The 57671-nt window shown below is 70.9% G+C and carries 40 protein-coding genes (1 of these 40 running past the window's edge); 12 read left to right on the top strand and 28 right to left on the bottom strand.

The genetic code is table 11. From position 1 onward, the window contains the following. The 5 genes from ACZ67Q_RS00340 to galE all read right to left on the bottom strand — a co-directional run. Positions 1 to 1300, bottom strand: partial view of a bifunctional glycosyltransferase/CDP-glycerol:glycerophosphate glycerophosphotransferase gene (locus ACZ67Q_RS00340; RefSeq protein ID WP_471174610.1) — the 5' end (the start) only. 3182 nt of this gene lie to the left of the window's left edge; only the first 1300 of its 4482 coding nucleotides appear in the window; it begins with the start codon at positions 1298 to 1300; its stop codon lies off the left edge, out of view. A gap of 23 nt (positions 1301 to 1323) precedes the next feature. Beyond that, a complete protein-coding gene (locus tag ACZ67Q_RS00335; RefSeq protein WP_471174608.1) occupies positions 1324 to 2601 on the bottom strand; it encodes a CDP-alcohol phosphatidyltransferase family protein in 1278 nt (425 codons plus the stop codon). Between the two features lie 292 nt (positions 2602 to 2893). Next, the gene (locus ACZ67Q_RS00330; protein ID WP_471174606.1) at positions 2894 to 4459 is read right to left on the bottom strand and encodes a PLL family lectin; all 1566 of its coding nucleotides are present in this window, start codon (positions 4457 to 4459) and stop codon (positions 2894 to 2896) included. A 39-nt stretch (positions 4460 to 4498) separates the two neighbouring features. Beyond that, positions 4499 to 5614 carry a PLL family lectin gene (locus tag ACZ67Q_RS00325; protein WP_471174604.1) on the bottom strand — a complete coding sequence of 372 codons (1116 nt, stop codon included), beginning with the start codon at positions 5612 to 5614 and terminating at the stop codon, positions 4499 to 4501. Positions 5615 to 5790: 176 nt separating this feature from the next. Next, positions 5791 to 6777, bottom strand: a complete 987-nt coding sequence (gene galE / locus ACZ67Q_RS00320; protein ID WP_471174602.1) for a UDP-glucose 4-epimerase GalE — start codon at positions 6775 to 6777, stop codon at positions 5791 to 5793. 187 nt (positions 6778 to 6964) lie between these two features. Between galE and ACZ67Q_RS00315 the strand changes: the two genes are divergently transcribed. Together ACZ67Q_RS00315 and ACZ67Q_RS00310 are read left to right on the top strand one after the other, a co-directional pair. Beyond that, the gene (locus ACZ67Q_RS00315) at positions 6965 to 8062 is read left to right on the top strand and encodes an LCP family protein (RefSeq protein WP_471174600.1); all 1098 of its coding nucleotides are present in this window, start codon (positions 6965 to 6967) and stop codon (positions 8060 to 8062) included. Between the two features lie 62 nt (positions 8063 to 8124). After that, entirely contained in the window at positions 8125 to 8505 is a 381-nt protein-coding gene (locus tag ACZ67Q_RS00310; RefSeq protein ID WP_471174598.1) for a PIN domain-containing protein, read from the top strand. Between the two features lie 362 nt (positions 8506 to 8867). On the opposite strand, the gene ACZ67Q_RS00305 is transcribed toward ACZ67Q_RS00310, so the two are convergent. The 9 genes from ACZ67Q_RS00305 to ngcE form a co-directional block, all read right to left on the bottom strand. Continuing rightward, positions 8868 to 10397 (bottom strand): amino acid permease, encoded by a 1530-nt coding sequence (locus ACZ67Q_RS00305; protein WP_471174596.1) that lies wholly within the window; start codon positions 10395 to 10397, stop codon positions 8868 to 8870. 143 nt (positions 10398 to 10540) lie between these two features. After that, positions 10541 to 12460 carry a 1-deoxy-D-xylulose-5-phosphate synthase gene (gene dxs / locus ACZ67Q_RS00300; RefSeq protein WP_471174594.1) on the bottom strand — a complete coding sequence of 640 codons (1920 nt, stop codon included), beginning with the start codon at positions 12458 to 12460 and terminating at the stop codon, positions 10541 to 10543. Between the two features lie 225 nt (positions 12461 to 12685). Continuing rightward, the gene (locus tag ACZ67Q_RS00295) at positions 12686 to 13978 is read right to left on the bottom strand and encodes a sugar ABC transporter permease (RefSeq protein WP_471174592.1); all 1293 of its coding nucleotides are present in this window, start codon (positions 13976 to 13978) and stop codon (positions 12686 to 12688) included. Further along, positions 13975 to 14775 (bottom strand): ATP-binding cassette domain-containing protein, encoded by an 801-nt coding sequence (locus ACZ67Q_RS00290; RefSeq protein ID WP_361624752.1) that lies wholly within the window; start codon positions 14773 to 14775, stop codon positions 13975 to 13977. Before ACZ67Q_RS00290 ends, ACZ67Q_RS00295 begins: the two co-directional genes overlap by 4 nt. A gap of 208 nt (positions 14776 to 14983) precedes the next feature. Beyond that, a complete protein-coding gene (locus tag ACZ67Q_RS00285) occupies positions 14984 to 16090 on the bottom strand; it encodes a substrate-binding domain-containing protein (protein WP_471175950.1) in 1107 nt (368 codons plus the stop codon). Positions 16091 to 16224: 134 nt separating this feature from the next. After that, complete coding sequence (locus tag ACZ67Q_RS00280; RefSeq protein WP_471174590.1) at positions 16225 to 17424, bottom strand: ROK family transcriptional regulator; 1200 nt, start codon at positions 17422 to 17424, stop codon at positions 16225 to 16227. Positions 17425 to 17758: 334 nt separating this feature from the next. After that, positions 17759 to 18682 (bottom strand): carbohydrate ABC transporter permease, encoded by a 924-nt coding sequence (locus tag ACZ67Q_RS00275; RefSeq protein ID WP_471174588.1) that lies wholly within the window; start codon positions 18680 to 18682, stop codon positions 17759 to 17761. Further along, positions 18682 to 19608: a carbohydrate ABC transporter permease gene (locus ACZ67Q_RS00270; RefSeq protein WP_471174586.1), complete on the bottom strand. Its 927-nt coding sequence runs from the start codon at positions 19606 to 19608 to the stop codon at positions 18682 to 18684. Before ACZ67Q_RS00270 ends, ACZ67Q_RS00275 begins: the two co-directional genes overlap by 1 nt. An 88-nt stretch (positions 19609 to 19696) precedes the next feature. Beyond that, positions 19697 to 21151, bottom strand: coding sequence for an N-acetylglucosamine/diacetylchitobiose ABC transporter substrate-binding protein (gene ngcE / locus ACZ67Q_RS00265; RefSeq protein WP_471174584.1), 1455 nt, complete (start codon positions 21149 to 21151; stop codon positions 19697 to 19699). A gap of 423 nt (positions 21152 to 21574) precedes the next feature. Here ngcE and ACZ67Q_RS00260 point away from each other — a divergent pair, with 423 nt between their 5' ends. After that, positions 21575 to 25384: a GH92 family glycosyl hydrolase gene (locus ACZ67Q_RS00260; protein ID WP_471174582.1), complete on the top strand. Its 3810-nt coding sequence runs from the start codon at positions 21575 to 21577 to the stop codon at positions 25382 to 25384. 48 nt (positions 25385 to 25432) lie between these two features. On the opposite strand, the gene ACZ67Q_RS00255 is transcribed toward ACZ67Q_RS00260, so the two are convergent. The 4 genes from ACZ67Q_RS00255 to ACZ67Q_RS00240 all read right to left on the bottom strand — a co-directional run bounded on the left by ACZ67Q_RS00255 (position 25433) and on the right by ACZ67Q_RS00240 (position 33318). Then, a complete protein-coding gene (locus ACZ67Q_RS00255; protein ID WP_471174580.1) occupies positions 25433 to 25885 on the bottom strand; it encodes a hypothetical protein in 453 nt (150 codons plus the stop codon). A 60-nt stretch (positions 25886 to 25945) separates the two neighbouring features. Then, entirely contained in the window at positions 25946 to 29233 is a 3288-nt protein-coding gene (locus ACZ67Q_RS00250) for a GH92 family glycosyl hydrolase (RefSeq protein ID WP_471174578.1), read from the bottom strand. A gap of 322 nt (positions 29234 to 29555) precedes the next feature. Continuing rightward, the gene (locus tag ACZ67Q_RS00245; protein WP_471174576.1) at positions 29556 to 32348 is read right to left on the bottom strand and encodes an aconitate hydratase; all 2793 of its coding nucleotides are present in this window, start codon (positions 32346 to 32348) and stop codon (positions 29556 to 29558) included. 280 nt (positions 32349 to 32628) lie between these two features. Beyond that, complete coding sequence (locus tag ACZ67Q_RS00240; RefSeq protein ID WP_471174574.1) at positions 32629 to 33318, bottom strand: hypothetical protein; 690 nt, start codon at positions 33316 to 33318, stop codon at positions 32629 to 32631. 211 nt (positions 33319 to 33529) lie between these two features. Here ACZ67Q_RS00240 and ACZ67Q_RS00235 point away from each other — a divergent pair, with 211 nt between their 5' ends. Continuing rightward, complete coding sequence (locus tag ACZ67Q_RS00235) at positions 33530 to 35059, top strand: helix-turn-helix domain-containing protein (protein WP_469807305.1); 1530 nt, start codon at positions 33530 to 33532, stop codon at positions 35057 to 35059. On the opposite strand, the gene ACZ67Q_RS00230 is transcribed toward ACZ67Q_RS00235, so the two are convergent. Next, positions 34993 to 35646 (bottom strand): hypothetical protein, encoded by a 654-nt coding sequence (locus ACZ67Q_RS00230; RefSeq protein WP_471174572.1) that lies wholly within the window; start codon positions 35644 to 35646, stop codon positions 34993 to 34995. The two genes, ACZ67Q_RS00235 and ACZ67Q_RS00230, sit on opposite strands and share 67 nt — an antisense overlap. A gap of 376 nt (positions 35647 to 36022) precedes the next feature. On the opposite strand from ACZ67Q_RS00230, the gene ACZ67Q_RS00225 reads away from it, so the two are divergent. The 4 genes from ACZ67Q_RS00225 (at position 36023) to ACZ67Q_RS00210 (ending at position 41544) form a co-directional block, all read left to right on the top strand. Further along, positions 36023 to 37498, top strand: coding sequence for a xanthine dehydrogenase small subunit (locus tag ACZ67Q_RS00225; protein WP_471174570.1), 1476 nt, complete (start codon positions 36023 to 36025; stop codon positions 37496 to 37498). Continuing rightward, positions 37495 to 39918 carry a xanthine dehydrogenase molybdopterin binding subunit gene (gene xdhB, locus ACZ67Q_RS00220; RefSeq protein WP_471174568.1) on the top strand — a complete coding sequence of 808 codons (2424 nt, stop codon included), beginning with the start codon at positions 37495 to 37497 and terminating at the stop codon, positions 39916 to 39918. Before ACZ67Q_RS00225 ends, xdhB begins: the two co-directional genes overlap by 4 nt. A 1-nt stretch (position 39919) precedes the next feature. After that, positions 39920 to 40732 carry a xanthine dehydrogenase accessory protein XdhC gene (gene xdhC, locus ACZ67Q_RS00215; RefSeq protein ID WP_471175947.1) on the top strand — a complete coding sequence of 271 codons (813 nt, stop codon included), beginning with the start codon at positions 39920 to 39922 and terminating at the stop codon, positions 40730 to 40732. Positions 40733 to 41091: 359 nt separating this feature from the next. Continuing rightward, entirely contained in the window at positions 41092 to 41544 is a 453-nt protein-coding gene (locus ACZ67Q_RS00210; protein ID WP_471175944.1) for a nucleoside deaminase, read from the top strand. 129 nt (positions 41545 to 41673) lie between these two features. Here the strand turns inward: ACZ67Q_RS00210 and ACZ67Q_RS00205 are convergent, their stop codons facing one another. Further along, entirely contained in the window at positions 41674 to 42159 is a 486-nt protein-coding gene (locus ACZ67Q_RS00205) for a DUF6299 family protein (protein WP_471174566.1), read from the bottom strand. Between the two features lie 276 nt (positions 42160 to 42435). Here ACZ67Q_RS00205 and ACZ67Q_RS00200 point away from each other — a divergent pair, with 276 nt between their 5' ends. Further along, complete coding sequence (locus ACZ67Q_RS00200; RefSeq protein ID WP_471174564.1) at positions 42436 to 42630, top strand: DUF5999 family protein; 195 nt, start codon at positions 42436 to 42438, stop codon at positions 42628 to 42630. 404 nt (positions 42631 to 43034) lie between these two features. On the opposite strand, the gene ACZ67Q_RS00195 is transcribed toward ACZ67Q_RS00200, so the two are convergent. Beyond that, the gene (locus ACZ67Q_RS00195; RefSeq protein WP_471174562.1) at positions 43035 to 43433 is read right to left on the bottom strand and encodes a RidA family protein; all 399 of its coding nucleotides are present in this window, start codon (positions 43431 to 43433) and stop codon (positions 43035 to 43037) included. Beyond that, positions 43430 to 44845, bottom strand: a complete 1416-nt coding sequence (locus ACZ67Q_RS00190) for an acyl-CoA dehydrogenase family protein (RefSeq protein ID WP_471174560.1) — start codon at positions 44843 to 44845, stop codon at positions 43430 to 43432. Before ACZ67Q_RS00190 ends, ACZ67Q_RS00195 begins: the two co-directional genes overlap by 4 nt. Before the next feature lie 151 nt (positions 44846 to 44996). Between ACZ67Q_RS00190 and ACZ67Q_RS00185 the strand changes: the two genes are divergently transcribed. Next, positions 44997 to 46580 carry an AMP-binding protein gene (locus tag ACZ67Q_RS00185; RefSeq protein ID WP_471174558.1) on the top strand — a complete coding sequence of 528 codons (1584 nt, stop codon included), beginning with the start codon at positions 44997 to 44999 and terminating at the stop codon, positions 46578 to 46580. 42 nt (positions 46581 to 46622) lie between these two features. Next, a complete protein-coding gene (locus ACZ67Q_RS00180; RefSeq protein ID WP_471174556.1) occupies positions 46623 to 47456 on the top strand; it encodes a PaaX family transcriptional regulator in 834 nt (277 codons plus the stop codon). 42 nt (positions 47457 to 47498) lie between these two features. Here the strand turns inward: ACZ67Q_RS00180 and ACZ67Q_RS00175 are convergent, their stop codons facing one another. Next, positions 47499 to 49892, bottom strand: a complete 2394-nt coding sequence (locus tag ACZ67Q_RS00175; RefSeq protein WP_471174554.1) for a bifunctional salicylyl-CoA 5-hydroxylase/oxidoreductase — start codon at positions 49890 to 49892, stop codon at positions 47499 to 47501. Beyond that, the gene (locus ACZ67Q_RS00170) at positions 49877 to 50704 is read right to left on the bottom strand and encodes an enoyl-CoA hydratase family protein (protein WP_471174552.1); all 828 of its coding nucleotides are present in this window, start codon (positions 50702 to 50704) and stop codon (positions 49877 to 49879) included. Before ACZ67Q_RS00170 ends, ACZ67Q_RS00175 begins: the two co-directional genes overlap by 16 nt. Before the next feature lie 270 nt (positions 50705 to 50974). On the opposite strand from ACZ67Q_RS00170, the gene ACZ67Q_RS00165 reads away from it, so the two are divergent. After that, complete coding sequence (locus ACZ67Q_RS00165; protein ID WP_471174550.1) at positions 50975 to 51427, top strand: ATP-binding protein; 453 nt, start codon at positions 50975 to 50977, stop codon at positions 51425 to 51427. Here the strand turns inward: ACZ67Q_RS00165 and ACZ67Q_RS00160 are convergent. From ACZ67Q_RS00160 to ACZ67Q_RS00145, 4 genes are all read right to left on the bottom strand, one after another. Continuing rightward, the gene (locus ACZ67Q_RS00160; RefSeq protein WP_471174548.1) at positions 51387 to 52826 is read right to left on the bottom strand and encodes an amino acid permease; all 1440 of its coding nucleotides are present in this window, start codon (positions 52824 to 52826) and stop codon (positions 51387 to 51389) included. The two genes, ACZ67Q_RS00165 and ACZ67Q_RS00160, sit on opposite strands and share 41 nt — an antisense overlap. Before the next feature lie 123 nt (positions 52827 to 52949). Then, positions 52950 to 53957 carry an ornithine carbamoyltransferase gene (gene argF / locus ACZ67Q_RS00155; RefSeq protein WP_471174546.1) on the bottom strand — a complete coding sequence of 336 codons (1008 nt, stop codon included), beginning with the start codon at positions 53955 to 53957 and terminating at the stop codon, positions 52950 to 52952. 92 nt (positions 53958 to 54049) lie between these two features. Then, positions 54050 to 55273, bottom strand: a complete 1224-nt coding sequence (locus ACZ67Q_RS00150) for an arginine deiminase (RefSeq protein ID WP_471174544.1) — start codon at positions 55271 to 55273, stop codon at positions 54050 to 54052. 123 nt (positions 55274 to 55396) lie between these two features. Then, complete coding sequence (locus tag ACZ67Q_RS00145; protein WP_471174542.1) at positions 55397 to 57091, bottom strand: HEXXH motif domain-containing protein; 1695 nt, start codon at positions 57089 to 57091, stop codon at positions 55397 to 55399. Between the last annotated feature and the right edge of the window lie 580 nt (positions 57092 to 57671).

Here is a 57671-nt window from a genome sequence, read left to right as displayed (position 1 = left end):
GGACGAGGACGTCCGACTTGGTGTGCCGGTTGCGCACGGCCAGCCGAAGGGAAAGGGAGTCGCCCCGGGCGATCCGGCCGAAGCGGTTGACGAGCTCGCCGGCGTAGGCCAGCTCGGTGCCGTCGAGCCGCCACTCGGTGAGCTGGGCGAAGAGCGGCACCTGGGAGACCGACGCGGCGGCGAGACCCAGTTCGGTGACGTCCAGCATGCGGCGGGCGCCTGGCAGGTGCAGGTGGTCGGCAGACCAGTAGACCCGGCCGTCCTCCTCCACCAGGTGGGAGGAGAAGACGCTCTTGCGCTGCGTGTAGTCCAGCGTGGTGAGGGCGGCTTCGATCTCCTCGTACCGCAGCAGGTAGGCGCGGACCCGGTCGACCGGGCCGCACATCTCGAACGCCTCCTCGCTGATGGAGAAGAGGTAGGAACTGACGACGGTGGCGAACCGCTGCTGGAACTCGGCGTCGCCCTCGGCGAGGGCCCGCATGTACAGGCGCAGGTCGTGCGAGAGGAACTTGGAGTCCTTGCGGACCTTCAGCGACCACAGGCCCCGCTCCAGCAGGAACGCGTCGGTGGCCCGGTGCACTGCGATGCGGTCGGTGATGCTGCGCAGCTCACCGGTGCGTCCCGTGATCGAGGAGCCGTCCGCCTCCCACATCCAGCGGTAGACGGGCTCGGTGATCACCGTGATGCCCCGGGCGAGGCAGCCCGCGAGGGTGGAGAAGTAGGTGTCCTCGTAGTAGACGCCCTCGGGGAACCACACGTCGGCCGAGCGCAGGAACTCCACGCTGTAGAGCTTGGCTGCGGCGATCGGGTCCGACAGCAGCGGCGGGAACTCCTCGAGGTTGGCCACCGTGCGGCCCAGGGCGTAGACCTCCGGCGCCCACGGTTCGGACTCCCCGGTGGCCCGGTTGACGCGCAGCGCCTTGCCCGCGGTGATGTCACTGCCGGTCTCCAGCGCGCTCTCGACGAGCCGCTCGCAGGCGCGGGGCGGCAGTTCGTCGTCGGCGTCCAGGAACATCACCCAGCGTCCGCCCGCCTGGGCGATGCCCCAGTTGCGGGGGGCGCCGACGCCGCCGCTGTTCTCGGGGCGGCGCAGCACGCGCACCCGGGGGTTGTTCCCGGCGAAGTTGGCGACGACCTCGAGGGTGCCGTCGGTGGAGGCGTCGTCGACGACAATCACCTCGACCAGCTCGTAGGTCTGGTTCACGGCGGACTGGAGGGCCTTGCCGATGGTGGTGGCCGCGTTGTAGGCCGGTATGACCACCGTCACCCAGTAGTTGTCGCCGTTGTGCACCTGCTGCATGGGAAGTCGTCCTGCGGTTGGCGTCATCGCGAGTTGTCCTGGAGCCCCGACGTCCCGAACGGCTCGGCGGAGGCCGCGTACCCGAACTGGGTGAGCGGCATGGTGTCGCCGGGCTGTCGGGGCACGTGCGGGAGTCCGTAAGGGACTTGGGTCAGGTCGTTCTCGCGGGAGGTGTCGTTCGGTTGCGGGTAGGGCCGGAAGCCGGGATCGTCGTCCGGTTCCGGGGCCCTGAAGCGCTCGTCGGCGAGCAGGGCCTCCTGTGCGGCCTGACGGTGGCGGCCGCGGTACAGGTGCGGAGCGATGGTGCCGGCGGTGGCCGGCGTGGGGTCGAGCTCCTCCATGACACGGGTGAAGTCACGGGTGGAGAGCCAGAACTTGTACATGATCACGAGCTCGAAGAGCATCAACAGGGCCGCGGAGACCACGGTGGTCATGAGGATCCGGCCGATCAGCGGGCCGACGATGAAGATGAACATCTGAAACTCGATGCCGCTGATCAGGTGGGGGCGGACCCGGGTGCGCAGCATCATCCGGCGGATGCGGGTGTACCACGGAAACTGCCCGCGGAACTGCTCGTGAAGGTCGACGACATTGTCGGCGCCGGCCTCCTGACGGAGAGTCTCCACAGGGGTGGCGGGGTTGTCGCGCAGCAGATCTTCCATGAAGACGATCTGGGGCGTGTCGGCCTGTACGGTGGTGTCGTGGGCCTGGTGCCTGGCGCGGGCGGCCTCGGCGCGGGCTTCCCGCTCCGCGTACTCCTTCGCGGAGCGCCGTTCCTCGGCGCGTTCCCGGGTAACCTTCTCGATCTTGGTGCGCATCGACTGACGCATCTTGTAGATCTGCAGCGCGTCGACGTAGCGCAGCATGTCGAGGAAGACCACGACGAGCGCGGCGAGCAGGAAGCGCTCGTCGTCCGTGCGCAGGAACTGACCACCCATCAACGCCAGTGCGCAGAACAGCACGCGGATGCGGTCGAAGACGTAGTCGAGCCAGCCGCCGAAGACGGTGCCGTTGCCCTTGAGCCGGGCGAGCTTGCCGTCGATGCAGTCGAGGATGAAGCTCAGGTGGTACAGCAGAGCGCCGATGAGCAGCGACTGTGTGTCGCCCTTGAGGAAGAAACCGGCCGAGGCCAGCCCGATGAAGAGCGCGGCCCAGGTGACACGGTTGGGCGTGATGAACCGGAAGCGGGCGAAGACGATCAGCATGCGCGTGGCCACGGGGTCCACCAGGAAGACGGTCCACCAGGCATCGCGCTTCTTGCAGGTCAGTTTTTGGACAGCCCGCAGCGACAGCTTGGCCATAACCCCTCGGTACACACAAGGCAGGACATATCGCCCTGTGGACGCACCAATGCACCGCAGGGATTCAAGAGATCGGACAGATATTCACACCTCGATCACATGAACAGCGTGAACTCTAACCAATCTTTAACTTGAATGTCGATCTGAATTGACCTGACGCACATCGCGATGTGGATCACATGGTGCTGCGTACAACCATTTGCAGCCTTCGCGGAAGACAACGACACGAGGCGTACCATCGGCCTTACGCGGCGTGAAGCCGCCGACTCCGCAGGCTGCCCGCGGGTGTCCGTCAGCCGACCGAGCGCCAGCTGCCCAAGGTGAGCGAGCCGGCCCGCTCGTCCCGGTGGGCGACCGTCAGGCCGGCACCCGGCGTACGGCATGCGACGCTGAGCCGGCCCGTTCGGTCGACGGCTACCGAGGGCGTGCCGTACGCCTCGCCGGCGATGTCCTGCCACCACACCCCCGCGTCCGGCCGCCCCTCGGGATGAAGACCCACGGAACCGGCGCCCGCGGATCCCGTGCGCGCCAGCACCGTGTACGCCCAGCCGTCGACCTCCACGGGCCGTGCGGCCGCCACGGGGCCGGTGCCCCCGGCATCGCCCAGCGGGCACGGGGCCGGGGCACCCGGGGCCCAGACGAACGCCTCATTGGTATGGAATTCGCGGTAGCACACGGTTCCGGGTTCCGCTCCCGGCGCCAGGGTCCCGGGCCGGGCGGCGAACGGCACCGTCCGGTCCTCCGTCCAGGCGCCGTCTGCGCGCTGGTACCACCTGACGACCGCGGCAGTGTCGCGCGCCCGCGCGAACACCTCGACCGTGCCGTGCGCGGACGTCACCGCGACGAGGTCGTCGGCGACTCGGGTGCCGCCGAGGTGGTGCCAGTTGGTCACGGTGCCGTCGACCGACCGGCAGCGGTAGCTGACGCTGTGTCCGAAGTTGCGGACGAAGACGAACAGACTGCCCGCGGCGTCGAAGGCCGCTGCGGGGAAACCGATCTCCCGCCCCTTGCGCCAAGCGGCGACGTTCGGACCTCCGAGCGAGAGCCACGGCGTCAGCGGCCGATCCGTGCCGTACTGGGCCGCGTGGACGACCTCGACGTCCGCGCCGCCGTCGGCACGGGCGGTCCGGCGCAGTCCGAACAAGTGGGGGAAACCGTGCGCATCGGACACCACGCACAGGCCCGGCAGCAGGCCTGCGCCCTCCACCGCCTGCGGTCCACGCCAGGCGTCGCCCGGCGCCTCCTGCCACCACCGCACCACACCGCCCACCGTAGGGACGAAGGCGGTCAACCTGCCGTCGAATCCGGTCGACAGCCAGTTCACGGGCTCGGGGTAGCGCCGGCAGGAGGCGGCCCCCAGCGCCGGGTCCGAGCCGGCGCGGTGGCAATCGGCGAACAGTGGCCGGCCCGTCTCCCGCTGCCAGGCGCGAGCAGCCGTCAGCGCTTGCGCCGCTGTGTCCGCGTGCGCCGCCGGCACGTCGTACGACGGCACACCGCTCGCCTCGTCGACGGCGACGTGCACGGGGTCGGGGTCCAGCGTGTGCAGCCGCTCCGGCTCGATCTCCCGCAACGCGCCGAGCAGCGCCGTGACCTCGTCACCGGAGCCGGCGCCCAGTACGCGTACGCCGCCGAGCGGCCGGCAGCCGCGTTCGCGGGCCGCCGCGAGGGCGCGGTCGAGCGCCGTACGCGTCTCCTTGCTCCCCGCCCGCATGCAGACAACCGCGATCCGCGCACCGAGCGGCTGCAGCGCGACGAGCGGCACCGCGTCGCCGGGTTCAGGAACGACGACGGCGACCGTCTGCCCGGTCGCCGGCGAGTCGGCGGCGGCTCCCGGTCGGCGGTCGGTCCTTCGCGTCATGCCCTCACGTCCTTCTCGCGGGAGCGGCTCCCGGCACGGTCATATGCGCTTCCAGTCCCCGAGCGTCAGCCCCGGCCCCCTCTCCTGGCGGGCCAGGATCAGGGTGCCGTCCGGCGCCACGGCGAGAACCACGACGCGGCCGTGCCCGTCCAGGGCGAGCACGGGGTCGCCCAGGCACGCGATGGTGGTGTCGATCCACCAGACTCCGTTGCGCTCGTCCTCCGCGGGACAGACGCCCAACACGATCCGCCCCCCTGCGTCGCGGTGGGCGAGCACCATGCAGGGATAGCCGTCGAGCACGGTGGCAAGCCCCGCATGGCGCCCGTCGCCCGGGTTCCCGCCCACCGGCACCGGCCACTCGCCGGGACGCACGACGACGATCCCGCCGCTGCGGACGTCGGTCAGCAGATAGGTGAGGCGACCGGGCGAGGTCTCCACCGCTGTCGCCGAACCGGGTAGTGGCGCCACGGTGAGATCGTGCCCTCGCTCCAGGGGCCCGCCGGGCTGCTGCTGATACCAGGTCAGGGCCCCGTCGAACGCAGGGGCGAGGAGTTCCACCCGGCCCGTCGAGGTGGCGCCGGCCGCCGGTGTGTCCAGGGCGGCGGCGACCTGCAGATCGCGCCAGGGCTCCCAACGCCCCTGGGCGTCCTCGCGGCGCAAGGCCACCCGTCCCTCGGCCGTGGGGACGAAGACGTACAGCGTGCCGGCGGTGTCCACCGTGACGGCCGGCTCCCCCATCTGGGCCGTCCGCTCCCGCTTGGCATGGGGATTGCCGACCGAGCGCCACTCGCTCAGCGGACGGCCGGCCTGGTACTGCACCGCGTAGACGAGGTCCACGGTCGGCGGGGCGTCGTCGGCGCCGCGCACACGGCGGCCGATCAGATGCACATAACGGTTGCCGCCCTGGGCGAGGGCGATCCGGCCCACGCCCTCCGCCGGCAGGGCGTCCGGGCCCGACCAGCCGGGGCCCGCGGGTCTGGTCTCGGTCCAGCGCAGCACCACCTGGTCGACGTGCGCGAACACCATGAGCCTGCCGTCGTGCCCGAGCACCGCCCACGGTCCGGACAACACCGCCGGGAGAGTGCCGGACGGGCCTGGTGCGATGCCGTCGGCCCGCTGCCGTCGCCCGTTGTCGAGCGCGCTACTGGCCCGCATGGTCCGTCGTCGTCCTTCCCGCCGGCCGGGCCCCGATCGGGCTGCGGCCTGGTCACTGCATCATATGTTCGACTGCCGGAGGGGGTGAACGGCGACCGGCCGACCCCCGACGGTGCCCGAGCCCGGAGCCGCGGCCCCGCAGCCGGTTCACGGCCAACGGCGGCAGCCCCTTGCGCTCAGGCGCGGGCCGCCGGATGGCGCGCGCACCAGCCGGCCCACGCGGAGGCGACCATCGCTCGCGCGTCGTGGCGCGCGGTCCAGCCGAGCTCGGCGCGCATACGCTCGGCCGACGCGACGACGCGGGCCGGGTCCCCGGCGCGACGGGGCGCCGTCAGCGGTGCTGCGGCCGAGCCATGACCCGTCACCTCGCCGATCAGCGCGATCATCTCGCGCACCGAAACGCCTTCACCGCGCCCGACGTTGACCGTCAGGTCACTGCCCGGCTCCCGGTCTGCAAGGGCGCGCGCGGCAGCCACATGCGCCGAGGCGATGTCGTCGACGTGGACGAAGTCCCGTACGCAGGTGCCGTCCTCGGTGTCGTAGTCGTCCCCGAAGACGACGGGCGCGGCGCCTTGCATGAGCTTCTGGAACACCATCGGGACGAGGTTGAAGACCCCGGTGTCCGCGAGGTGGTCGGCCGCCGAACCCGCGACGTTGAAGTACCGCAGGCAGGCCGTGGTCATGCCGTGCGCCCGGCCGGCCGCCCGCACCAGCCACTCCCCCGCCAACTTGGTCTCCCCGTACGGGTTCACGGGCGAACAGGGTGTGTCCTCCGTCACCAGGTCCGCATCGGGCATGCCGTACACGGCCGCCGAGGAGGAGAAGAGGAACCGCCGCACACCGGCGTCGGCGGCGGCCTGCAGCAGCGTCTGAAGGCCCTGCACGTTCTCGCGGTAGTAGTACAGCGGCCGTTCCACCGACTCCCCGACCTGCTTCTTGGCCGCGAGGTGGACGATGCCGGAAATGCGCAGGTCGGGCAGAGTCGAGCGGAGCAGTTCCGCGTCCAGGACCGAGCCCTGGACGAAGGGCACGCTGTCGGGGACGCGCTTGCGGTCGCCGGTGGACAGATCGTCGTACACCGCCACGGCCTCGCCCGCCGCCAGCATGGCGCGGACTACGTGCGCTCCGATGAATCCCGCTCCGCCAGTGATCAGCCACGTCATGCGCGCATACTAATTCTTCGCTTCGCGTTTACAAATGCGTCATATCCAGCGCATGATCGGTTGATGGGCTGCCTATAGTGACACGATCGTTCTGGCAGCCACGGACCGGCTCTCCCCACACCCGAGTCCTCAACGCCCCAAGCAGCGGCCCTGGCGGGCCATGACCTCACGAGGACTCAGAAGCAGGATGAGCCACGTCTCGACGCCCCAGAGCAGCGATACGGACGCGCCGTCCAGGCGCCGTGGCGGCAGAGGGGGCAAGCGCAGAACCGGGAAGCGTCGCACCGGTCGTAAGATCCTCCTCGCCCTCGGGGTGGTCGTGGTCGCCGCCGCCGGCACCGGTTACTGGCTCTACAGCGACCTCGACGGGAACATCAAGGGCGTCGACATCGACAAGGCGATCGGTGACGACCGGCCCGAGAAACTGCCCACGTCCGGGCAGAACATCCTGATCCTCGGCTCCGATTCGCGCGCGGGGGCCAACGCCGCGCTGGACAAGGCCGATGTCTCCGGGGCACGTTCGGACACCGCGCTGGTGATGCACATACCCGACGGCCGCACCCAGGCCGTCGCCGTCAGCATCCCCCGCGACACCCTGGTGACCCGCCCCGAGTGCACCAAGTCGGACGGTTCGACGGTGGCCTCGGCGAAGCGTGTGATGTTCAACTCCATCTACTCGCTGGCCGGTCCGGCGTGTGTGGTGAAGACCGTGGAGCAGATGTCCGGCGTCCGCATGGACCACTATGTGGAGATCGACTTCGCCGGCTTCAAGGGGCTGGTGGACGCGATAGGCGGCGTCACCGTCACCGTCGACCAGGACATCCACGACAAGTCCAGCGGGCTGGACCTGAGCGCGGGCACCCACCGCCTCGACGGCACGCAGTCCCTGCAGTTCGTACGCACTCGGCACGGTATCGGCGACGGCAGCGACCTCGGCCGTATCGGGCTGCAGCAGCAGTTCATGATGGCCCTGCTGTCGGAGATCAAGAAGCAGGACCTGCTGGGCAGCCCCACCAAGGCCTACAAGATCGCCGACCAGCTCACCGCCGCGCTGACCACCGACTCCGACCTCGCGTCGCTGACGAAGCTCGCGGAGTTCGGCCGCAGCCTGAACGGCGTGAACCCGGACACCATGGAGACGATCATGCTCCCGGTGGCGTACGACAAGGTCGACCCGAACCGTGTGGTGGCCGCCGAGCCGCAGGCGTCGTCGCTCTGGAAGGCGCTGCGCAGCGACACCGAGATCCCGGAGTCCGCGAAGAAGTCCCCCGCGAAGGGCGGCTGAGCCCGCCGCGGCCCGCGACCGTCCGGCCCCTTGCTCCGGGGCGCCGTGCGAGGCTAGCCCCCATGGACGACACCACCCCCCTGCTCGTGATCGTCGACGGCGCCAACGTCGTCGGGTCGGTGCCCGACGGCTGGTGGCGCGACCGGCGCGGCGCCGCCGAACGCCTGCGGGACCGGCTGGCGGAACGGGGGCTTCCCGGATACGGCGGTGACGGCGGCGCCATGGACATCGTCCTCGTCGTCGAAGGCGCCGCGCGCGGGGTGGCCTCCGTGCCCGGCGTCCACGTCGAGGACGCCCCCGGCAGCGGCGACGACCACATGGTCGACCTGGTCGCCCGCGCCACGGGCCGCCGCTGCCTGGTCGTCACCGCCGACCGCGAACTGCGCCGCCGCGTCACGGAACTGGGCGCGGAGGTTACGGGCCCACGAGCGGTACGCGACTGAGCCGTCGCCCCGGCGAAGAGCGGTACGCGACCGAGCCGTCGCCCCGGCCGCGAGCGGTACACCGCTGAGCCGCCACCCCCGGCCGCAGGTGATGCCCGGTTCCGACGCCGCGCCCCTGCCGCAGGCGGTATGCGACAGAGCCGCCGCCCCCGGCCCCCGGCCGCACGCCCCCGTGGGCCGGGACGCCCCGCCGCCCGGGGTGGCCGTCCCGCCCGTGGTGGCCGCCCCGCCCGGGGTGGCCGCCCCGCCCGGGGTGGCCGCCCCGCCCGCCGGTGGCCGTCCCGCCCGCCGGTGGCCGTCCCGTCGTGGCGTCTGTCCGTCCCGCTCCGCCCCCTAGCCGCTCCGCCTCCCCCGCTGCGGAGTCACGGCGCCGTGCCGGCGCCGGGGCCGGGGCCCGCCGCCTCGCCCGCCGCGGCGCGTTCGCGCACGGCCAGGCGGCTGTGGCTGCGGCCGTACAGGAAGTAGACGACGAAGCCGATCGCCATCCAGATGCCGAAGCGGACCCATGTCTCGGCCGGCAGGTTGAGCATCAGCCACAGCGAGGCGCACACCGACAGGATCGGGATCACGGGCACCCACGGGGTGCGGAAGGAACGGGGCAGCTCGGGCCGGGAGCGCCGCAGGATGATCACACCGATGGCGACCACCACGAACGCGAACAGCGTGCCGATGTTCACCAGCTCGGCCAGCTCGCTGAGCGGGGTGAAGCCGGCGAGGATCGCGATGAGGACGCCGAGCAGGATCGTGGGCCGGTGCGGGGTCCTGAACCGCGGGTGGACGTGCGAGAAGAAGCGCGGCAGCAGCCCGTCACGGCTCATCGCGAAGAAGACCCGGGTCTGCCCCAGCAGCAGGATCATGCAGACCGTGGTCAGGCCCACCGCGGCGCCGAAACTGATCAGGCCCGCGAACCACGGGTGCCCGGTGGACTTGAAGGCGTCGGCGAGCGGCGCGGTGATGGACAGCTTGGTGTAGTGCTCCATACCGGTCACGACGATCGACACGGCGACGTAGAGCGCCGTGCAGATGAACAGCGAGCCGAGGATGCCGCGCGGCATGTCGCGCTGCGGGTTCCTGGTCTCCTCGGCGGCCGTGGCGACGACGTCGAAACCGATGAAGGCGAAGAAGACGACGGACGCCGCGGTGAAGATGCCCATCACACCGAAGTTGGACGGCGCCCAGCCGAAGATCAGCTGGATCAGCGGCGACTTCAGGCTGCCGCCCGCCTCCACCGCCTTCTGCGGCGGGATGAAGGGGTGGTAGTTGTCGCCGTTGACCAGGAAGGCACCCGCGATGATGACGATGAGGACGACCGTCACCTTGATCGCGACGACGACCGAGGTCACGCGCGCGGAGAGTTTGGTGCCGACCACGAGGATGCCGGTGAGGACGAGCACGAGCGCGGCCGCGAGGATGTCGAAGCCGAAGCCGTGGGCGCCGTCGCGTGTGCCGAGCGCCGCGGGCAGATGCCAGCCCGCGTTGTCCAGCAGCGAGGCGACGTAACCGGACCAGCCGACGGCGACCACCGCCGTGCCGAGGGCGAACTCCAGGACGAGGTCCCAGCCGATGATCCAGGCGGGGAATTCGCCCAGGGAGGCGTAGGAGAACGTGTACGCCGACCCGGCGACCGGGACCGTGGACGCGAACTCGGCGTAGCACAGCGCGGCCAGGGCGCAGACCACGCCCGCCACGACGAAGGCGAGCGCCGTCGCCGGACCGGCGTTGTTCTTGGCGACCGTTCCGGTGAGCACGAAGATGCCGGTGCCGATGATCACACCGACGCCGAAGACGGTCAGGTCCAGCGCGGACAGGGATTTCTTGAGCGCGTGCTCGGGTTCCTCGGTGTCGGCGATCGACTGCTCGACCCTTTTCGTCCGGAAGAGGGTGCTGCTCACGGTGACCTCCCACGCTGTGTCGTCCTCGACAGGGTCGAGAGGGGGTGTGGTGCGTATGCCCCACCGTGGGCCTCATCACGCAAACGGGCCGGTCGCACCACTCTTCACAGTGGCGCAACCGGCCCATTCCGGCACGTCGGGGCTCAGTCGCGGACCGGCTCGACCTCGGCGGCGGCGCGCTCGAACCGGCCGTCGAGCTTGGCCACGAGGCCCGTGACCTGGCGTGCGATGTCGGGCGCGGTCAGCCCGATCTCGGCGAGCACCTCGGCGCGGGAGGCGTGGTCGAGGAAGCGCGGCGGGATGCCGAAGTCGCGCAGCGGCACGTCCACGCCGGCGTCGCGCAGGGCCTGCGCGACGGCGGAGCCGACACCGCCGACGCGGCTGTTGTCCTCGACGGTGACGACGACCCGGTGGCGCTCGGCGAGCGGGGCCATCGCCTCGTCCACCGGCTTGACCCAGCGCGGGTCGACGACGGTGGTGGAGATGCCCTGCTTGTCCAGCAGGCCGGCGACCTCCAGGCACATCGGGGCGAGCGCGCCCACCGAGACCAGCAGGACGTCCGGGCGGTCCGTGCCCGGCTCGCGCAGCACGTCCATGCCGCCGACCCGGCCCACGGCCGGTACGGCGGGGCCGACGGCGCCCTTGGAGAAGCGCACCACCGTCGGCGCGTCCTTGACCTCGACGGCCTCCCGCAGCTGGGCGCGGACCTGGTCGGCGTCGCGCGGCGCGGCGAGCCGCAGGCCGGGCACGACCTGGAGGATCGACATGTCCCACATGCCGTTGTGCGAGGCGCCGTCGGTGCCGGTGACGCCGGCCCGGTCGAGCACGAACGTCACCCCGCACTTGTGCAGGGCCACGTCCATGAGGACCTGGTCGAAGGCGCGGTTGAGGAAGGTGGCGTACACCGCGAAGACCGGGTGCAGTCCGCCGTGGGCGAGGCCGGCGGCGGAGACGGCGCCGTGCTGCTCGGCGATGCCGACGTCGTAGACCCGCTCCGGGAACGCCTTCGCGAAGCGGTCCAGACCGACGGGCTGGAGCATCGCGGCCGTGATGGCGACGATGTCCTTGCGCTCCTTGCCGAGCTTGACCATCTCGTCGCCGAAGACACTCGTCCAGTCGGCGCCGGAGGTGGCGATCGGCAGGCCCGTGTCGGGGTGGATCTTGCCGACGGCGTGGAAGCGGTCGGCCTCGTCCTGCAGGGCGGGCTGGTAGCCGCGGCCCTTCTCGGTGAGGCAGTGCACGATCACCGGGCCGCCGAACCGCTTGGCGCGGGCCAGCGCGGACTCCAGGGCCTCGATGTCGTGGCCGTCGATCGGGCCGACGTACTTCAGACCGAGGTCCTCGAACATGCCCTGCGGGGTGATGAAGTCCTTCAGCCCCTTCTTCGCGCCGTGCAGCGTGTCGTAGAGGGGGCGGCCGACGACCGGGGTGCGCTCCAGGAGGTCCTTGGTGCGGGCCAGGAAGCGCTCGTAGCCGTCGGTGGTGCGCAGGGTCGCCAGGTGGTTCGCGAGGCCGCCGATGGTCGGCGCGTAGGAGCGCTCGTTGTCGTTGACGACGATGACGAGCGGGCGGTCCTTGGCGTCGGCGATGTTGTTCAGCGCCTCCCAGGCCATGCCACCGGTCAGCGCGCCGTCACCGATGACGGCGGCGACGTGGGCGTCCCGTTTGAGCAGCTGGTTGGCCTTGGCGATGCCGTCGGCCCAGCCGAGCACCGTGGAGGCATGACTGTTCTCGATGACGTCGTGCTCGGACTCGGCCTGCGAGGGGTAGCCCGACAGGCCGCCCTTCATCTTCAGCTTGGAGAAGTCCTGCCGGCCGGTGAGCAGCTTGTGCACGTAGGACTGGTGGCCGGTGTCCCACAGCACCTTGTCCTTCGGCGACTCGAAGACGCGGTGCAGGGCGATGGTCAGCTCCACGACGCCGAGGTTCGGACCGAGGTGGCCGCCGGTCTTGGAGACCGCCTCGACGAGGAAGGTCCGGATCTCCCCGGCCAGCTGGTCCAGCTCCTCCAGGCTGAGCCGGTCCAGATCGCGCGGTCCCGTGATGCGGGTCAGCAGCGGCACCCGTGCCTCCTTGCAGTAGAGCTGATCGAGCAATTGCCGGGCTTGTCGAGTCTAATGTTCCGCCCGCGGAAACGATGTCCGCCCCCATGACACGACAGTGCCCGGCACCTGTCAGGTGCCGGGCGACTGGACTCACCTCAGGGGCGCGGGGAGCTGCGCGACCAGCCACGACGGACCGGCACGCGCGGTCACGCCCGCACCCCCTGCGGCGCTGAACGCGGAGCGCTACGCGCGACCCGCGGTCTTCTGCGTCTTACGGGTGATGGAGTCGATGACCACCGTGGTCAGCAGCACAGCCGCCGTGATCATGTACTTCACCGGCTCCGCGATGGACTCCAGCTGCAGTCCGTACTGGATGGAAACGATCACCAGCACACCGAGCAGCGCGTTCCACGTGCGCCCACGGCCACCGAACAGCGACGTACCACCGATGACCGCCGCGGCGATCGCGTTCATCAGCAGGTCACCCGTACCGGCGCTCTGGTTGGCCGAGGCGATCTTCGACGCCAGGAACAGGCCGCCGATCGCCGCGAACCCACCGGAGATCGCGAACACGGAGATCCGCACGGCGGTGACGTTGATACCCGCACGCCGGGAGGCCTCGACGCTGCCGCCGAGCGCGAACACCTTGCGGCCGTAGGTGGTACGGCGCAGCAGGAAGTCCGTGGCGATCAGGAACGCGAGGAAGATCACCGTGGCCAGCGGCAGGCCCTTGTACTGGTTGTACATGTACGCCGCGGCGAAGGAGATCACCGCGAGCAGCACCGTCCGCAGCACGGTGTCGCTCATCGGCCGGGACGGGATGCCCGCGGCCTCGCGGCGCCGGTTGCCGAGGAAGGAGGAGAGGAAGAACACCACCACGACGACGGCGGCCAGCCCGTACGCGGCGGCGACGTCGGTGAAGAAGTACGTGGTCAGTTTGCCGATGAAGCCCTCGCTGTCGAGGTTGATCGTGCCGTTCTCGCCGAGGATCTTCAGCATGAAGCCGAGCCAGAACAGCAGACCGGCCAGGGTGACGGCGAAGGCGGGAGCGCCGAGAACGGCGAAGAAGAAGCCGTGCGCGGCGCCGATGGCGCAGCCGGCGACGATCGCGAGGACCACGGCCGCCCATTCGGGCCAGCCCTGGTTGACGGCGAGGACGGCGGCGATGGCACTGGCCGCGCCGCTGACCGAGCCGACCGCCAGGTCGATCTCGCCGAGGAGCAGCACGAACACGATGCCGACGGAGATCATGCCCGTGCCGACCATCGTGACGGTGATGTCACTGATGTTCTGCGAGGACAGGAACTCGGAGTTCAGGCTCTGGAAGACGACACAGATGATGATCAGGCCGAGGATGACGGGCATGGAGCCCAGCTCGCCCGCCTTCACCTTGCGCTTGAACTCACCCAGGTAGCCCGCGAGACCCTGCTCACGGACGAGGAGCCGGGGGTCGACGGCGACGTCGGCGCCGGCGGCCGCCTCGGGGTTCACGACCTGCTCGTCCTGCTCGGTCGCGGAGGTCTTGTCGATGCTCACTTGGAAACCTCCCCGGTCGCGCTGGTCGTGCGGGCCGCACGGCGGGTCACTGCGTTGTCGGTGGCGCCGGTGATGGCGGAGATGATCTCTTCCTGCGAGGTCGTCTTGACCTCGAAGACACCGTTGTTACGGCCGAGACGCAGGACCGCGACCTTGTCGGCGACGGCCTTGACGTCGGCCATGTTGTGACTGATGAGGATGACGGCGTGCCCGCGCTCCCGCAGCCGCTCCACCAGGTCGAGCACCTGTGCGGTCTGCTCGACGCCGAGGGCGGCGGTGGGCTCGTCGAGGATGACCAGCTTGGGCTCGCCGAGCATGGAACGCGCGATGGCCACGGTCTGGCGCTGACCGCCGGAGAGCGAGGCGATCGGGATCCGGACGCTGGGTATGCGGATCGAGAGGGTGCGCAGCAGTTCCTGCGAGCGCCGCTCCATCTCGACCTCGTCGAGGACACCCCACTTCCTCAGCTCACGGCCGAGGAAGAGGTTGCCGACGACATCGATGTTGTCGCAGAGCGCGAGGTCCTGGTAGACCGTCGCGATGCCCAGGGCCTGGGCGTCGTGCGGCCTGCTGATCGAGACCTTCCTGCCCTCCCATTCGATGGCGCCCTCATCGATGGGGTGCACGCCGGCGATCGTCTTGACCAGCGTGGACTTTCCGGCGCCGTTGTCGCCCACCAGGGCGACCACTTCACCGGCGTGGACCTCAAGCTCTACGTCGGTGAGCGCCTGAACGGCACCGAACCGCTTGGAGACCCCGCGCAACGCCAGCACGGGCGTAGCGGACACGTGAACCATCTCCTTCGCCGCCTGACCCGGCGGAAGGGTTGTGCAGAAGAGTTATGGGGGGGGGTGTTCCGTCCGGCGCCCCGCCACTGAGCTTGCGGGGCTGTCCGATGCGCGGGGCGCCGGAGGAGCGGGGAAGCAGCGTGTGCTGCTTGTGGGGGGCCGGTCCGGGTGCGCCGGGACTGCTCGGGGCGTCCCGGCGGGCGCGGACGGCCGCGGCTTACTTCAGACCGATCTTGTCGCAGGCCGCCTTGTACTTGGCGGTGCAGATCTCGTCGATGGTGTAGACACCGTCCTTGACGACAGTGTCCTTGATGTTGGCCTGGGTCAGCGAGGTGACCGGGACCAGGACGGACGGGATGTCCTTCTCGCTGGCGCTGTTGACCTTGTTCTTGGCGATGGAGTCGAGCGACTTGCCCTGGGCGAGCGCGACGGCCATCTCGGCGGCGGCGTCGGCCTCCGGCGCGTACGGCTTGTAGACGCTCATGTACTGGTCGCCGGTGACGATGCGCTGCACACCGGCCAGCTCGGCGTCCTGGCCGGTGACCGGGACCTTCACGCCCGCGGCCTTGAGGGCGGTGATGATACCGCCGGCCATGCCGTCGTTGGCGGAGTACACGCCCGCGATGTTGTTCTTGCCGACCGCCGAGATCGCGGCTTCCATCTCGGAGTTGGCGTTGTCCGGCGACCACTCCTTGGTGTCGTACTCCTTGGCGATGGTCACCTTGGGGTCGAGGACCGAGTGAGCGCCCTGCTTGAACTGGGCGGCGTTGGGGTCGGTCACCGAGCCGTTGATCATGACGATCTTGGAGGACTTGGTGGCCTTGTCGCCCAGGGCCTTGATCAGGGCGCTGCCCTGGGTCTTGCCGACCTCGACGTTGTCGAACGAGGTGTAGCCGCTGATCGGGCCCTCGGCGAGGCGGTCGTAGGCGACGACCTTGATGCCGGCGTCCGTGGCCTTCTTGACGGAGTTCTGGATGGCCTTGGCGTCGACCGCGTCCAGGATCAGCACGTCCACCTTGTTGGTGATCATGGTGTCGACCTGCTGGGCCTGGAGGTTGGCGTCCTGGCGGGCGTTGTTGTACTGGATGGTCGCCTTGCCGTTGGTCAGCTCCTTGATCTTCTTCTCGATCAGGGGCCGGTCGAACTTCTCGTAGCGAGCGGTCTTGTTCTCCGGCAGGAGCAGACCGACCTTGATGTTGTCGCCCTTGCCGGCGGCGGAGCCGGAGGACTCGGTCTTGCTGCCGCCGGACTCCTTCGCGCTGCCACAGGCGGCGAGCGAAACAGCCATTGCACCAGCGGCCACGGCTACAGCGGCACGACGCATACGCGTGTTCACTTCGAAAAACCTCCCTGACGAGGCCGCGTCGTTGCGGCCGAGGTGGCTGGAAGTCAACTCGGCCACACGTACGACGTCAAGAAGTAAATCCTTAACGAGATGGCAACGGTGCCATCCGTTCTCTAAGTGAAGGCAGGCACGGCCGTAGTCGGCGCGCCGTCCAAAAGTGTCGAATCGCCCATCTCGCTGAGCGCGAGCGCGAGCGCTCCGAGCACCTCCGCACGGCCCCCAAGTGCCCCCGGGAGAACGGACAGTTGGCGCGCCGCGCTGGGGATCGCGTAGCGGCCGACGGACTCCCTGATCGGCCCGAGCACAAGCTCACCGGCCTCGGCGAGATCACCGCCCAGGACCACCCGGCTCGGGTTCAGCAAGTTGCAGAGATTGGCCACTCCACTGCCGATGTGGCGGCCGACGTCGGCGATCACCCGACGACAGCCCGGGTCTCCGTCCTTGGCCAGCCGTACGACGCCCTCCATGGTGAGGTCGGTGCCATGGCTGGACTGGAGCAGCGGCAGCACATAGCGCGCGGCCGCGAAGGTCTCCAGGCAGCCGCGGTTCCCGCAGCGGCAGACCGGTCCGGATTCATCAAGAGTAATATGTCCGATTTCTCCCGCAGTGCCACCCGGGCCGCGGTAGATCTTGCCGTCGATCACCAGACCGGCGCCCACACCGCTGGCGACCTTGATGTACGCCAGGTCGCGCACGCCCCTGCCGCTGCCCCAGACCAGCTCGCCGAGGGCGCCGAGGTTGGCGTCGTTGTCCACGTAGACGGGCACGCCCAGGCGGCCTTTGAGCTCCTCGGCGGGCTTGGTGCCGGTCCAGCCGGGCAGGATCGCGGTGGACCCCAGGGTGCCGGACTCGACGTCGATCGGACCCGGTACGCCGAGGCCCACGCCGGCGACTTTGGACCGGTCGACCCCCGTTGCTGCGATCAGGCGATTCACCAGCTCCTCGGCCCGGTCCAGGCCCTGCGCGGAGGAGGCGTCGACGTCCAGCGGCTCGGACTCCTCGGCGAGCACCTGGTGGGCGAGGTTGCCCACGGCGACGCGCAGGTGGGTGTGCCCGAAGTCGACGCCGACGACGATGCCCGCGTCGCCGCTGAGGCTGACGCTGCGGGCCCTGCGCCCGCCCGCCGAGGTGGGCGTGACCTCGACCGTTCCGCCGTCCTTGAGTTCACGGACGATGTTGGAGACCGTTGCCGCGGACAGGCCCGTGGTCCTCGCGATCTCCGCCTGGGTGAGCGATCCCGCCAGCCGAACGGCGCGTACGACCCGCTCCAGGTTGGCTCGGTGCAGCGACGACTGCGACCCCGGAGTCTCCACGACGACCTCCTGCGCACGGGACCGCTTCGATGAGGCCCCGCTCTATGTCCAACTAGTGAACTCTAAGCTGAGCCGTTCGGGGTGACTCCCGTCAAGAGGTTGAACACTTTCCACCTCCGTGCACAACCCCTCACGGGCAGTCTCCGACAGCGGAACGGGCCGCGTCCACACGGTCGCACAGGGCTACGGAGAGCGTGGGGGCGGGGGCGCGTCCGGGCCGGGTGGTTTCCGCACCGGAGTACCCCGAAACGGCCCCCGCGCACCCGGCACACGCGTACGCCGCCCCCTGGGGAGCGGCGTACGTCGTCCGGTGCGGCCCGCCGGCCGCCGGGGGCTACTTCAGCGCCCCCGCGGTCAGCCCTTGGACCACCTGGCGCTGGAAGACGATGTACGCCGCCAGGACGGGCAGCATCGCCATCACCAGGCCCGCGAAGAGGCCAGACCAGTCACCCTTGTAGCCCTGACTGACGGCCAGCTGGACCAGGCCCTGGGTGAGGACCCGCTTGTCGGGGTCGGTGTTGAGGACCGTCGGGAGCATGTACTGGTTCCACTGGCCCAGAAAGTTGAAGATGCCCACGCTGATCAGACCCGGCTTGGCCATCGGCAGCATGATCTGGAAGAACGTCCGGCTGTGCGAGGCGCCGTCCACGAACGCCGCCTCCGCCACCGACGACGGCAGCGAGCGGAAGAACGCGGTCAGGAAGAACACCGTGAACGGCAGCGAGTACGCGATGTACACCAGGATCAGGCCGTGGATGGTGTTCAGCAGTCCCATGTTGTTCACGACGTAGAACAGCGGGACCAGCGCCAGCATGATCGGGAAGCTCATGCCGCCGACGAACAGGTAGTAGATGAAGCGGTTGCCGGGGAAGTCGAAGCGGGCCAGTACGTACGCCGCCATCGAGCCCAGCACCAGCGTGCCGATGAGCGAGCCGCCGACCACCAGGACGGTGTTCAGGAAGTAGTCGCTCATATGGGCGTCGGTCCAGGCTCGCGACCAGTTGTCGAAGTGCAGCGTGTCCGGCAGCGACCAGGGCGAGCCGAAGATGGAGCTGTCGTCCTTGAAGGACGTCATCACCGCCCACAGCAGCGGCATGACCACCATGATCGCCCAGACGACCAGGATGCCGTGCGAGAAGACGTTGAGGGCACTGCCCTCCTTCTTCGCCGCACGCGGCTTCTTCGCCGGTACGTCCACCTTGGTGACCGGCAGGCCCGACTCGGCCGGGATCGGGGCGGGGGACTCGGTCGTCTTCATCAGAACTCCAGCCGCTCGCGCCGGCCCAGCCGCATCACGAGGGCCGCGAAGGCCAGCGTGACGACGAGCAGGGCGACGCCGATCGTGGTGGCGTAGGCGGCCTGCCCGTCACGGAACGCCTTCTGGTACACGTACAGGACCATGACGGTGGTCGAGTAGTCGGGGCCGCCCGGTCCGGTCGTCATGATCTGCACGACCGCGAACGACTCGGCGCCGAGCGCCAGGATGCCCATGTACACCCAGCCGGACTGCACGGTGTCCCACAGCAGTGGCAGCGTGATGCGGAAGAACGTGGTGAAGCGGTTCGCCCCGTCCAGCAGCGCGGCCTCGTACAGGTCCGCCGGGATCGACGCCATGCCCGCCGAGAACAGCACCACGAAGAAACCGACCGTCGACCAGACCAGAACGGCCATCACACACCACAGTGCCAGGCTCGGATCACCCAGCCACAGGGGCTGCACGCTGTCCAGCCCGATTCCCCGCAGGACGGAGTTGATGGCGCCGCTCTCCGGGTTGTACGCGAAGGCGAACAGCAGAGCGACGATCGCGATGGAGAGCACCTGCGGGAAGAAGTACACGATTTTGTAGAACGACGACCCCCGGACGCCGGAAATGACCGGCCCGCCCTTTCTCCGCCGCCCGCCCACATTGATCATGAAGGCGAAGAACAGCGCCAGACCGAGTGTCACCAGCGGCAGCACCAGGGCGAACAACAGGCTGTGCTGCAACGACTTCCAGAAGATCTCGTCGTCGAGCATCCTCTTGTAGTTGTCGAAGCCGACCATCTTGAATTCGGGGCTCAGACCCGTCCAGTCCGTGAACGAGTAGTAGATGGACTGGATGAAGGGCCACACCACGAACAGGGCGTACAGCCCCAGGGGCACCGCCAGGAACCCCACGATGAACCGGTATTTACCGTGCTGCATTACTACCGACCCCGATCTCTGGGCGGGCACTGCCGCCAGGGGCCGCCCGGGCTGGTCAGGGCGCCGGGCGGACTCTGGTGACGGTTCGTCACTGGTGCTTGTAGTGCTTGATCGAGCTGTCCTTGGCGGCCTCGTCGGCGAAACCCTGGATCTTCTTGATGGCCTCGGCCGGGGTGAGGCGGCCGGCCATCATCTCGCCGAGACCGGCCACGCCGATCTTCTCCTTCTGCAGCTGCACGTACCAGTCCTGCAGCCGCGGGTTCACCACGTTCTGTCCGGCCTTGTCCAGCGCCGCCACACCCGACTTCAGACCGGGCGTGAGGGTGATGCCGTCCGTGCCGCCGTTGTACGCGGTCAGCGACTTCACCTTGGCGGTGAAGTTCTTCGAGGACGCCTCGCTGAGCATGATGCGCAGCTGCTCCATGCCACCGGTGCCGTTCTTCGCCTTGGCGGGCACGATGAACGGCTCGCCGCCGGAGGCCCAGATGGTACCGAAGGGCATCTTGTCGGAGGCGTCGATGCCGGTCGGCGCGGACACGGCGAGATTGAAGTCGGCCGGGATGACGTTGGCCGACTCGTTCTCCACCCAGGAGCCGTTCGGGATGAACAGCGCCTTGCCCTTGGCCCACGCGGTCTGCGACTGGATGTGGTCCAGGCCCGGGGTGCCCTGGAGGACGTAGCCCTTCTTGTACAGCTCGTAGTACGCCTCGAAGCAGGCCTTGACGGCCGGGTGCTTCCAGGCGTTCGGCTCGAGGTTGTCGATCGCGTCGAGGACCTCGCGCCCGCCGACCTTGCCGATCATCGGGTACAGGGAGAAGGGCAGGTAGTACGGGTACTTGCCGGCGTACGTCCAGCCGGCCATGCCCTTCTTCTTGGCCTTCTCGCACACCGCGAGCATCTGGTCCCAGGTCTCGGGGTACTTCTCGTCGAGCGAGTCCAGCGCCTTCTGCGAGTACCAGACGCCGTACACGGTGTAGGCGTAGTACAGGATCCAGACCTGCTGGCCGTCGAACTGGCCCATCTCCACGATGCCCGGGCGCAGGGTGTCGCGGACCTTCTTGTTCGGGTCGTCGTAGGAGGGGGCGTCCAGCAGCGGGGTGAGGTCGGCGAGCTGGTTCTTGCCGACCAGGACGCCCATGTCCATCTGCTCGGCGCCGGAGTTGTCGATGAGGTCCGGCGGGGTGCCCTGGTTGAAGCGGGGCTGGAGGGTGGACTGGATCTTCTGGGTGGCGGAGAACTTGACGTGCGCCTTGGGGAAGTTCTTGGCGTAGATCTTCGTGGCGTCCTCGGCGTACTCCTTGCCGAAACCGCCGTCGAAGAGGACGAACTCCATCTGGGCGGTGTCATTGACGCCCAGCGGGTTCTGGGCGGTCTTCTTGCCCGCCTTCGCCTTCTCGTTGTTGTCGCTGCCGCCGCCGCTGGCACACGCGGACAGGAAGCCCATCGCGGGCACGGACACCAGGCCCAGCGCGGCTGACCGCTTGATCAGAGCGCGGCGGCCGACACCACCGGTGCCGTTGTTTGCTGCGGAAGTGGATCCCATGCTCAAGTCCTCGCCTTCTCACAGGACTCAGGCGGTGAACCGGATCCTCCCCGGCACCGCGGTCGGGTCAAGCAGGGTGAAGCAGGTGGAACAGGAGTGGAACAGGGGTGGAGCAGGAAGTGGCGCAAGAGGTCGGACCGGACGTGCTGCGAGGTCGTGCAGATCGTGTGAATCGCCGACAGGTATAGTCCACTTCCGGCCGCCGGAGCAAGATCGAATGCAAGGTTGGCCATGGGTCTTTTCCGAGTTGAGACCTCGCGGAAATATGGACCGCCTGTGGATCCCGTGCCGGAAAAAGTACCGACATAGCCCCCGAACGGCGCACTCAACACCCTTGACACCCCTGGGCACTTCACCCCCTACTGGTTCCTGCGCGATGAAGCTGACAACGTTGTCCACCGCGCAGGGAGGGTGTGCTCGTCGATGCAGCGCAGAACTCGGCACAGATACGGTCCGGCGGTCGTTCTCACGGCCGCCTTTGTCATGACGGCAGGCGCCCAGGGGGCGGCGGTGGCGCTGCCCCCGCAGGCTCCGGCCACCGAGAGGTCTTTCGCCTCGTCCTTCGAGGCGGGCGATCCGGCGCCCGACTGGCTCAACACCGTCGACACCTCGCCCGACGGCGGCAAGCGCGCGTCCGGTGTGGACGGCGGCTACGCGAGCGGCATACCGGGCAACGTCACCGACCATGTCACGGACGTGCGGGCGAGCGGGGAGAACACGGGCGCGGGCGAGGTGAAGGAGAACCTCGTCGACGGCGAACCGAGCACCAAATGGCTCACCTTCGAGCCGACGGGCTGGGTCGAGTTCGACCTGGACAAACCACAGAAAATCGTGACATACGCGCTCACCTCGGCCAATGACGCCGCCGAACGCGACCCCAGGGACTGGACGCTGAAGGGTTCAACCGACGGCAAGGACTGGAAGACGCTCGACACTCGCTCCGGCGAATCCTTCGGCGAACGGTTCCGGACGAAGACGTACGACCTGGCCGAGCCCGCCGAGTACGCCCACTTCCGGCTGGAGATCACGCGGAACGACGGCGCCTCGGGCATCCTGCAACTGGCCGACGTGCAGTTCTCCACCGGCGCCGCGGACGGGCCGGTGCCCCGGGACATGCTCTCGCTCGTCGACCGCGGCCCGAGCGGGTCGCCGACGGCGAAGGCGGGCGCCGGATTCACCGGAAAGCGCGCCCTGCGTTACGCCGGACGCCACACGGCGGACGGCCGGGCGTACTCGTACAACAAGGTCTTCGACGTCGACGTGCGCGTCACCCGGGCCACGCGGCTGTCCTACCGGATCTTCCCGTCGATGGCCGACGGCGACCGTGACTACGACGCCACGAACGTCTCCGTCGACCTCGCCTTCACCGACGGCACCTATCTGAGCGGCCTCGGCGCCACCGACCAGCACGGGTTCGCGCTCACTCCGCAGGGCCAGGGCGCCGCGAAGGTGCTCTACGTCAACCAGTGGAACAACGTGGTCTCGGCGATCGGCTCGGTCGCGGCCGGCAAGACCGTCGACCGGATCCTGGTGGCGTACGACTCGCCGAAGGGCCCGGCGCGCTTCCGCGGCTGGCTGGACGACATCGCTCTGCGGCCCGTCCCGCCCGAGCGCCCCAAGGCGCACCTGGCGGACTACGCGCTGACCACCCGCGGCACCAACTCCAGCGGCGGTTTCTCCCGCGGCAACGACTTCCCCGCGACCGCGATGCCGCACGGCTTCAACTTCTGGACGCCGGTCACCAACGCCGGCTCGCTGAGCTGGCTCTACGACTACGCCCGGATGAACAACGCGGACAACCTGCCGACGATCCAGGCGTTCAGCGCGAGCCACGAGCCGAGCCCGTGGATGGGCGACCGGCAGACCTTCCAGGTGATGCCCTCGGTCACTCCCGGCACCCCGGACACCTCGCGCGACGGGCGGGCTCTGCCCTTCCGGCACGAGAACGAGACCGCGCGGCCCTACTACTACGGGGTGCGGTTCGAGAACGGCCTCAAGGCCGAGATGGCCCCCACGGATCACGCGGCGGCCCTGCGCTTCACCTTCCCCGGAGACGACGCGAGCGTGCTGTTCGACAACGTCACCGAGCAGGCGGGCCTCACCCTCGACAAGGAGCACGGGGTCGTCACCGGGTACTCCGACGTGAAGTCCGGCCTGTCCACCGGCGCGACCCGTCTGTTCGTGTACGGCGTCTTCGACCGGCCGGTGACGGACGGGTCGTCGAGCGGTGTGCAGGGCTGGCTGCGCTTCCAGGCGGGGGACGACCACACGGTCACCCTGCGCCTGGCGACCTCCCTGATCAGCCTCGACCAGGCCAAGGACAACCTGCGCCAGGAGATCCCCGACGGCATGTCCTTCGACGGGGTGAAGAACCGCGCCCGCAAGGCCTGGGACGACCTCCTCGGCCGGGTCGAGGTGGAAGGCGCGACCCCGGACCAGCTGACCACCCTGTACTCCAGCCTCTACCGGCTGTACCTGTACCCGAACTCCGGCTTCGAGAAGGTCGGCGGCAAGGACCAGTACGCCTCGCCCTTCTCCCCCATGCCGGCCCAGGACACCCCGACGCACACCGGCGCGAAGATCGTCGACGGCAAGGTGTACGTCAACAACGGCTTCTGGGACACCTATCGCACCACCTGGCCGGCGTACTCCTTCCTGACGCCCGCTCAGGCCGGCGAGCTGGTCGACGGGTTCGTGCAGCAGTACAAGGACGGCGGCTGGACCTCGCGCTGGTCCTCCCCCGGCTACGCCGATCTGATGACCGGCACCTCCTCGGACGTGGCGTTCGCCGACGCCTACGTCAAGGGCGTCGGCTTCGACGCGAAGGCGGCGTACGACGCGGCCGTGAAGAACGCCACGGTCGTCCCGCCCGCCTCGGGCGTGGGCCGCAAGGGCATGGCGACCTCGCCGTTCCTCGGCTACACGAGCACCGACACGCACGAGGGCCTCTCCTGGGCGCTGGAGGGCTACCTCAACGACTACGGCATCGCGAGGATGGGCCGGAAGCTGTACGCGCAGACCGGTGAGAAGCGCTACCAGGAGGAGTCGGAGTACTTCCTCAACCGCGCCCGCGACTACGTCAACCTCTTCGACACCAAGGCCGGCTTCTTCCAGGGCCGCGACGCCAAGGGCAACTGGCGGCTCGCGTCGGACAAGTACGACCCGCGTGTGTGGGGCTACGACTACACCGAGACCAACGGCTGGGGCTACGCCTTCACCGCCCCGCAGGACAGCCGGGGCCTGGCCAACCTCTACGGCGGACGCGCGGGGCTCGGCGACAAGCTCGACCAGTACTTCGCCACGCCGGAGACCGCCTCGCCGGAGGTCGTCGGCTCCTACGGCGGTGTCATCCACGAGATGACGGAGGCCCGGGACGTCCGCATGGGCATGTACGGGCACTCCAACCAGGTCGCCCACCACGTGATCTACATGTACGACGCGGCCGGGCAGCCGTGGAAGGCGCAGGAGAAGGTGCGCGAGGTGCTCTCGCGGCTGTACGTCGGCAGCGAGATCGGGCAGGGCTACCACGGCGACGAGGACAACGGCGAGCAGTCGGCCTGGTACCTGTTCTCCGCGCTCGGCTTCTACCCGCTGGTCATGGGCAGCGGCGAGTACGCCGTCGGCTCCCCGCTGTTCACCAAGGCGACCGTGCACCTGGAGAACGGCCGTGACCTCGTGGTGAAGGCGCCGGAGAACAGCGCCCGCAACATCTACGTGCAGGGCCTGAAGGTGAACGGCCGGACCTGGACGTCCACCGCTCTCCCCCACTCCCTCCTCTCCCGCGGCGGGGTCCTGGAGTTCGACATGGGGCCGCGGCCCTCGGCGTGGGGCACCGGGAAGAACGCCGCCCCCGCGTCGATCACGACCGACGACAAGGCGCCCGCCCCGCGCGCGGACGTGCTGAAGGGCGACGGCGCCCTGTTCGACGACACGTCGGCCAGCGAGGCCGCGGTGACGACGGCCGATCTGCCGGTCACCGGCCGGACGGAGGCCGTCCAGTACACCCTGACCTCGCCGAAGGACCACACGAAGGCGCCGTCCGGCTGGCGCCTGGAGGGCTCCGCCGACGGCACCACCTGGCAGACCCTCGACGAACGCTCCGGTGAGTCCTTCACCTGGGACCGGCAGACCCGGGTGTTCACGGTGGGGCACCCCGGCGCGTACGAGAAGTACCGCCTGGTGCTGACCGGAGAGGCGACGCTGTCGGAGGTCGAACTGCTCGCGCAGCCCTGACAGTGCGGCCGGCACCGGCCTCGAGCCTCGGTGCCGGCCGCCCCACGGTCAGCCGTACAGCTGCACGAGGGCCGCCAGCAGGAGGGCCGCCGCGACCGACAGCGCCAGGACCCGGTGGCGGTCCCAGCCGGCGAGGGCGAGGGAGGAGCACCAGAGCCCGCCGGTGAGCACGACGGCGCCTGGGCCGGCGAACGCCTGTGCGGCGGCCAGTGGCACCGGCGCCAGGATCACGGTCGGCGGAACGATCACCAGGCGCGGTCGGATGTCCAGGGTCCTGTAGACGGTGACCAGCACGGCGACGGCCACCATGACGGTGAGTGGCACGAACGCCAGACCCCACCAGGTGACGCACAGGCTCTCTGCACCCCCGCACTCCCGGCTGTCGCGCCGGTCGATCCAGGCCTTGAACTGCTCGGCCCCCAGGGCCAGAACCGCCCCGGTGGCCGCCACGCCGGCCAGGCGGGGCAGCACGGGGCGGATCCGTGTGCGGACGGTGTTCATGCCGCCAGCTTTCCCGAACGGCGGGCACGGGGCCTGAGTACGGATACTCAGGCCCCCGCCTCAGCCGACGGCGAGCGTGAACACGTGCAGGTCCGCGTTCTTCGGGAGTGTCACGGAGGCGATCCGCTTGCCGTCGGGCGCCGTGAACGGCTTGGTGGCGAAGACGTACGTCGCCACCGGGTCGCGGTCTGCGCCGGCGACGTTGCGGTACGCGGTGCGGGCGACGACCTCGTTGCCGTACTGGACGGTGCCGCCCCCTCCGCCGACGGTCCAGTCCGTGAAGGCCAGGTCGAGCGTGCCGGTGGTGCCGTCGGTGTACGTGACGGCGGCCGTCGCCCGCTGGTCGCCGTTGACGGCGCTGCCGACGAAGGACAGCCGGGCGGCCGGGGAGGTCATCCGCAGGGTCTGGCCGGCCGCGGAGGCGTTGTCGGGGCGGCCGTCCGGGGAGTTCGGCCAGGTGAAGGTCAGCCCGGCCACGGTGCCGCCGGCGCCCGGGGTGAGGCCCGCCGCGGCCAGGGCCTGGCGTGAGTAGCTCCAGCCGCCGCCGTCGTAGTCGGCCTCGGCGTGGTCGCCCGTGTCGTCGGAGACGCCGGTGGTGTCGTAGGCGGCGAGCAGGCTGCCCGGGGCGGCCACGGTCAGCGTCACCGGCTGCCGGTACGCCGTGCCGTCGGAGGTCACGGTGACCTGCGCGTCGTAGAAGCCCTGGGCGGTGTCCGGGCCCGCGGTGAGGGTGATCTCCCGCGCCCCCGAGGTGACCGTACCCTCGGCCGGGGTGGCGGTGACGCCGTCCGGGGTCTCGACGCGGAAGCGGACGTCGGGCCCGGTGCCGCCGTTCAGCGCCACGGCCCGCACGGTCGTCGTCATGCTGCCGCCCGGCGGAATCGTCGCCGTGGTCGGCCCGACGCCGATCTGGTACGGCTGCTCGCCCGCCCGGAAGGAGGGCGGCGCGTCGGCCGGGCCACTCCCCCAGGCGGGGTCCGGCGTCGCGGACAGGGTGTAGTCGAGGTGCCCGCCCCGCTGGACGAAGGATGCGGGCAGCCACGGCCGTTCGGTGGTACGGCCGTCGACACGCAGAGAGTGGATGTACGGGGCGTCGGCCGCGGCTCCGCGGGCACGCACGGAGATGTCGTTGCCGTAGGGACGGTGGATCTCGATGCGCTCGAACAGCGGGGAGGCGAGGACCAGTTCGGCGCGGGAGGGCACCTGCGGATACATGCCGAGGGCGGAGAAGACGTACCAGGACGACATCGCGCCGAGGTCGTCGTTGCCGGGGATGCCGCCGGGCTCGGTCGACCACAGCCGGCGCATCGCGGCCCGCACGGTCTGCTGCGTCTTGTAGGGCGCGCCCGCGTAGGCGTACAGGTACGGCACGTTGATCGACGGCTCGTTGTCCAGCTCGGACTTCTCGCCGCCCGCGCCGGTGAACGCCCAGCCGCCGTCAGCGGTGTGGAAGAAGGTGTCGAGGCGCTGCACGGCCTTGTCCCGGCCGCCCATCGCGGCGAACAGACCGGCCGGGTCGTGCGGGACCATCCAGGTGTACTGGGCGGCCGTGCCCTCCACGAAGCCGGTGCCGGTGGCCGGGGTGAAGCCGGTGACCCAGCTGCCGTCGGCCTTGCGGTCGGCGATGTAGCCGTCGCTGCCGTGGGCCGCGATGTTGAAGTTGTTCTGCCACCACTGGGCGCGGCGCGTGAAGGCGGCCGCGGTGTCCCGCTCCCCGGCGGCTGACGCGAGCTGGGAGAGCGCGAAGTCGGCGGTGGACATCTCCAGGGTCTCGGCCGCGCCACCCCAGGCGTTGGACACCGACGGCATGTAGTGCAGCTTCAGGTACTTGTCGAGGGAGGGGCGCTGGCCGACGGAGAGCACGGGCTTTCCGGCGGCGGACAGGTCCTGCTCGGTCGGCACCGTGGCGGCCCGGACGAGGGACTCCAGCGCGCCGTGGAGGTCGAAGCGCGTGCCGCCGAAGGCGTGGATGCCGGCGAGGGCGGGGGCCGAGGGGTCCCCGTTCATGACGTGGGTGCCGGCCGCGCCGTGCAGCCAGCGGTCCCATACGCCGCCGTTCTGCCGGGCCAGTTCGTACAGGGACTGGGCGATGTCCGAGCCGATCCGCGGATCGAGCAGGGTGAGCAGCTGGACCTGGCCTCGGTAGACGTCCCAGCCGGAGAAGGTGCCGTACTGGGCGCGGTGGCCGAGGCCGACGGTGTGCACGCGGCCGTCCGGGCCCCGGTATCTGCGGTCGACGTCGTCGATGACGTTGGGGTGCAGCAGGGCGTGGTAGAGCGCGGTGTAGAAGGTGGTGCGTTCGGCGTCGGTGCCGCCGCCGACCCGGACGGCGCCGAGGCGGCCCCGCCAGGCGCGGTGGGCGGCGTCGCGGACGGCGTCGAAGGAGCGGCCGGGCGGGTTCTCCGCGGCCAGGTTGGCCTCGGCGCCGGCGCGGCTGACGTAGGAGATGCCGACCTTGACGTTGACCTCGCCGGTGCCGGGCGCGAACTGCACGTAGCCGCCGGCGCCCTTGCCGGCGACGGGCCGGCCGCCGTGCGCGAAGCCGCCGGTGGAGCCGGAGGCGGTGCGGGCGCCGGGGTTCAGCCGGTCGTCCTGCCAGGTGCCGGTGGTGGCGAAGGGCCGGTCGAAGCGGGCGGTGAAGTACAGGGTGTAGTACGACCGCTGCCCCTCCGGGGCGAGGAAGCCGCAGAAGTTCCCGGAGGTCACGGACCCGGAGACGGTTCGGCTCCCGGGGTCGATCTCGACCGTCGAACCGGTCGACCCCACCTCGGAGTTGGCGGTGCGCACCAGCAGCGAGGCGGGCTTGCCGGCGGGGAAGGTGAAGCGGGCGGAGCCGGTGCGGGTGGTGGCGGTGAGGTCGGCGGTGACTCCGGAGTCCAGGCCGACCCGGTAGTGGCCGGGCTCGGTGCGCTCGTCCTGGTGGCGGAAGCCGGCGGCGTACACCGCGTCCTTGGTGTCGCTCGCCGGGGAGGAGGTGACCTCTCCGGCGTAGGGGAAGAGCGGGATGTCGCCGCTGCCGCCCGCGCAGCCGGTGCCGGACATGTGGGTGAGGCTGAAGCCGCGGATACGGGTGGCGTCGTACTGGTAACCGCCGGGTGCGGCGGTTCTGGTGGCGTCGCCGCGGGTGTTCTCGGGGCTGAAGGAGAACATGCCGAAGGGCACGACGGCGCCGGGGAAGACGTTGCCGCCGTTCCTGGTGCCGATCAGCGGATCGACGTACGCGGTGGGGTCCTCGACCAGGCCGGGGGCCTGGCCCGGGGGTGGCGCGGCGGTCGCCGCGAGGGCGGGGGTGGAGCCTGCGGCCGCGAGCACGGCGGCCAGCAGCAGGGACACGGGACGGAAGCGCATGACGCGGCCCCTCCTCATTGCGGACGGGTCGCGCACCACAGGTCGCACAAGCCGCACGGACAGTACCGTGAGCCAGCGGTACCACGGAAGAGGGCGTGGGGGCGGGCAGGCGTGCGGTGCCGGTCACCCGGCCGGACGAGCGGTCGAGGGGACTGACCGTCAAGTGGGTTGACATCGTTGTCCGTTGAGGCGTTACAGTCATGCACAGACCAATCCAGACAACGTTGTCGCGCCCCGCAGAGCCGCCCAAGCCCCCCGCACACGCGGGAGGGCCGCACCCCCGTCGCCGGGGATGCGGCCCTCTTGTCCGCCGCCGTACCGCTTACTTGCGGATCAGGCTGCGCAGCACGTACTGCATGATGCCGCCGTTGCGGTAGTAGTCCGCCTCACCGGGGGTGTCGATGCGGACGACCGCGTCGAACTCGACACCGGTGTCGGTGGTGACCTTGACCGTGCGCGGCGTGGTGCCGTCGTTCAGCTCGGTGACGCCGGAGAAGGAGAAGGTCTCCTCGCCGGTCAGACCGAGGGAGTCCGCCGACTGACCCTCCGGGAACTGCAGCGGCAGGACGCCCATGCCGATGAGGTTCGAGCGGTGGATGCGCTCGTAGCTCTCGGCAATGACGGCCTTGACGCCGAGGAGCGCGGTGCCCTTGGCCGCCCAGTCGCGGGACGAGCCGGAGCCGTACTCCTTGCCGGCCAGGACGACCAGCGGGATGCCGGCGGCCTGGTAGTTCTGCGAGGCGTCGTAGATGAAGGCGACCGGACCGCCGTCCTGCGTGAAGTCACGCGTGTAGCCGCCCTCGGTGCCCGGCGCGATCTGGTTGCGCAGGCGGATGTTGGCGAACGTACCGCGGATCATGACCTCGTGGTTGCCCCGGCGCGAGCCGTAGCTGTTGAAGTCGCGGCGCTCGACGCCGTGCTCCGTGAGGTACTTGCCGGCCGGGGTGTCGGCCTTGATCGCACCGGCCGGGGAGATGTGGTCGGTGGTGACCGAGTCGCCCAGCTTGGCGAGGACGCGGGCGCCGGAGATGTCCTCGACCGGGGCCGGGTCCATCGTCATGCCCTCGAAGTACGGGGGCTTGCGGACGTAGGTGGACTCCGCGTCCCACTCGAAGGTGTTGCCCGTCGGGACCGGCAGCGACTGCCACTGGGCGTCGCCGGCGAAGACGTCCTGGTAGGACTTGTTGAACATGTCCTCGCCGATGGCGTTCGCCACGACGTCGTTGACCTCGGCCTCGGAGGGCCAGATGTCCTTCAGGAAGACCGGGTTGCCGTCCTGGTCGGTACCCAGGGCCTCACGGGTGATGTCCACCTTCATGGAACCCGCGATGGCGTACGCGACGACCAGCGGCGGGGACGCCAGGTAGTTCATCTTGACGTCGGGGTTGATACGGCCCTCGAAGTTCCGGTTGCCGGAGAGGACCGAGGTGACGGCGAGGTCGTGGTCGTTGACCGCCTTGGAGACCTCCTCCGGCAGCGGGCCGGAGTTGCCGATGCAGGTGGTGCAGCCGTAGCCGACGAGGTTGAAACCGACCTTGTCGAGGTACGGCGTCAGGCCGGCCTTGTCGAAGTAGTCGGTGACGACCTTCGAGCCCGGGGCGAGGGTGGTCTTGACCCACGGCTTGCGGGTCAGGCCCTTCTCGACCGCCTTCTTGGCCACCAGGGCGGCGGCGACCATGACGTACGGGTTGGAGGTGTTGGTGCAGGAGGTGATGGCCGCGACCGTCACCGCACCGTGGTCCAGCTCGTAGGTGGTGCCGTCGGGGGCGGTCACCTGGACCGGGTTGGACGGTACGGCACCGGTGCCCTGGCCGTGCTGCGGGGCGCCCGCGCCGTTCTCCGCGTGGCCGTAGGCCGGGGCGTCGGAGGCCGGGAAGGACTCGTCGCCGGCCTCGTCGACCGGGGAGGCGGCCGTGCCCGACTGCCCGGCGGGGACCTCGACGTAGTTGGGGACGTCCTTGGCGAACTGCTGGGCGGCCTCGGCGAGGACGATGCGGTCCTGCGGGCGCTTCGGGCCGGCGATGGACGGGACGACCGTGGACAGGTCCAGCTCGAGCTTCTCGGAGAAGTCCGGCTCGGCCTTCGGGTCCAGCCAGAGGCCCTGCTCCTTGGCGTACGCCTCGACGAGCGCGACCTGCTGGTCGGAGCGGCCGGTCAGGCGCAGGTAGTTCAGGGTCTCGTCGTCGATCGGGAAGATCGCGGCGGTGGAGCCGAACTCCGGCGACATGTTGCCGATGGTGGCGCGGTTGGCCAGGGAGGTGGCGGCCACGCCCTCGCCGTAGAACTCGACGAACTTGCCGACGACGCCGTGCTTGCGCAGCATCTCGGTGATGGTGAGCACGAGGTCGGTGGCGGTGGTGCCGGTGGGCAGCTCGCCGGTCAGCTTGAAGCCGACGACGCGCGGGATCAGCATGGAGACCGGCTGGCCGAGCATGGCGGCCTCGGCCTCGATGCCGCCGACGCCCCAGCCGAGGACGCCGAGGCCGTTGACCATGGTGGTGTGCGAGTCGGTGCCGACCAGGGTGTCGGGGTAGGCCTGGCCGTTACGCACCATGACCGTGCGAGCGAGGTGCTCGATGTTCACCTGGTGGACGATGCCGGTGCCGGGCGGGACGACCTTGAACTCGTCGAAGGCGGTCTGGCCCCAGCGCAGGAACTGGTAGCGCTCCTTGTTGCGGCCGTACTCCAGCTCGACGTTCTGCTTGAAGGCGTCGTTGGTGCCGAACTTGTCGGCGATGACGGAGTGGTCGATGACCAGCTCGGCCGGGGCGAGCGGGTTGATCTTCGCCGGGTCGCCGCCCAGCTCCTTCACGGCCTCACGCATGGTCGCGAGGTCCACCACACACGGCACACCGGTGAAGTCCTGCATGATCACGCGGGCCGGCGTGAACTGGATCTCCTGCGACGGCTGCGCCTGGGAGTCCCAGTTGCCGAGCGCGCGGATGTGGTCGGCGGTGATGTTCGCGCCGTCCTCGGTGCGGAGGAGGTTCTCCAGCAGCACCTTCAGGCTGTAGGGAAGGCGCGCGGAGCCCTCGACCTTGTCCAGCCGGAAGATCTCGTACGACTCGTCGCCCACCTGCAGCGTGCTGCGGGCGTCGAAGCTGTTCGCCGACACGACAGTCTCCTTCATTGATGTGCGCGTACCACCGTCAATCGTGCCGCCACGCCGGTTTGGCCGTCCGGTAAGGTCAGACTAAGTTAGGGTTGCCTTACTGGAGTGGCGGCTACGGTGCGCCTCGGCAGATATCTCGATGTCGAGATAACAGTAGTACATGGGCGCTGGTTGGTCATGCCCGACCCGGTCCCGGGTCGGGCCTCGCGCACGCCGCCGGTGCTGCCGGTCCTGCCCGGCCCGGCGGTCCTGCCCGGCCTGCCCGGCCTGCCGCCTCCCGCCTCTACCAGTCGAGCTCGGCGGTCATCTTGGCCGGGGCCAGGACCTCCACATGGCCGTGGTCGCCGTACAGGGACTTCCGCCAGTGAGCGAAGACCCGGGCCGTGCGGTCGAGCGGCTCCTGCTGCCCCACGTCGTAGTCGGCCCGGACCCTGGCCAGGGTGCGGGCGCCGTCCCGGGTCGTACAGACGCTCGCGCTGTGCACATGGGCGGCCAGGGCGGCGTCCGCCTTCGGCGCGCTCGCCCTCAGGTAGGCGACGAACTCGCGGGTCATGGAGTACCAGCGGTCCGAGAGGTCCCCGTCCTCCTCGGTGTCCACCGGGGGCGGCCCCTGGTCGTCGGAAGTGGTGTCGGGGAGGGTCTGGCCGCCCTCCTCGTCCGTGTCCGGGATGGTTTGACCGCCCTGGTCGTCCGACGTCGTGTCGGGGAGGGTCTGGCCGCCTTCCTCGTCCGTGTCCGGCAGGTTCTGACCGCCCTGGTCGTCCGACGTCGCGTCCGGGAGGGTCTGGCCGCCCTCCTCGTCCGTGTTCTCCGGGACCTGCGGGTCGCAGGACGTGTCGGACATGGACGGATGCGGCGGCGCCGGCGAGGCGGCCGCCGCGGGGCCGCCCGCGCGCTCCGTGCCGCACGAGGTCAGCGTGCAGCAGCAGGCGAGCACCGCGGCGACGGCGAGTCGCCGTATTCGGATGTTCATCTGTGTCCCCCTTTCGGGGGATGAGAGGGCCGCACACAGACCCAGGTTCCATGTCGCACCGAGGGTTTCATCAGGACATCAGCCGATTTGCCGGTATCTTTCGGATGCCGCGGTACCCGTCGTCCCGGGCGGCCTTGACGGGCCGTCACGGGACTCACCCGAATGGACCCCCCGACGGGCGCCATCTCATATCTGAGATAACCTCAACCTCATGGCAGACGACTACCTCGTACGCATCGGCAAGCTCATCCGCGACGCCCGGCAACACCGCGGCTGGACGCAGACGCAGCTGGCCGAGGCGCTCGGAACCAGCCAGAGCGCCGTCAACCGCATCGAGCGCGGCAACCAGAACATCAGCCTTGAGATGATCGCTCGCATCGGTGAGGCGCTGGACAGCGAGATCGTCTCGCTCGGTTACGCCGGCCCGATGCACCTGCGGGTCGTCGGCGGCCGCCGGCTGTCGGGAGCCATCGACGTCAAGACGAGCAAGAACGCCTGTGTGGCCCTGCTGTGCGCGTCCCTGCTCAACAAGGGCCGCACGGTGCTGCGTCGGGTGGCGCGGATCGAGGAGGTGTACCGCCTGCTGGAGGTGCTCAACTCCATCGGCGTGCGCACCCGCTGGATCAACGACGGCGTGGACCTCGAGATCGCGCCGCCGGCCGAGCTGGACATGGGCGCCATCGACGCCGACGCCGCCGTACGCACCCGCTCCATCATCATGTTCTTCGGTCCGCTGCTGCACCGCATGGACCGCTTCAAGCTTCCCTACGCCGGCGGTTGCGACCTCGGCACCCGCACCATCGAGCCGCACATGATCGCGCTGCGCCGGTTCGGTCTGGACATCGCGGCGACGGAGGGTCAGTACCACGCCCAGGTCGACCGTTCCGTGCGCCCGGACCGCCCGATCGTGCTGACCGAGCGCGGTGACACGGTGACCGAGAACGCGCTGCTCGCCGCGGCGCGCCACGACGGCGTGACCGTCATCCGCAACGCCTCCTCCAACTACATGGTCCAGGACCTGTGCTTCTTCCTGGAGGCGCTGGGCGTGCGGGTCGAGGGCATCGGCACCACGACGCTCACCGTGCACGGCGTGCCGGACATCGACGTCGACGTCGACTACTCCCCGTCCGAGGACCCGGTCGAGGCGATGAGCCTGCTGGCCGCGGCCGTCGTCACCGAGTCCGAACTGACGGTGCGCCGCGTCCCGATCGAGTTCCTGGAGATCGAGCTGGCGGTCCTGGAGGAGATGGGGCTCGACCACGACCGCACGCCGGAGTACTTCGCCGACAACGGCCGTACCCGCCTGGTGGACCTGACCGTGCGGCCCTCCAAGCTGGAGGCGCCGATCGACAAGATCCACCCGATGCCGTTCCCGGGCCTGAACATCGACAACGTCCCGTTCTTCGCGGCCATCGCGGCCACCGCCCAGGGCAAGACCCTCATCCACGACTGGGTCTACGACAACCGGGCCATCTACCTGACGGACCTCAACCGCCTCGGCGGCCGTCTGCAGTTGCTGGACCCGCACCGCGTCCTGGTCGAGGGTCCGACCCGCTGGCGCGCCGCCGAGATGATGTGCCCGCCGGCCCTGCGCCCCGCGGTGGTCGTCCTGCTGGCGATGATGGCGGCGGAGGGCACGTCGGTCCTGCGCAACGTGTACGTCATCAACCGGGGTTACGAGGATCTGGCGGAACGCCTGAACTCGATCGGAGCGCAGATCGAGATCTTCCGGGACATCTGAAGGCCGTAGAAGAGGGAGGCGCTGCCACTCCCCTGCCGTCCCGCGTGAACGCGGGGCGGTGAGGGCTGCGGCGGCGCCTTCGCCTTCGGCATGGGTGAGCGGATCGAGTGTTCCGTGGGCGGCCCCCCAGACACCCAGCGCGTCGTGAAGGATGTGCGCATGCTGGATGACGAGGCGAGATCGCGAGGACGAGCAGCGACACCGGGACGTTCACCAGGAAAGCCGCCCGCCACGAGGAGTGCCTTGGACATCTCGGGGCCGGAGAACATCGTCTTGATCAGGCCGAGGGCCTGGGGAATGATCACGGCCGCCGCGGCTCCCCGCACGACCCGGAAGGTGATCAGCAGCTCCACCCTGGGTGCCAGGGCGCAGTTCTTCGGTGCGGCGACCTGCACGATGGTCGCGTTCAGCCGTACGGGAATGCGCGGCACCGATTCCTGCGCGAACCACATCTCGCAGCCGCGATCAGATGAGGACTCGCATATGCGGTGAGTTTCGTTCACCGGCTCTCGCATGTACGAGGCATTTCGGCGGGTGCACGGCCGCACATCCTCCCCCGGCCGCGCCCGGGCGAGCCCGTGAGACACGTCGTGAGCTGTGCGGATCCCCGTACGCCGGCCCTTGACCGGCGGGCCCGCCGCACCGTATTTTCGAACGAACCGACTCGAGAACGGCTGGAAGGAGGCGAAGTCGGATGTCGATCATCTCCGACCTGCATCGCCTCGCCCAGCGGACCGTCTGGGTCCCGGGTCGCGTAGCACACGGCTGCTGAACAGCCCTCTTCCCCGGCGTGCCCGTTAGCGGCCCCGGTGCCTTCGCATGTCTTCACCCGTCTGCGGCACGTCGTCGCGTGCTGATTTTCCGCTGCGGGTTCTTACGCTTCAGCTTCGCCGCCGAAAGAGAAAGCCCTGAAATGGCGACTAGCATCATCTGTACGACCGCGCTCCGAAATGAGGATGTGCCATGGTAGCGGCGCGGATCACGGTCAATGGGGAGACCACTCCGATTTCCCCGGCCGCACCCCACACGACGGTCCTGGATTTCCTCCGTGACCGTGGCCTGACCGGCAGCAAGGAAGGCTGCGCCGAGGGCGAGTGCGGTGCGTGTTCGGTCCTGGTGGCCCGTCCCGGCGTGAACAAGCCGACCGACTGGGTGGCGATCAACGCCTGCCTGGTGCCGGTCGCGGCCCTGGACGGTCAGGAGATCGTCACCTCCGAGGGCCTCGCCACCCCCGGCGAGCCGGGTACGGCGCCCACGCTGCACCCGGTGCAGGAGGAGATGGCGGTCCGCGGCGGTTCCCAGTGCGGTTACTGCACGCCGGGCTTCGTCTGCAGCATGGCCGCCGAGTACTACCGGCCCGACCGCTGCGCGCACGCGCACTCGGACTCCGACGAGGCCGAGGGCACCGACGCCGAGCACGGTCCGAACGGCTTCGACCTGCACTCGCTGAGCGGAAACCTGTGCCGTTGCACCGGTTACCGCCCGATCCGCGACGCCGCGTTCGCCGTCGGCGAGCCCACCGAGGACGACCCGCTGGCGCAGCGCCGCGAGCAGGCCCCGCCGGAGCCGGTCGCCACCGAGTACGCCCAGGACGACAGCACCTTCGTGCGGCCCGCCACCCTGGCCGACGCGGTACAGGTGCTGCGCGAGCGCCCCGACGCGGTCGTGGTCGCCGGCAGCACAGACTGGGGCGTGGAGGTGAACATCCGCGCCCGCCGGGCCGGTTGTGTGGTCGCCGTCGACCGGCTGCCCGAGCTGCGGGAACTGCGCGTCGAGGCCGATCACATCGAGATCGGTGCCGCGCAGACGCTCACCGAGATCGAGCGCCGCCTCGACGGCGCCGTCCCGCTGCTGGCGGAACTGTTCCCGCAGTTCGCCTCCCGCCTCATCCGCAACAGCGCGACCCTCGGCGGAAACCTCGGTACCGGCTCCCCCATCGGTGACAGCCCGCCCGTGCTGCTCGCGCTGGAGGCGTCGCTGGTGCTCGCGGGTGCCGACGGTGAGCGGGTGGTCCCGCTGGCCGAGTACTTCACCGGCTACCGGCAGAGCGTGCGCCGTCCCGGCGAGCTGATCCGCGCGGTGCGCATCCCGCTGCCGCTGTCGCCCGTCACGGCCTTCCACAAGATCGCCAAGCGGCGGTTCGACGACATCTCCAGCGTCGCGGTCGCCTTCGCCCTCGACATCGAGGACGGGATCGTCCGCAAGGCACGCATCGGCCTGGGCGGCGTCGCCGCCACCCCGATCCGTGCCCTCGCCACCGAGGCGGCCCTCGAGGGCAAGCCGTGGGTGACGGAGACCGTCGAGGCCGCGGCGAAGGTGCTGCGAGGTGAGGGCACGCCGATGGACGACCATCGCGCCAGCTCCCTCTACCGTTCCGCGATGCTCGGCCAGAGCCTGCTGAAGCTGTACGCACAGACCCCTGAGGCGGTGTCGTCATGAGCCATCTGTCCGAGCGCCCCGAAAAGCCCGTAGTCGGCGTCTCCATGCCGCACGAGAGCGCGAACCTGCACGTCACCGGCACCGCGCTCTACACGGACGACCTGGTTCACCGCACCAAGGACGTGCTGCACGCCTACCCGGTCCAGGTGATGAAGGCCCACGGCCAGATCATCGCCCTCAACACCGAGCCGGCCCTCGCCGTGCCCGGTGTGGTGCGCGTGCTGACCAAGGCCGACGTGCCCGGCGTCAACGACGCCGGCATGAAGCACGACGAGCCGCTGTTCCCCGACGAGGTCATGTTCCACGGCCACGCGGTGGCCTGGGTGCTCGGCGAGACCCTGGAGGCGGCCCGCCTCGGTGCCGCGGCCGTCGAGGTGGAGCTCGACGAGCTGCCCGCCCTGGTCACGTTGCAGGACGCGATGGCGGCCGGCAGCTACCACGGCGCCCAGCCCGTGATGGAGGCCGGCGACATCGACGCCGGTTTCGCCGACTCGGCGCACGTGTTCACCGGTGAGTTCCAGTTCGCCGGCCAGGAGCACTTCTACCTGGAGACGCACGCGGCGCTCGCCCAGGTCGACGAGAACGGGCAGATCTTCATCCAGAGCAGCACCCAGCACCCGTCGGAGACCCAGGAGATCGTCTCCCACGTGCTCGGTGTGCCCGCTCACGAGGTCACCGTGCAGTGCCTGCGGATGGGTGGCGGCTTCGGCGGCAAGGAGATGCAGCCGCACGGGTTCGCGGCCATCGCCGCGCTCGGCGCCAAGCTGACCGGCCGGCCGGTCCGGTTCCGGCTCAACCGGACGCAGGACCTGACCATGTCCGGCAAGCGGCACGGCTTCCACGCCACGTGGAAGATCGGCTTCGACGCGGACGGCCGCATCCAGGCGCTGGACGCCACCCTGGTCGCCGACGGCGGCTGGAGCCTGGACCTGTCCGAGCCGGTGCTGGCTCGCGCGCTGTGCCACATCGACAACACGTACTGGATCCCCAACGCGCGTGTCGCCGGCCGTATCGCCAAGACCAACACGGTCTCCAACACCGCGTTCCGCGGCTTCGGCGGACCACAGGGCATGCTGGTGATCGAAGACATCCTGGGCCGCTGCGCGCCGCTGCTCGGCCTGGACCCCATAGAGCTGCGGGAGCGCAACTTCTACCAGCCGGGCCAGGGCCAGACCACGCCGTACGGCCAGCCGGTCACGCAGCCCGAGCGGATCTCGACCGTCTGGCAGCAGGTGCTGGACGAGGCGGGTATCGCCGACCGCAAGCGGGAGATCGCCGCCTTCAACGCCGCGCACCCGAACACCAAGCGGGCGCTTGCGATCACCGGCATCAAGTTCGGCATCTCGTTCAACCTCACCGCCTTCAACCAGGGCGGCGCGCTGGTGCTGATCTACAAGGACGGCTCGGTCCTGATCAACCACGGCGGCACCGAGATGGGCCAGGGCCTGCACACCAAGATGCTGCAGGTGGCCGCGACCACGCTGGGCATCCCGCTGCACAAGGTGCGCCTCGCCCCGACGCGTACCGACAAGGTGCCCAACACCTCGGCCACCGCCGCCAGCTCCGGCGCGGACCTCAACGGCGGTGCGATCAAGAACGCCTGTGAGCAGCTGCGCGGACGGCTGCTGCAGGTGGCCGCCTCCCAGCTCGGTGCGAACGCCTCGGACGTGCGCATCGTCGAGGGCGTCGCGCGTGCGCTCGGCAGCGACAAGGAGCTGGCCTGGGACGACCTGGTGCGCACCGCGTACTTCCAGCGGGTGCAGCTGTCGGCGGCCGGTTACTACCGCACCGAGGGGCTTCACTGGGACGCGAAGTCGTTCCGAGGTTCGCCGTTCAAGTACTTCGCGCACGGCGCCGCCGCGACCGAGGTGGAGGTCGACGGTTTCACCGGCGCCTACCGCATCCGCCGCGTGGACATCGTGCACGACGTCGGCGACAGCCTCTCCCCGCTGATCGACATCGGTCAGGTCGAGGGCGGCTTCGTGCAGGGCGCCGGCTGGCTGACGCTCGAGGACCTGCGCTGGGACACCAGTGACGGTCCGAACCGCGGCCGGCTGCTGACCCAGGCGGCGAGCACGTACAAGCTGCCGAGCTTCTCGGAGATGCCCGAGGAGTTCAACGTCACGCTGCTGGAGAACGCCACCGAGGAAGGCGCGGTGTTCGGGTCCAAGGCGGTCGGTGAGCCTCCGCTGATGCTGGCGTTCTCGGTGCGCGAGGCGCTGCGGCAGGCCGCGGCGGCGTTCGGCCCGGCCGGCATCAGCGTGGACCTCGCGTCGCCCGCGACGCCGGAGGCCGTGTACTGGGCGATCGAGAACGCCCGCAAGGGCGACGCGCAGCGGGGCGGCGTCGCCAAGCTCGACGGCAAGGCCCGTGACAGTCACACGGTCCGTGCCGGTGTCAACGCTCTGAGCAATGCCTGACATGACCTGGGTGGCCGCGGTCGCGCGGTTGCGAGCCCACCGGGAACCCGGTGTGCTCGTGACCGTCGCGACCGTGCGCGGTCACGCACCACGCAAGGCCGGCGCCAAACTCGTCGTGGGACAGTCCGAGACCTGGGGTTCCATCGGCGGCGGCAACATCGAGGCCGTCGCGATCGACCGGGCCCGCGAGCTGATCGGCACGCCCGACGCGGAGCCGGAGCTGATGGACTTCAAGCTCAACGACAAGGTCACCAACCGGCACGGCGTGCAGTGCTGCGGCGGAGCCGTCTCCGTGCTGCTCGAACCGCTCCCGGTGGTGCCGGCGGTGGCGATCTTCGGCATCGGCCATGTGGGGCTGGAGCTGGCCCGCATCCTGGCCCGCCACAACCTGGATCTGCATCTGACCGACACCCGCGCCGACATGCTCACCGACGAACGGCTCGGCGTGCTGCTCGCCGACGCGGTGGCACAGGTCCATGTGCACCACGTCCCGCTGCTCCCGGAAGAGGTGCTCGCGGAGCTGGCACCGGGCACCCACGTTCTGATCATGACGCACGACCACGCCGAGGACGCCGCGCTGGCCGACGCGGCGCTGCGCACCGAGGGTCTCGGGTCGATCGGGCTGATCGGCTCGTCCGCCAAATGGGCGCGGTTCCGGCACCGGCTGTCCACCGAGGGCGGCCACGACGACGCCACCATCGACCGGATCAAGACGCCGATCGGACTGACCGAGATCACGGGCAAGGAGCCCGCCACGATCGCGGTGAGCGTCGCGGCGGACCTCCTGCTGACGTTCGAGAAGGACGGCCACTGAGCGCGGCCCCGTCTGCCCCTCCGAGGAGCCACTCTGTGGCTCCTTTCGGCTTTTACCGCACATGACGTCAGGTGGAACAACAGCCACACGGACGGCGGGCCCGGGCTGGCCGGCACTTGTAGAAGTCTACGAAGACCCCGCCTCAGCCTGCGGTGTCTTCGTGCCTTCCACCCCTAGCTGACACCCCTCGATTGGCGGTGTACTCCTGACACGAGTTGCAACGCGTCGTACATCCGATCGGCACCCGCAATGCGATGGTCATTTCGGACTGCCCCATCTGTTCCCACCGCATCCGAAAAGGAGTGGCCGTGACCGCGCACATTCAGGAAACGAGCATCCAGGACCTCAAGCGCGCCTGGATGGAAGAGGCGATCAGCCTGGCCACCAACAGCGTCGCGAACGGCGGCGGCCCGTTCGGCGCCCTCGTCGCCAAGGACGGCGAGATCGTCGCCCTCGGGAACAACCAGGTCACCGCGTCTCTCGACCCGACGGCTCACGCCGAGGTGAGCGCGATGCGGGCCGCCTGCAAGGAGCTGGGCAACTTCTCGCTGGCCGGCTGCATCCTGGTCACCTCGTGCGAGCCGTGTCCGATGTGCCTGTCCTCCGCCCTGTGGGCGCGCGTGGACGCGATCATCTACTCCGCCGACCGCCACGACGCCGCGGTGGCCGGTTTCGACGACCGCAAGTTCTACGACCTGTTCGAGAAGCAGCCGCAGTCGAAGTGGCCGACCCGGGTCGAGCACCTGGACCTGCCGAACCGCACGGCGCCGTTCGACGCGTGGCTGGCCAAGGCCGACCGCATCGACTACTGAGCCCGTCCGCCCGCTGAGCCCGCCCACCGGGCCCGGGCGCCCCTGAACGCACAGACGACCGATGCCCCGGCGGGACTCACGCCGGGGCATCGGCGTGCCCGGGTGCTCCGCCGGGGCGGCGGGCGGGGGTCAGACCTGCGTCAGCGTGATGTCCTGCTGACGGGCCGCGTGGAAGCGGGGCAGCGGGAGACCTCCCTGGGGGCGCAGCTCCAGCACGGTGGTCTCGACGTGGGCCGCGCCGGGGCGCAGGGCGTCGGTGGCGACCTTGCCGGTGTTCTGCCAGGTGTGCTCGGCCCCGTCGCAGACGGCACGGGTGCCGCCGATGCCGTACCGCAGGGTGGACGCGTACGGGCCGTTGGCCGGCGCGTTCTGGGAGACGGCGGCGCTGATGAAGACCGGGCCGGAGCTGCCGAGGCAGCTGTAGGTGCCGGACAGGGTGACGGTGCCGTCGGCGGTGATCCGGCCGACCGGGTCGACGGTGATCGTCTCGTAGGGGTCGGCCGCGGCCGAGGCGACGGGGGCCGCGCCCAGCAGCGCCAGCGCGGCGGCCGCCGTGCCGAGGGCGGTGCGCAGCGAGGTACGGCGCAGTGGGGACGGGGACGGGGACAGTGTCATCGGGAACCTCCTGAGGTGGGGGTTTCCACTGGTACCGGCCCGGCGCGCCCGCGCGCGTGATCGTCACCCCTTCGGTGGCGCGTCCCGCGGCTTTGCGGGTGGTGTGCCTCTGCCGTCTGCGCGTCTTCGTCCCGCCCCGGCCGTCGCGGGACGGTCCCCGGTATGTCGTAGGGCTGTCACGCTTGTCGGCCCGGCCTTGGCGGGCGCCGACCGGCGGGCGCATGGTCGAGCCGTACGGACGGTCACTCGACCGGCCTCATCACGTGGAGGTGCGCCATGTGTTCCCACCGCTCCTCGTGCCCCGCGGCCGACGGCCGCCCCGCGCACGTCGTGGCCGCCCACCCCGAGCAGGGCTGGAGCCTGCTGTGCGACGGCACGATCGTCTTCGACGACACCGGCGAGCTGCTCCCCGACGGCCGCCCCGTCGCTCCGCACCGCGCCCCTTGCGACCGCCTCGCAGTGACCGTGTGACCCCGCGGGGGCTGCGTGCGACGCGGGGGCGCGGCGCCTGCCCGACGGGGGCGGCATGGGCCCTGCGCAGGGTGCCCCTGCGGGGGGATCAGTGGGCTTGGGCCCGGCGCCCTGAGCCGGGGCTGAAGCTGGGGCTGGGGTTCCTGGGCCGGGGACACAGACCCGAGGGCCGGAGTCGGGCCAGAGGCCCGGGGCGGAGGGGCCGGAGCCCGGGCCAGAAACCCGAAGCTGGGGCCCACAGGCCCCCGGCGCCGGGCCGGGGGGAACCCTGGCGCGGTTGGGGACCCGGGCCGGGACCGGCGGCCGGGGCCCCCAGCTCGGGGCGGGGGCCAGGCACCCGGGGGCGTGCCAGAGGTCGCCCGGGCCAGGCGCGGACCCCGTACGGCAGAGACCCGGGGGCGAGGTCACGGCAGGACCGCGAAGCCGTCCAGTTCGATGAGGGCTTCCTCGTCCCACAGGCGTACGACCTGGACGACCGCCATCGCCGGGTAGTCGCGGCCCGCCGACTTCCGCCAGATGCGGCCGAGTTCGGCGGCGTGGGCGCGGTAGGCGGCGACGTCCGTGGCGTAGACGGTGACGCGGGCGAGGTCGGCCGGGGTGCCGCCCGCCGCGTGCAGCGCGGTCAGCAGATTGGCCAGTGCCCGTGCGAACTGCTCGGGCAGGGTGGCGCCGGTGACCTTGCCGTCGGCGTCCAGGGCGGTCTGCCCGGCGAGGAAGACCACGCGGGAGCCCGTGGCGACGACGGCGTGGGAGAAGCCGGCGGGCGGGGACATCCCGGGCGGGTTGATGCGCTCGGTGGTCACTCGGCGGCCTCCTGTCGGGCGTACAACTCCTTGGCGATGATGCCCCGTTGGACCTCGCTCGCGCCCTCGTAGATGCGCGGGGCGCGCACCTCGCGGTAGAGGTGCTCCAGCAGGTGTCCGCGCTGCAACGCACGGGCGCCGTGCAGCTGGACGGCCGTGTCGACGACGAACTGCGCTGTCTCGGTGGCCAGCAGTTTCGCCATCGCTGCACGCTTCGGCACGTCGGGGGCCTTCTCGTCGTACGCCGACGCCGCCGCGTACACCAGCAGGCGGGCGGCCTCGGTGCGCAGGGCCATTTCGGCAACCTGATGGGAGACGGCCTGCAGGTCGCTCAGCGTGCCGCCGAAGGCGGTGCGGCGGGCGGTGTGGGCGAGCGTGGCGTCCAGGGCGGCCTGGGCCATGCCGACGGCGAAGGCGCCGACGCTGGGCCGGAACAGGTTCAGGGTGCCCATGGCGACGGCGAAGCCGCGGTCGACCTCGCCGAGGACGTCGTCACCGGTCACGGGGACGGCGTCGAAACGCAGGGCGCCGATGGGGTGCGGGGAGAGCATCTCCAGGGCGCTGCCGCTCAGTCCCGGGCGATCGGCCGGGACGAGGAAGGCGGTGACGCCACGGGCGCCGGCCCCGGGGGTGGTGCGGGCGAAGACGGTGTAGAAGTCGGCCTCGGGGGCGTTGGAGATCCAGCACTTCTCCCCGGTGAGGCGCCAGCGCCGCGATCCGTCGGCCTCGGCGACCGTCTCCTGCGCACCACCTGGCGGCTCCCCACCCGCCGCCCGGTCACCGCCGGGGTGCACGGACGCGTCCAGGGCCGGCCCGCCGCCCGCCCGCCCTTGCGACTCGGGCCGTGCCGCACGACCCTCACCCGGCCGCGCCACCGGCTCAGGGGACGTCACGCCGCCGCCAGGCCGCCCCACCACCCCGGGCGCCACCCCGCCGCCAGGCCGCCCCACCACCCCGGGCGACGCCACCCCGCCGCCAGGCCGCGCCTCCCCCTCCGCCGACGCCTCCTCCTCCGCGGCCAGATTCAGCGCCCCCGCGTCCGAGCCCGCTCCCGGCTCGCTCAGGGCGAAGGCCGCGATCGCGGTGCCGTCGGTGACCGCCGGGAGCCAGCGGGTGCGCTGGGCCTCGGTGCCGTAGGCGTGCACGGGGTGGGCGCCCAGGCCCTGGAGGGCGAGGGCGGTCTCCGCCTCGGTGCAGGCGTACGCCAGGGACTCCCGCATCAGGCACAGCTCGAGCGCGCCGGAGGCGAACACGCGGCGCAGCAGGCCCAGCCGGCCCAGTTCGGCGACGAGGGCACGGTTGACGTGGCCGGGTTCGCCCTTCTCGGCGAGCGGGCGCAGCCGCCGCGCGGCCATGGTGCGCAGCTCGGCACACCAGGCGGTCTGTTCCGGTTCGAGCGAGAATGCGGGCATTGCCGGTCCTCTCTCCCACGGGCTCGACCACGGGCTCGCACCGACGATATCGCGTACCGTTGACTGTCGTCACCAAGGCGATACGCTCCCGATAGCGAGCCCGGTAAGCGAGCCCACCACCACGGCCGACTCGGCAAGGGGGCGAACCGCCATGAACACCTCGGCGCACCTCGACACGTTCGCGCGCGACCACCTCCCGCCGCGCGAGCAGTGGCCCGAGCTCCGCTTCGAGCTCCCGGAGCTGCACTACCCCGATCGGCTGAACTGCGCGGACGCCCTGCTCACCGGCCCACCGGACGGCCGCCCCGCCTTCCGCACCCTCACCGGGGACCTCTGGACCTACGGTGACCTGCGCTCCCGCGTGGACCGGCTCGCGCATCTGCTCACCCGCGACCTCGGTGTCGTCCCCGGCAACCGGGTTCTGCTGCGCGGCCCCACCACTCCGTGGCTCGCCGCGTGCTGGCTCGCGGTGCTGAAGGCGGGCGCGATCGCCGTCACCGTGCTGGCCCAGCAGCGCCCGCACGAGCTGGCCACGATGTGCGAGATCGCCCACGTCCGGCACGCCCTGTGCGACATCCGCGCGGTCGACGACCTGGCCAAGGCCGAGATACCCGGACTCGTCCTCACCACCTACGGCGGCGACGCCCCCGACGACCTCCTCAACCGCCCCGCACCCCAGGGGCCGTACAAGGCCGTGGACACCGCGGCCGACGACGTGGCGCTGATCGCCTTCACCTCCGGCACCACGGGCCGCCCGAAGGGGTGCATGCACGTCCACCGGGACGTGCTCGCCATCGCCGACACCTTCTCCCGGCACGTGCTGAAACCCACCGCCGACGACGTGTTCACCGGCTCTCCCCCGCTCGGCTTCACCTTCGGCCTCGGCGGTCTGGTGGTCTTCCCGCTGCGCGCGGGCGCCAGCGCGCTGCTGCTCGAACAGGCGCACCCGAAGCAGCTGTTGCCCGCGATCGCCGAGCACCGCGTCTCGGTCCTGTTCACCGCGCCGACCGCGTACCGGGCGATGCTCGCCGAACTCGACGGCCACGACGTCTCGTCGCTGCGCCGCTGCGTCTCGGCCGGCGAGAACCTGCCGGCCGCGACCTGGCACGCCTGGCACGAGAGAACCGGCCTGAGAATCATCAACGGCATCGGCGCCACCGAGCTGCTGCACATCTTCATCTCCGCCGCCGACGACGACGCCCGGCCGGGCACGACCGGCGTCCCGGTGCCCGGCTGGCAGGCGCGGGTGCAGGACGCCGAGGGCCGGGAACTGCCCGCCGGAGAGCCGGGACTGCTCGCCGTGCGCGGCCCGATCGGCTGCCGCTACCTCGCCGACCCGCGCCAGCGCGAGTACGTCCGCGGCGGCTGGAACATCACCGGTGACACCTATGTCCGCGACGACGACGGCTACTTCCGCTACGTCGCCCGCGCCGACGACATGATCATCTCGGCCGGGTACAACATCGCCGGACCCGAGGTCGAGGACGCCCTGCTGCGCCACCCCGACGTGGTCGAGGCGGCGGTCGTGGGCCGGCCCGACGAGGACCGCGGGCAGGTCGTCGTCGCCCACGTCGTCCTCAGGGAGGGCGCGGCACAGGACACCGAGGCGTTGCGCGCGCATGTCAAGTCCGAGCTGGCGCCGTACAAATGCCCGCGGGAGATCGTCTTCCTGGACGCGCTGCCGCGCACGGCGACCGGCAAATTGCAGCGGTTCCGGCTGCGCGCGGACGAGTGAGGTGAACACCGACGTGACCAGCAGCGACACCGACGACCTAAAATGATCAACGTGTCCGACCAGCACGCTCCCCGGTCCCTGATCGTCACGCTCTACGGCGCCTACGGCCGCTTCGTCCCGGGCCCGCTGCCCGTGGCCGAACTGATCCGGCTGCTGGCCGCGGTCGGCGTCGACGCGCCCTCGGTGCGCTCCTCGGTGTCCCGGCTCAAACGGCGCGGGCTGCTGCTGCCCGCGCGCACCGAGCGCGGCGCGGCAGGTTACGCGCTCTCACCCGAGGCGCGGCAGCTGCTGGAGGACGGCGACCGCCGTATCTACGCCACCGCTCCGCCCGAGGACGAGGGCTGGGTGCTGGCGGTGTTCTCGGTACCGGAGTCCGAGCGCCAGAAGCGGCACGTGCTGCGCTCACGGCTGGCAGGTCTCGGCTTCGGCACGGCGGCGCCCGGCGTGTGGATCGCCCCGGCCCGGCTGTACGAGGAGACCCGGCACACGCTTCAGCGGCTGCGCCTCGACGGCTACGTCGACTTCTTCCGCGGCGAGCACCTCGGCTACGCGCCGACGGCCGAGGCGGTGGCCCGCTGGTGGGATCTCGCGGCCATCGCCAAGGAGCACGAGGCGTTCCTCGACCGCCACGAACGGGTGCTGCACGCCTGGCAGCAGCGCGCCGGCACCCCGCCCGAGGATGCCTACCGCGACTACCTCCTCGCCCTCGACACCTGGCGCCACCTGCCCTATGCCGACCCCGGCCTGCCCGCGCGGCTGCTGCCCGCCGACTGGCCGGGGGTGCGCTCGGCGGCGGTGTTCCGTGCCCTGCACGAGCGCCTGCGCGACGCGGGCGGCGCGTTCGCGGGCGTGACCCCCGGCCCCACGGCGGCCTGACACACCGGCCGCCACGCCCCTCGGAGAGCAGCGGAAGCCGGTTCAGCGACCGCCGCCCAGCGCGAGCCGGGGCTTCGGCGCGTCCGTACGGCCCGTCTGGGGGCGGCGGCTGCCCGCGCGGTACGGGGCGGGCCAGACGGCGCCCGGGCCGCTGTAGCCCTGCTCGGCGGCCGCGTGCAGGGTCCAGTGCGGGTCGTACAGGTGCGGGCGGGCCAGCGCACACAGGTCGGCACGCCCGGCGAGAATCAGGGAGTTGACGTCGTCCCAGGAGGAGATGGCACCGACCGCGATCACCGGGACGCCCGCCTCCTGCCGGATCCGGTCCGCGTACGGCGTCTGGTAGGAGCGCCCGAACTGAGGCCGTTCCTCGGCGACGACCTGCCCGGTGGACACGTCGATCGCGTCGGCGCCGTGCGCGGCGAAGGCACGGGCGATCTGCACGGCGTCCTCGGCGGTGGTGCCGCCGTCGGCCCAGTCGGTGGCGGAGATCCGTACGGTCAGGGGCCGTTCGGCCGGCCACACCTCGCGGACGGCGTCGAAGACCTCCAGCGGGAACCGCAGCCGCTTGTCGAGGCTGCCCCCGTAGGCGTCCGTGCGGCGGTTGGTCAGCGGGGACAGGAAGCCGGAGAGCAGGTAGCCGTGCGCGCAGTGCAGTTCGAGCAGGTCGAAACCGGCCCGGGCGGCCCGTACGGCGGCGCCGGTGAACTGCTGCCGGATGTCGGTCAGTTGGGCCCGCGACAGCTCGCGCGGCACCTGGCTGCCCGGCTTGTACGGCAGCGGTGAGGGGGCCAGCACCGGCCAGTTGCCGTCGGGCAGCGGCTCGTCCATGCCCTCCCACATGAGCTGTGTCGAACCCTTGCGGCCACTGTGGCCGAGCTGCACACCGATCGCCGTACCCGGCGACTGCGCGTGCACGAAGGACACGATCCGTTTCCAGGCCGCCGCCTGCCGGCCGTCGTACAGGCCCGCGCAGCCGGGGGTGATCCGGCCCTCGGGGCTGACGCACACCATCTCGGTCATCACCAGGCCCGCCCCGCCGAGGGCCCGGGCACCGAGGTGGACGAGGTGGAAGTCGCCGGGGACGCCGTCGACGGCCGAGTACATGTCCATCGGGGAGACGACGACCCGGTTGCGCAGGGTCAGACCGCGCAGCCGGAACGGGGTGAACATCGGGGGCGTACCGGGCGGGCAGCCGAACTCCCGCTCCACGGAGGCGGTGAAACGGGCGTCGCGCAGGCGGAGGTTGTCGTGGGTGACGCGGCGCGAGCGGGTCAGCAGGTTGAACGCGAACTGCCGGGGCGGCTGGCCGAGGTACAGCGCGAGGTTCTCGAACCACTCCAGGCTGGCGCGGGCGGCGCGCTGTGTGGAGGCGACGACGGGCTTGCGTTCCTCCTCGTAGGCGGTCAACGCACTCTTCAGATCGGGCTGTTCCTCCAGGCAGGCGGCCAGCGCGAGCGCGTCCTCGACGGCGAGTTTGGTGCCGGAGCCGATGGAGAAGTGGGCCGTGTGGGCGGCGTCACCGAGCAGGACGACGTTGCCGTGCGACCAGCGGTCGTTGACGACCGTGCGGAACGTGGTCCACGCGGAGTTGTTCGAGCGCAGCGGCCGGCCTCCGAGGGCGTCAGCGAAGATCTTGGCGCAGCGCGCGATCGACTCGCTCTCGGTCAGCTCGTCGAATCCGGCGGCTCGCCAGACCTCCTCGTGCATCTCCACGATCACGGTGGAGGCGCCGTCCGCATAGGGATAGCCGTGCAGTTGCATCACGCCGTGCTCGGTCTCGGCGATCTCGAAGCGGAAGGCGTCGAAGGCGAAGTCGGCGGCGAGCCAGATGTAACGGCAGTGGTGCGCGGTGATGCGGGGGCGGAAGGTGTCGGCGTACCGCGCCCGGGTGATGCTGTTGACTCCGTCGGCGGCGATGACCAGGTCGTACGTCGCCGCCAGGGTGTCCGCGTCCGGTGCCTGTTCGCTGAAGCGCAGCTCGACGCCGAGTTCCCGGCAGCGGTCGTGCAGGATCTGCAGGAGGCGCTTGCGGCCGAGGGCCGCGAAGCCATGGCCGCTGGAGGTGTGTTTCACGCCTCGGTGGACGATGTCGATGTCGTCCCAGCGGGTGAAGTGCACCTGGAGGGCTTCGTAGACCGCGGGGTCGGCGTGTTCGATGCCGCCGAGGGTCTCGTCGGAGAGGACCACGCCGAAGCCGAAGGTGTCGTCGGGGGCGTTGCGTTCCCACGCGGTCACCTGCCGGTGAGGGTCCAGGCGTTTCAGCAACGCCGCTGCGTAGAGGCCGCCGGGGCCCCCGCCGATGATCGCGATGCGTTGGGGGCGTTTTCGGTTCTCCGGCGGCTGCGTGTCCGTTGTGGCTGGTCGCGCCCCGCGGCTGAGCCGCATATCGGCGCTGCCCTGCGCCCCTTGGGTCGGCACGATCACCGCCCCCTCCATTTGGGAGGTCGTTTCTCCGTGAAGGCCGCGTGGAATTCCGCGTAGTCCTCGCCGTTCATCAGCAGGGCCTGGGTCGAGGCGTCCAGCTCGATCGAAGCGGCCAGCGGCATGTCCAGCTCCGCGGTGAGGAGGGCCTTGGTCTGGGCGTACGCCAGGGCCGGCCCGTCCGCCAGGCGGCGGGCCAGGGTCCGGGCCGCCTCGTCGGCGCGGCCGTCCTCCGTCAGCTCGCTGATCAGGCCGATGCGCTCGGCTTCCAGGGCGCGGACCGGTTCGCCGAGCATGAGCAGGCGGGTCGCGTGGCCGAGGCCGACGACCCGGGGGAGCAGGTAGGCCGCGCCCATGTCGCCGCCGGACAGGCCGACGCGGGTGAAGAGGAAGGCGAACCGGGCCGACGGGTCCGCCACCCGGAAGTCCGCCGCCAGGGCGAGCACCGCTCCGGCGCCGGCGGCCACGCCGTGCACCGCGGCGATCACCGGGAACGGGCATTCGCGGATCGCCCGTACGACCTGGCCGGTCATCCGGTTGAAGTCGAGCAACTGCGCGGTGTCCATGGACAGCGTGGCGCCGATGATCTCGTCGACGTCGCCGCCGGAGCAGAAGCCGCGGCCCTCGCCGGCCAGCACCAGGGCCCGCACGGACCGCTCGCGGGACAGTTCGGCGAGCAGGTCGCGCAGGTCGGCGTAGGCGCCGAAGGTGAGCGCGTTGAGCTTGTCGGGGCGGGCCAGGGTGACGGTGGCGACCCCGTCGGCGTGCTCCACCCGCAGGTGTTCCCAGGCGGGGGTGCGGGCGGCGGAGCCGGTGAAGGGACTCATGCGGGCGGCCTCCTCACTGAGTGCTACCCATGAAGCTATCACCGATCCGTGACTATCGTCACGAGGGCGCGATACGACGACCGGGACATTGGCCGAAGAACGTCACGGCTCCTCGATGACCCGGTAACAGGGGGACTCCTGGGGCGCGGCGGGGCGTGCCGACGGGTAGGTCGCCGGGTGCCGGGGCCGACGGACCCGGACGCCGCCCGGCCGATGGTTCACAGGGGCGGCGCCGTATCCTTCATACGTTGAAAGCAGGACAGCCTGCTGATGAACGGACTCGCTGTGTACGAACCCCCCACCTCGTCCGCCTCCTGGCGCATCGCGCTGCCGCACACCGCAGCGGCCGTGCCGGTGGCGCGCGCTCTGGTGCGCACGGCCCTGGCCGAGCTGGAGCACGGGGCGGACAGCGACACCGCGGAGCTGCTGACGGCGGAGCTGGTGGCGAACGCCGTGGAGCACACCGCCGGGGGCGCGCCGATAGAGCTGGTCGTGGAGCTGCTGCCGAGCGGCTGCCAGGTGGAGGTGCACGACCCGGATCCGGCGCCGCCGGGCGAGCTGACCCGGCCCACCCTGGCCGTGCCCGATCCGTGGCAGGAGGGCGGACGCGGGCTGCTGCTGATCCGCGCGCTCAGCTCGTCGTGCGGGCACCGCCCCACCGAGTCCGGCAAGGCGGTGTGGTTCAGACTCCCAGCGGTTCCCGCTCAGCGGCGTCCGGCGTGACCTCGGCGGCCCGGTGCGCCAGCCGTGAGTTGCGACGCCCGTAGGCGGCGTACACACCGAGGCCGACGGCGAGGAAGGCGGCGAACTGGAGCCAGGCGCTCCAGCCCGTCTCGTACATCAGGTACAGGCAGAAGCCGACGCCGAGCAGCGGCAGCACCGGGTAGAGCGGCACCCGGAAGGTGCGGGCGAGGCCCGGCTCGCGGCGGCGCAGGGCGATGACGGCGATGTTGACCACGGCCATGATCGCGAGGGTGCCGATGGTGCACAGGTCGACCACCGCGTCCAGGGAGGCGAAGGCGGCCGGGACCGCGAAGACGACGGCGATGATCATCGTGCCCGCGACGGGGGTGGCGGTGCGCGGGGAGACCTTCTCGAAGACGCGCGGGACCAGCCCGTCCCGGGACATCGACATCAGGATGCGGCTCTGGCCGTACATCACGGCCAGCGTCACCGAGGCGATCGCGACGACCGCGCCGAAGGCGATGATGCCGCCGCCGACCGTGGAGCCGGTGACCTCGTTGACGACGTAGGACAGGGCGGCGGGGCGGCCGCCGACCTCCTTGCCGCCGACGGCGCCGGTGGCGGCGAGGGCGACCGCGCAGTACAGCAGGGTGACGATGCCCATGCAGACCAGGATGGCTATGGGGATGTCCCGGCGCGGGTTCTTGGCCTCCTCGCCGGCCGTGGTGATCGCGTCGAAGCCGATGTAGGAGAAGAACGCGGCCGTGGTGCCCGCGCCGATGCCGCCGAGGCCGGCCGGCGCGAACGGGGTGAGGTTGCCGTCCTTGAAGGCGTAGAAGCCGATGGCGCAGAACGCGAGCAGGATGACGAGCTTGACCGCGGCCATCGCGGCGGTCGCGCGGGCGCTCTCGCGCACTCCGCGCACCAGCAGCACGCAGGCCAGCGCGATGACGATCACTGCGGGCAGGTTCACGATCCCGCCCTCGCCGGGCCCGGCGGACAGGGCGGCGGGCAGCTGCCAGCCGGTGAGGCTGTGCAGCAGCTCGTTGACGTACTGGCTCCAGCCGACGGCGACGGCGGAGATGGACACGCCGTATTCGAGGAGCAGGCACCAGCCGACGAGGAAGGCGGTGGTCTCGCCGAGGCCGGCGTAGGCGAAGGAGTACGACGATCCGGAGACCGGGATCGCGCCGCCCAGCTCGGCGAAGGAGAACGCGGTGAAGACGCAGGTGATCGCCGCGAGCAGGAAGGAGACGACGACGGCGGGCCCGGCCTGGGCGACGGAGTCGGAGAGGCCGACGAAGATGCCGGTGCCGACGATCGCGCCGACGCCGAAGCAGATGAGCTGGGACAGGCCCATCGTGCGCTTCAGGCCGTGGCCGTCCAGGTCGGCGCCGGATTCGGCGACCAGGAGCGCGGGGGACTTGATGCGGGGCATGCGGGTGGTGCTCGTTTCTGGGGACGGATGCGCCCGGATGGGGCGCGCGACGGCCGCGGAAGGGGTGGCTCCGGGCCGCCGGACAGCATAAGGCCTGGTGGTCAGGCCGGTCCGACGCGAAGGTCAGGCGAGCGTGGCCACGAGGACGGCCTTGATGGTGTGCAGCCGGTTCTCGGCCTCGTCGAAGACGACCGAGTGCGCGGACTCGAAGACCTCGTCGGTGACCTCCAGCGAGTCCAGGCCGTGGGTCTCGAAGATCTCGCGTCCGACCTTGGTGCCGAGGTCATGGAAGGCCGGCAGGCAGTGCAGGAACTTCACGTCCGCGTTGCCGGTGGCGCGCAGCACGTCCATGGTCACCGCGTACGGGGCCAGGGCGGCGATGCGCTCGTCCCAGACCTCCTTGGGCTCGCCCATGGACACCCAGACGTCGGTGGCGACGAAGTCGGCGCCGCGGACGCCCTCCTCCAGTGCCTCGGTGAGGGTGACGCGGGCGCCGGTCGACTCGGCCAGCTCGCGCGCCCGGTCGACGATCTCCTGGGCGGGCCAGTAGGACTTCGGGGCGACGATCCGTACGTCCATGCCGAGCAGGGCGCCGGTGACCAGGTAGGAGTTGCCCATGTTGAAGCGGGCGTCGCCCAGGTAGGCGAAGGCGATCCCGGTGAGCGGCTTGTCGCTGTGCTCGGTCATGGTGAGCACGTCGGCGAGCATCTGGGTGGGGTGCCATTCGTCGGTGAGCCCGTTGAACACGGGCACACCGGCACAGGCGGCCAGCTCCTCGACCTTCTCCTGGCTGTCGCCGCGGTACTCGATACCGTCGAACATCCGGCCCAGCACCCGCGCGGTGTCCCGCACGGACTCCTTGTGGCCGATCTGGGAGCCCGACGGGTCCAGGTAGGTGGTGTGGGCGCCCTGGTCGGCGGCGGCGACCTCGAACGCGCAGCGCGTACGGGTGGAGGTCTTCTCGAAGATCAGCGCGATGTTCCTGCCGCGCAGATGCTGCGTCTCGGTCCCGGCCTTCTTGGCGGCCTTCAGCTCGGCGGCCAGCTCGACCAGCCCGCGGAACTCCTCGGGGGTGAAGTCCAGCTCCTTGAGGAAGTGGCGGCCGGCGAGGGCGGTCGGGACTGTCGCCATGGGGGCGCTCCAGAGGGACGGTGGACGGCTGACTATTGGAAGTCTATACGACGTTCAGCATTTATATACAGTCACCCCCCGCGGTCATGCGCCTATACGGCGTCCCGTTCCACCGGACAGCTCATGCACCGCGGACCTCCCCTCCCCCGGCCCAGCTCGCTGCCCGGGATCTCGATCACCTCGATGCCCTGCTTGCGCAGGTGGGTGTTGGTGGTGGAGTTGCGTTCGTAGGCGACGACGACACCCGGCTCGACGGCCAGCACGTTGCAGCCGTCGTCCCACTGCTCCCGCTCGGCGGCGTGGACGTCCTGCGTGGCGGTGAGCACACGGATCTCGCTCAGCCCGAGCGAGGCGGCGATCGCGCGGTGCATGTGCTCCGGCGGATGGTCGGTGACCTTCAGCTCGTTCTCACCGGCGCCGGGCTCGATGGTGTACGAGCGCAGCATGCCGAGCCCCGCGTACTGGGTGAAGGTGTCGCCGTCGACCATGGTCATCACGGTGTCGAGGTGCATGAACGCCCGCCGCTTGGGCATGTCGAGCGCCACGATCGTGCGGGCCGAACCGGCCGCGAACAGCTTGTGCGCGAGCATCTCCACGGCCTGCGGTGTGGTGCGCTCGCTCATGCCGATCAGCACCGCGCCGTTGCCGATGACCAGCACGTCGCCGCCCTCGATGGTGGAGGGGTAGTCGGCCTGCCCCTCGGACCACAGGCGGAACGGTTCGTCACGGAAGAGGGGATGGTGCCGGTAGATCGCTTCAAAATGCACGGTCTCGCGCTGCCGGGCCGGCCAGCGCATGGCGTTGACGGAGACACCGTCGTAGATCCAGGCGGAGGTGTCGCGGGTGAAGAGGTGGTTGGGCAGCGGGGCCAGCAGGAAGTCGTCCAGCTCCATGACGTGGAAGCGGACGGAGACCGGCTCGGCGTGCTCCTGGAGGAACTCGCGCTTGGTCATCCCGCCGACCAGCGCCTCGGCCAGTTCACGCGCGGGGAGGGTCTCGAAGGCGGCGCGCAGATGGTCGGTGGCGAGCGGGCCGTACTCCTTCTCGTCGAAGACGCGGTGCAGGACGAGCGACCGGGCCGCCGGGATCTCCAGCGTCTCGGTGAGCAGGTCGCCGAAGAGGTGCACGGTGACACCGCGGTCGCGCAGTACGTCGGCGAACCCGTCGTGCTCGGCGCGCGCCCGGCGCACCCACAGCACGTCGTCGAAGAGGAGGGTCGTCTTGTTGCTGGGCGTGAGCCTTTTGAGCTCGAGGTCCGGCCGGTGCAGGATCACGCGGCGCAGCCGCCCGGCCTCGGAGTCGACGTGGAATCCCATGCCTCCATCCTGACCACCGGCTCCCGTCTTGACCCGCCACTCGCACGTTTCTCTTCTCCCCGGCTTCAGGAGATCTCCGCCCCGGCCCTCGCAGAGGGAGGGCTTTCGGCCAGGGAGCGGTGGTCACGCGGTGGGCTGGGGCTGGAGTTGTTCCGGGTGGGCGAGCAGGTGGCGGGCGGTGCGGCCCGGGTGGGCGGTGGCCCGGGCGACGATCCAGCCGGCCAGGGTGTGCGGTTCCGCCGGGTGGGCCGTCAGCAGCTCGGTGTAGCCGGTCAGCGCGGCGGCCGGGTCGCCGGAAGCCAGATGTTCGTCGGGGGTGCGCGGGAGGGCGGGCGCGGTGGCGAAGGCGTGGGTGCGCAGGTCGGGCCAGAAGGTGCGGTCCGCGCGGAAGCGCAGCGGGTCGGGGGTCTTGCGTGAGGCCGGTGCCGCCACGTTGCGCAGGCGCCACTCCGTGCGGTGCAGGAGGGCCGCCGTACGGGAGCGGGCGAGGGCGGCCGCGGGGACGGGTTCGCGCAGCCAGCCGTCCAGCGTGGCCGCGAGGCCCGAAACCAGGGCGCGGCCCGGGACGGTGAGGCGGTCGCTGGTCAGCAGGGTGCGCACGACCAGCCGGCTCTGCAGGCGGCGCAACGCGAAGTGGTAGCCGGCGGTGTCGGCCGCACGCTCGTCGCGGGCTCCGGCCAGCCGGTCCCGCCAGAAGCCGGCGACGCCGGTGAAGGCGTACGCCCCGTGCAGCAGGCCGGTCAGATGGCGCGGGTCGGCCCGCCAGGGGGCGTAGTAGCGCTCCTCCCGGTCGTCGTCGAGCAGCGGGAAGAGGTGCAGCAGGGCGGCCAGCTTGCTGTGCTGGAACTCGTGGACGAGGGTCTCGGCGAGGGCGAGCGCCGAGGACGGGCGGGAGATCACCATGCCGCCGAAGGAGTCGCCGCTGGAGGCGGACACCCGGACGGCGGGCGGCGCGGGCGGGGTGGCGGCGGTACGGCCGTAGGGGACCACGGAGCGGATCAGGGCCGCGTCCGTCCGGCCGGGGCCGGGGCCGCCGGAGGCGTCCAGCACGGCGGCGGCCTCCTCGAACAGCCGCTGCCAGGCCCGGGCCTCGGCGTCCTCCAGCCGGGCAGGGGGCAGCGGGTCGTCGAGGTCACGGTAGGGGTCGAGGTCGTCCAGCGGGACGGCGACCGGGCCCGCCGGGCGGTCGAGGGTGAGGGTGCGCAGCGGGAGCCAGCCGGTCTGCGCAAGTATCCCCCCGGTCGGTTCGCCCACGGCCGCGGTCGCGGGGCGGATCGTCAGCGCGGAGGCCTCGCCCGCGGTCAGGGTCAGTTCACCGGCGCGGACGACGGCACGGGCGACCGTCAGCCCCGGTGCCGCGTCGGGCAGCCGGGCCAGTCCGAGTCCGGGCAGCGGCAGACGGCCGTCGGTGAGCGGGACGCGGAGGTCCGCCGCCGTACCGGCGAGCAGTGACGCGGAGACGGCGAGGGCGCCCAGGTGACCGGCCTCCGCCCACAGCGGCGGCCCCGATGCCGTGCCGTGCAGCCGGCGCAGCACATGGGCGAGCCAGCCGCCGGTGGCCGGGGCGAGCAGCAGCCGGTCGACGGGCTCGGGCGCCCGGGCTGCGGCCTCCTTGACGACATGCCAGGCATCGGCGACGGACGTGACGGGCGTGGGCAGGTCCGCGGCGCGGTCGAGCAGCGTGCGCAGGAGCAGCAGCCGGCGAGCGCGCTCGGCCCGCTCCAGGAAGGCGACGGCCGCCGCCGAACCGCCGCCGGCGGCGAGTTCGGCGAAGAGCGCGTCGGGCATGCGCAGCGGGGCGGGGTGCTCGCTCGTCATGGGCGGGACCTCCGGTCACGGGTACGGGGGCCTCCGGCGGGCGAGCGGACGGCGCACGGCCGCGCTGCGGCACGTACGCGCCCCCTCGCCCCGACACGGCGGCTGGGCGGACGCGGCGGCTGGGATGGACAGTGGCTTGCCCGGGTGGTGTGGCGCCGCAGGTGGGCAGGGGCACTGGGTGGGGCGGGGCCGCCCGCGGTGGGGGCGGCACGCAGAACTGCGTCCCGCCGGCCGGTCGGTGGGCGAGGCCGCCGCCGGCCCAGGGGCGCGGGCGCGCAGAACCGCGTCCCGCCGGCCGGTCGCTGGGCGAGGCCGTCGGTGGCCGCGGGGCGCGGGCGGGCAGGCTGCGTGGGTGGGCGGCGGCGCGGGGTGGGGCGAGGCCGCCTGTGGTGGGGGCGGCCGGGCAGAAGTGCGTCCCGCCGGCCGGTCGGTGGGCAAGGCCGCCGCCGGCCCAGGGGCGCGGGCGCGCAGAACCGCGTGCCGTCGGCCGGTCGCTGGGCGAGGCCGTCGGTGGCCGCGGGGCGCGGGCGGGCAGGCTGCGTGGGTGGGCGGCGGCGCGGGGTGGGGCGAGGCCGCCTGT

This window comes from Streptomyces sp. NPDC036813 (assembly GCF_055609245.1).
Note: the sequence above shows the minus strand (reverse complement) of the source record. Positions and strands in the feature narration are given on the sequence as shown.

Coding starts and splice junctions, on each gene's coding strand:
- ACZ67Q_RS00200 (WP_471174564.1), top strand. CDS start 42,436: ATGTGTTCCCACCGCTCCTCGTGCCCCGCGGCCGACGGCCGCCCCGCG.
- xdhC (WP_471175947.1), top strand. CDS start 39,920: ATGACCTGGGTGGCCGCGGTCGCGCGGTTGCGAGCCCACCGGGAACCC.
- galE (WP_471174602.1), bottom strand. CDS start 6,777: ATGACGTGGCTGATCACTGGCGGAGCGGGATTCATCGGAGCGCACGTA.
- ACZ67Q_RS00255 (WP_471174580.1), bottom strand. CDS start 25,885: ATGAACACCGTCCGCACACGGATCCGCCCCGTGCTGCCCCGCCTGGCC.
- ACZ67Q_RS00275 (WP_471174588.1), bottom strand. CDS start 18,682: ATGAAGACGACCGAGTCCCCCGCCCCGATCCCGGCCGAGTCGGGCCTG.
- ACZ67Q_RS00290 (WP_361624752.1), bottom strand. CDS start 14,775: ATGGTTCACGTGTCCGCTACGCCCGTGCTGGCGTTGCGCGGGGTCTCC.
- xdhB (WP_471174568.1), top strand. CDS start 37,495: ATGAGCCATCTGTCCGAGCGCCCCGAAAAGCCCGTAGTCGGCGTCTCC.
- ACZ67Q_RS00165 (WP_471174550.1), top strand. CDS start 50,975: ATGAACGGACTCGCTGTGTACGAACCCCCCACCTCGTCCGCCTCCTGG.
- ngcE (WP_471174584.1), bottom strand. CDS start 21,151: ATGGGATCCACTTCCGCAGCAAACAACGGCACCGGTGGTGTCGGCCGC.
- ACZ67Q_RS00210 (WP_471175944.1), top strand. CDS start 41,092: ATGGAAGAGGCGATCAGCCTGGCCACCAACAGCGTCGCGAACGGCGGC.
- ACZ67Q_RS00250 (WP_471174578.1), bottom strand. CDS start 29,233: ATGCGCTTCCGTCCCGTGTCCCTGCTGCTGGCCGCCGTGCTCGCGGCC.
- ACZ67Q_RS00330 (WP_471174606.1), bottom strand. CDS start 4,459: ATGACGCGAAGGACCGACCGCCGACCGGGAGCCGCCGCCGACTCGCCG.
- ACZ67Q_RS00260 (WP_471174582.1), top strand. CDS start 21,575: ATGCAGCGCAGAACTCGGCACAGATACGGTCCGGCGGTCGTTCTCACG.
- ACZ67Q_RS00235 (WP_469807305.1), top strand. CDS start 33,530: ATGGCAGACGACTACCTCGTACGCATCGGCAAGCTCATCCGCGACGCC.
- ACZ67Q_RS00205 (WP_471174566.1), bottom strand. CDS start 42,159: ATGACACTGTCCCCGTCCCCGTCCCCACTGCGCCGTACCTCGCTGCGC.
- ACZ67Q_RS00240 (WP_471174574.1), bottom strand. CDS start 33,318: ATGAACATCCGAATACGGCGACTCGCCGTCGCCGCGGTGCTCGCCTGC.
- argF (WP_471174546.1), bottom strand. CDS start 53,957: ATGGCGACAGTCCCGACCGCCCTCGCCGGCCGCCACTTCCTCAAGGAG.
- ACZ67Q_RS00150 (WP_471174544.1), bottom strand. CDS start 55,273: ATGGGATTCCACGTCGACTCCGAGGCCGGGCGGCTGCGCCGCGTGATC.
- ACZ67Q_RS00315 (WP_471174600.1), top strand. CDS start 6,965: ATGAGCCACGTCTCGACGCCCCAGAGCAGCGATACGGACGCGCCGTCC.
- ACZ67Q_RS00145 (WP_471174542.1), bottom strand. CDS start 57,091: ATGACGAGCGAGCACCCCGCCCCGCTGCGCATGCCCGACGCGCTCTTC.
- ACZ67Q_RS00175 (WP_471174554.1), bottom strand. CDS start 49,892: ATGGAGGGGGCGGTGATCGTGCCGACCCAAGGGGCGCAGGGCAGCGCC.
- ACZ67Q_RS00160 (WP_471174548.1), bottom strand. CDS start 52,826: ATGCCCCGCATCAAGTCCCCCGCGCTCCTGGTCGCCGAATCCGGCGCC.
- ACZ67Q_RS00225 (WP_471174570.1), top strand. CDS start 36,023: ATGGTAGCGGCGCGGATCACGGTCAATGGGGAGACCACTCCGATTTCC.
- ACZ67Q_RS00190 (WP_471174560.1), bottom strand. CDS start 44,845: ATGCCCGCATTCTCGCTCGAACCGGAACAGACCGCCTGGTGTGCCGAG.
- ACZ67Q_RS00185 (WP_471174558.1), top strand. CDS start 44,997: ATGAACACCTCGGCGCACCTCGACACGTTCGCGCGCGACCACCTCCCG.
- ACZ67Q_RS00270 (WP_471174586.1), bottom strand. CDS start 19,608: ATGCAGCACGGTAAATACCGGTTCATCGTGGGGTTCCTGGCGGTGCCC.
- ACZ67Q_RS00170 (WP_471174552.1), bottom strand. CDS start 50,704: ATGAGTCCCTTCACCGGCTCCGCCGCCCGCACCCCCGCCTGGGAACAC.
- ACZ67Q_RS00180 (WP_471174556.1), top strand. CDS start 46,623: ATGATCAACGTGTCCGACCAGCACGCTCCCCGGTCCCTGATCGTCACG.
- ACZ67Q_RS00335 (WP_471174608.1), bottom strand. CDS start 2,601: ATGGCCAAGCTGTCGCTGCGGGCTGTCCAAAAACTGACCTGCAAGAAG.
- ACZ67Q_RS00310 (WP_471174598.1), top strand. CDS start 8,125: ATGGACGACACCACCCCCCTGCTCGTGATCGTCGACGGCGCCAACGTC.
- ACZ67Q_RS00325 (WP_471174604.1), bottom strand. CDS start 5,614: ATGCGGGCCAGTAGCGCGCTCGACAACGGGCGACGGCAGCGGGCCGAC.
- ACZ67Q_RS00285 (WP_471175950.1), bottom strand. CDS start 16,090: ATGCGTCGTGCCGCTGTAGCCGTGGCCGCTGGTGCAATGGCTGTTTCG.